A 57,671-nucleotide genomic window follows, 5' to 3' on the forward strand; every position below is an offset into this window, starting at 1 on the left:
GCATATGAACCATGATCGCTCCTTTTGGCGACGGGTTGGAAGCCTAATGCCGGATTATAAGGAGAAGGAAGAATATTTAGCAAGATATGGACGGGCTATGACGTTATGAAAAAAAGGGTATTCCAGTGCAACTAGAGTAATGGTTGCTGGGAATACCCTTCGTTATTTTAACCCCTTTGCAGCAATCGATAGAGGTTAAGTGCCAGTTGAATCTCGAATAACTCATCAGAGTTTTTCAGATCTATATTTAGCAAATCTTTGATTTTATCAATCCGGTAAATAAAGGTGTTGCGGTGAATAAACATCGCTTTGGCGGCTTCGGTTACATTCTGATTGTACATAAAATAATACTCCAAGGTAGACATGAATCTCGTGTTCATCGTCTGGTCATGTTCATGAATGCCTCCCAGAACTTTGTTAAAGAATGTCTCCATTTCCGTAGGCTTAATGTTGGAATCCAGAAAATGATAGACAGAATAATCCTCGAAGTGAGCAATGCTCCGGCTGTCTTTATTAAACCGCTGCATGAGCCGCATAGCTTCCTGGGCCTCGAAGAAGCTTCGATGGAGCGAAGCAAGTGTCTTATACTGACTGCCAATGCCGATGAGAAAATGATTTTTAGTCATTTCCTGAGCCAGCAACTGCAGCACCTCTTGAGCAAAGGCTTTCGTATCGCTTACGGAAATTGGCGGTTTATTTTCATTTTTGCCGATCAAGATGATGATTTGCTGATTGCGATAGTAACAGATTAGCTCTCCACCTGCATTACTGGACAAGCCATAGATCAAATTGACACATTTTTTGACCATATGCTCCATTTCATATTTTCTATAAACCATGTCCGTGTAGTTTTCCAGCTGTGTAGCTTCAACATGGATAACTGTACAGTAATACGCATAGTTAACTTTAAGCCCATGCATAGCAGATAGGGAATGCAGTGTTTCTGTTGAAGTAATATTGCCAGCTAATAAGTCGTCGAAGAAGTCCTGCCTAATTTTATGCTTTACCTCTTCGATTTCCTTGGCTTTGATCCGGTCCAGTGCAAGCATCGTGGATACATGCTCTAACGCGGTGTAGTCAAATTCAACCAGCTTGCGTACCGTTTGCAGAACGACGATATACGCGTAAGCATTACTGGATACAGAAACCGGCATAATGCAGCACTTGTACGGCTGTCCCTGAGAATAGTAGGTGCGTTTGATGGATTTTTTGATTTCAGTAATATACTTTGGGAAAGCTACCGTGAACTCTGTTGGAAAAACAGGCCTGTTCTTCACCAGTGGCAGGAATTCCTGAAGTGGAGATGGGTTATCCTTATGATCTGTATAGCAGAGTAGGTTCCAGTCTCTATCTAATATAAGAACAGGGTTATGGATCGTGTCGGACAATTCCGCCGATATTTGCTCAATACCGCCGCCTTCGAGCGCGATTTTGAACAGCGCATTATGAAGGTCGAGCGAACGTCGGTTCACTGCATCGTAATCCGCGTTGGTCTTTTCGTTAATGATCGCAATGACTCTGGACAAGGTGTATTCAAAAGGGAGCTCCAGTAGCGGAAGTCCATGCTTATCAGCAAGCTCGATCATGTTCTGCGGGATAGCATCGAAATATCGCTTCATTTTGATGCAGAGTCCTGCACAGTTATTCTCCACCAGCTCATGAATGAATTTGTTCTGCAGCTCCGTGCTGTCTTTGAAGATATATCCGGTGGATAAAAGCAGCTCGTTCGAGGTCAGCCAGTCAAATACGTCCGGATTCTCGATGATATTAACTACAGAGATTTGATTGTTTAGGCCAGAATGCCCCGCAACGATCTTTATGCCTTCGATGGATTTGATTTGTAAGATATCTTTTATCGTTAACATCAATTCACACCTCTCATCTTCACCCATTGTGCAATGTGCATAGTGATTACTTGTTGTTTTTAGTGTTCTTGTATGATGACCCCCAGTGTACGGAGGACTACAATAAGGGTGTCAGGTAACGTTTATCCGTTAAACTGTGATATATTTCACAAAAATATCCTTTTTCACACAGAAAGCAGCTCAATCTTCATCATTCTTGGAATTTTATGAACTGAGTGTAACATCTTCTATCATTCATCATCAACCGTTACGGTTTTTTTATGAGAACGCTTTCTATATAGGATAACCTGACAATAAGTGACCAAACCATTATCTACTTCCTTCTCAAGGGGGCGATCAAACGGAGTATTCTCAGAGCAAGTGTACCTCTTATTTAAAAGCTGGGATATCCAGTGATAGCGCGTTCTTTCATCGGATTCGAGAATCAAGATTTTTCGGAAATATACACAGCATATTTGAGCGGACGATAAATGTAAGGTGCAAGGCAACTGATGAATTATATACCATTGCGAGCAGTAGGGTAGATAATGCGCCTAATACTTTGATTACAGAGGTTAGTAGTTTTTCGGTTCTTGGACTGGTTGTGGGAGAAGAAGTTTTTGCGGAGAATGATCAATTATATATTGGCACTAAGCTTTCAATATCGATCAAGGAACTGACAGTTTGGCAGAGCTCTCTATCTATTTTTCCAAAAGAAGTAAAGACGCTAAGAGATAATTTGGCTGTGGCAAAAGCTTATATCAATAGCTATGGAAAACCAGGCGGTATGAAGCAGTTTGCGGGTTCTAGCTGCTTTGAGAGAGAAACGATGCGGCTGCTGGAAGAGCGATCTTCAGGTCTTCTGAATGCCTTGGCGAATGACAGCATGGAAGATGCTGCTTTTTATGCAATTCGACTAATGGGATTAGGCCCAGGTCTGACTCCGTCGGGAGATGATTTTTTAGTTGGATTGTTTGCTGTGATCCATCTGCCTCAGAGTCCTATTAGTAAATACCAGCCGTGGTGCAGGGAAGTCGTGAACGAAGCAGCTGAATTAACGAATGAAATAAGCTATATGGCTCTGAAAAAAGCGGCTTGGGGTCAGGTGAGAGAGTCAATGGGTCAGATGCTGCATTCGCTCATGTATGAGAGTAAGGAAAATATGTTTCTTGGCTTATCGGCAGTGCTGGATATAGGTTCTTCTTCCGGAACAGATATTGCCTTGGGGATCATTAGCGGTTTGGATCTTAATCTAGAACAACGTTGGAGGTAAGATATGTCGACTAAAATAGTAATTAAAAGAAACACATACTTTGATTCCGTCTCGCTCATGTCGTTGTCGACCAAAGCGAATCAAATAGAGGGTGTCGAACAAGCTTTTATCGCAATGGCTACTCAAATGAATAAAGAGGTATTAGCGAATGTAGGGCTGATAACCCCTGAGCTAGAGGAAGCTAAGAATAGTGACCTGATGATCGTAATCAAAGCAGCATCCCCTGAGCTGGCTGAAGTTGCCTTTGGAGCAATCGAAGAGCTGTTTATTAAAAAAGACAGTGCAGTTGGCGGTACAGAGCTTAAATATCCAACAATTGAGTCGGCAGTGAAGAATAGGACAGCAGCTAATCTTGCAGTGATTTCAGTCAACGGAGCGTTTGCAGCCAGAGAAGCAAGAAAAGCGCTGGAGAATAATCTCCATGTCATGATGTTCAGTGACAACGTAAGCGTAGAAGACGAAATTGAATTAAAAAAAATAGCACATGAGCGTGGATTACTGATGATGGGGCCGGATTGCGGAACCGCGATCATTGGAAATATGGCCTTATGTTTTGCCAATAAAGTTCGTAAAGGCAATATCGGCATCGTGGGTGCATCCGGCACAGGAAGTCAGGAAATCAGCGTGCGGATTCACGATTTTGGCGGAGGCATCTCACAGTTGATTGGCACAGGCGGCAGAGACCTAAGTGAACGTGTCGGCGGAGTAATGATGCTTGATGCTATGAAAGCGCTTAACGAAGACGAAGCCACTAAGGTCATTGTGTTGATTTCCAAGCCACCAGCCAAAAGTGTGGAACAAAAAGTGCTGAATGAAATCAAAAATATGCATAAGCCTGTCGTAGTCTGCTTTATCGGAGGAACGGAGGAAGCTGTTCTGGAGGCAGGTGGACATTTTGCCAAAACAACCAAAGAGGCCGCGCTGAAGGCGGTAATTCTATCCGGCATCGATGAGAGTCAAATTGACAAGCATCCGCTAAACCTTCCGCTGATTGAGGAGATTAAGGTCAAGCTGAAGCCAGAACAGAAGTATATTCGTGGGTTATTCTGCGGCGGTACTTTATGTGATGAAGCAATGTATCTAGCGATGGAGAAATACGACGATGTCTATAGCAACATTCCAAAAGATCCGGAATATCAGCTGGGTGATATCCATATCAGCCAAGCGCATACGTTTATTGACTTTGGGGATGATGGGTTCACTAACGGCAAACCACATCCGATGATTGATCCTTCTTCACGGATTGCCAGATTCAAGCAGGAAGCGAAGGACCCGGCGGTGGGCGTGATCATTATGGATTTTGTATTAGGCTATGGATCACATGAGGATCCAGTAGGTGTTATGGTGCCTGCAATTATTGAGGCTAAGCAAGCAGCGGAACAAGAAGGCAGACATTTGGAGATTATCGGCTATGTCCTTGGAACCGATCTGGATACACCTTCGGTCCAAGAACAGCTTGATAAGCTGGTATCCGTGGGTGTTACCTATGCAAGCAGTAATACGAATGCAGGACTTCTTGCCAGAGGTTTTGTAGAGAAGGGAGTATAACATGAGCAGAATCAATGAGTTATTTAAGAGTGAACTTCACGTTATCAATGTCGGCCTAGAAATGTTCAAGGATGATATCCTGAAGCAAAAAGGCAACGTAACCCATCTGGAATGGAAGCCACCTGGTGGAGGTAAGCCCGAATTAATTGCTGCACTGGATGCGTTAGAGCAAGAGGGGATTGCTGCAAAGATTGAGGCTGCCAACAAGCTGGCTGTAGAGCGAATCGTGAATTCACAACCGGTATTGGTTGGTTTTGGCCAAGCGATCAACGTCGTACCCGGGATGACTAAGACTACGATATTACATGCAGGACCTCCGATTACTTGGGATAAGATGAGTGGTCCCATGAAAGGTGCAGTTACCGGCGCTTTGGTCTTTGAGGGCTTGGCGAAGGATCTCGATGAAGCTGCCGAACTAGCGGCATCAGGTGAGATTACGTTCTCCCCTTGTCACGAGCATAATTGTGTGGGTTCCATGGCAGGAGTAACCTCAGCCTCTATGTTTATGCACATTGTAGAGAATAAAACGTATGGCAACATCGCTTATACGAACCTTAGTGAGCAACTGTCGAAAATCTTGCGGATGGGTGCAAACGATGAAACGGTCGTTGCCCGTTTGATCTGGATGAGAGATGTGCTTGGACCGATGCTGCGTGAGGCGATGAAGTTCTCTGAGAAAGGCATTGATCTGCGGCTCATGTTATCACAGGCGCTCCATATGGGAGATGAATGCCATAACCGCAACAACGCTGGAACGACTCTTTTGATTCAGGCATTAACGCCGCTTATCCTGAGAACGGATTATACCAATGAGCAGAAAATCGAAGTGTTCGACTTTGTGGCAATGAGTGATTATTTCTCCGGACCAACTTGGATGGCTCTTTGTAAATGTGCACTTGATGCTGCCCATGGCATCGAGCATAGCACCATCGTAACAACGATGGCCCGCAATGGCGTGGAATTTGGTATTCGTGTCAGTGGAATGCCAGGCAATACCTGGTTTACCGGTCCTGCGCAAAAGGTTGTCGGACCGATGTTTGCAGGGTATAAGCCGGAAGACTCGGGACTCGATATCGGAGACAGTGCGATTACCGAAACGTATGGTATAGGTGGCTTCGCCATGGCAACCGCGCCGGCGATTGTAGCATTAGTTGGGGGAACCGTAGATGATGCCATGAACTATTCTGTGAAAATGAAGGAAATCACTACGACGGAGAATCCAAATGTGACGATTCCTTTATTGAACTTCCGCGGAATTCCTACTGGAATCGATATTCGTAAAGTGGGTCAAACCAGCATTATGCCAGTGATCAACACGGCTATTGCCCATAAGGATCCGGGCATCGGAATGATTGGAGCCGGAATCACTCATCCTCCAATCGAGTGTTTCGAGCAAGCCATTCTCGCTTTTAGCCAGAGCATGCATTCATAGAACCACCCGCCCTTCAGGCCTATTCAAGGGTCTGAGGGCTTCATAAGCCATTGGTATGTAAGCGCTAACGATCTAGGGGGAGATTTATTATGGATCAAGTATTTATGAAGATGTTCTGGAAAAAGGGAGATTGGGCCGCGTTTTTCGGGCTGCTTGCTAACAATTTAACCAATCTGCTTACGATGATTTCATTGTTAATTTTTGTAGTAGGATTTCCGGAAGGTATGGTTTACGGCAGAGTCGTTCCTGCGTTTGGACTCGCGATTTTTATCGCAAGTATTGCTTATGGCTGGTTTGGATATCAGCTAGCCAAAAAAACAGGCCGAACGGATATAACCGCATTACCTTCAGGGCCTAGTGCTCCATCGATTTTTACAGTAACTTTTCTAGTGTTAATTCCCGTATTTAGAGAAACCAATGATGCATCATTTGCGCTGCAAATTGGTCTCGTATGGTGTTTGTTCGAAGCCTTGATCCTTATTGTCGGCTCATTTCTGGGAGATGTGCTGCGCAAGGTTATTCCAAGAACCGTACTTTTATCTTGTTTATCTGGACTTGGATTGTTATTGCTGGCCATGAACCCGATGCTGCAATCCTTTGAAACACCTGTGGTTGCTTTTGTTGTACTTGTGATCATCTTTATTAACTGGTTTGGCAAATCGCCGATATTCAAAAAAATTCCTACAGGATTTCTGCTGCTGATTGCTGGAACCGCGCTGGCTTGGATATTTGGTTTGCAGAATCCAGAAGCGATCACAACGGCTCTTTCAACCCTGGGGTTTAATCCACCAGAGGTGCATATTACCAGCTTAATTCAAGGGATTCCGCATGCCTTGCCATACCTGGCTTCTGCAATTCCATTGGGACTGGCCAATTATATTTTTGACCTTGAAAATATTGAGAGCGCACATGCTGCCGGAGACCCTTATAACACTCGTAACGTTATGCTAACGAATGGGGTTGCTTCAAGTATTGGTGCTTTCACAGGTAATCCGTTCCCAGTAACTGTGTATATTGGTCATGCAGGCTGGAAATCTATTGGAGCTGGACTTGGTTATACCATAGCTTCTGGTTTCTCCATGTTAATTATTTGTCTCTTTGGCATAGGAGCACTGCTGTTGTCTATCATACCTGTTGTGGCGATTGTTCCGATTCTGGTCTATGTCGGGGTCGTTACGGCGAATCAGGTGGTTCGAGAGACACCTAAAAATGAAGTGCCCGTTATCTTTATCACCTTGTTCCCATGGATCGCCAACTGGGCTTTAACGCTTGCGAACAACATTTTTAATGCGGCTGAAACTTCGGCTTCCAAGGTGGGGATTGATCTCTTATTAAGCAAAGGGGTTTATTACAACGGCCTGATGCATTTAGGAAATGGTGCACCGCTTAGCAGCTTGATTTGGGGCTCCATCACTATTTTCTCTATCCTGAATAAACCACTGCGGGCTGCTGTCTTTGCTGTAATCGCGTCTGGCCTATCTTTATTTGGAATCATTCACGCGCCGACTGTTGGATTTGCTCAAGCTTCACTTATGCCGTTCGTATACGCCTACTTGATGGTGGCAGGATTATTTGTTTATAAGCATTTTTCAGACCTTCGTGACCCAGCGAACAAGCTGCAATCCGAATAAATAATTGATAAAAAGAAATAGGAGAGCTAAGCCATGACTAATCAAACTCTGTCAGAAGATTTAATTCAAGCAGCGGATCGCGGGGATTTAGCTGCCGTAGAACAGCTTTTGGCTCGTGGTGCCGATGTTCATCATAAGGATGCCAGTGGTCGTACTGCGCTGATGGCGGCAACGCAAAAAAATCATATTCCTCTCGCTCAAAAGCTGATTGAAGCAGGCAGTGATGTGAATGCAAGAGATATCACTATGTTATCACCCTACCTGTGTGCCGGTGCCAATGGATTCCATGAGATATTATCTTTAACTCTTGCCGCAGGTGCGGATACAACCAGTGTGAATCGTTTTGGAGGAACTACACTGCTGCCCTCCAGCGAGAAGGGATATCTAAGAACTGTTCAGAAATGCTTGGAAGCAGGTGTTGCAGTTAACCATATGAACAATCTGGGATGGTCTGCCTTGCTGGAGGCAGTAATTCTCGGGAATGGTGGCCGTTTATACTCCGATATTATTCAATTGTTGGTGGATGCTGGAGCGGATGTTCAATTGCCGGATCGTGACGGCAAATCATCGTTGCAGCATGCAGAAGCGATGGGTCAGGAGAAGGTCATCCGTATTCTCAATAAAGAAAAGCTAACGATTCATCCAAGTATTCAAAGCGCTCAAGAGCTAGCTCGGGCAGAGGATTTCCGGAAAGCAAGTTTGGTTATGGAACATGCAATGCAAGAGGACAGTAATAATTCAGACTTCTATTACTATAAAGGATACTTCTTAGGGGAACTCGGGGGATATGAGGAAGCTCTGGCAGCCTATCAACAGGCACTTACTATTGATCCAGATGACCTTGATTTCTATTTCTATACCGCAAATGCCTACCGAATGATGAAGCGATCCGAGCAAGTGTTAGCAGAGTATGACAAAGCGATAGAACGTGATCCTGGCGAAAGCTTCTTCCGCTATCATAAATCCAACTATTTAAGAGAGTTGGGCAGGCATGAGGAAGCGGTCAAAGTTATGGATCAGCTTCTGGAACAGCAGCCTGCCCGGTATGATTTCTCGTTCCATAAGGCGAACAGCTTGAGATCACTTGGCCGGGATCAAGAGGCAGTTGAGGCGATTGAGAACGCAATTGCTAACGATCCGAGCAATCCTTTATATCATCATCATAAGGCTCAGTCACTTGGTTTACTTGGTGATCATGAAATGGCCATTCAAGAAATAGATATTGCTATCAGCTATAATCCTGCCAATCCGGATTTTCACTCCGCGAAGGAACAATTTCAGCTGGCCCTTAAACGCTAATCAATGAGGATCAACTGATCCGTCAGGAGGAATGGAATGAGTAAATTTATAGTTGTAGCCATTGGCGGTAATTCATTGGTGAAAGACAATGGCCGCGATTCTATAGAGGATCAATCTGAGGCAGTACGTGAAATTGCTGTCAATATCGCTGATCTGGTGCAAGCAGGCAACGATGTGGTGGTTACTCACGGCAACGGTCCACAGGTTGGATTCGAGCTGAGACGAAGCGAGGTGGCTTCGGAAGTTACTGGAATGGATGTTACTCCGCTGGTCAATTGCGTGGCGGGCACGCAAGGGGGCATAGGTTATTTAATTCAGCAGGCCTTAACAAATGAATTCATTCACCGCAGATTAGACAAGAAGGTTGCCACAGTTATTACTCAGGTCGAGGTTAGCAAAAATGATCCGAATTTTCAGTCTCCCTCGAAACCAGTGGGCTCCTTCTTCACGCTTGAGCAAGCAGAGGAGATGAAGCGTGCCAAGCCAGATTGGGTCATCATTGAGGATTCAGGTCGTGGTTACCGCCGTGTTGTTCCATCGCCTAAGCCGATTGATATCGTTGAAAAAGACGTCATTAAATCACTCATTGAGACGGGTTATGTGGTGATCGCTGTTGGCGGAGGCGGGATTCCTGTGATCAAAACCGAAAATAATACCTACGAAGGTATCGATGCGGTCATTGACAAAGATTTTGCTACAAGTCTGTTGGCCGAACAGATCGATGCAGAATCGCTGATTATTACAACAGGAGTTCCTCAGGTATGTGTAAATTTCGGTACGCCTGAGCAGAAGGCTCTTGAAGAAGTTACAGCGGCAGAAATGATGGTATATGCGGAGCAGGGTCATTTTCCTGCTGGAAGTATGCAGCCTAAAATTGAAGCAAGTCTTAGCTTTTTGAAAAAAGAGGGACGTAGAGTTATCATTACTAATCCGGAAAATATGAAAGCTGCGATGAGCCAACAGGCTGGCACACATATTGTAAATTAATAAGATCTAATTTATCTCATCATTTCATGGAGACCGCCACTGATCTAAATCAGGGCGGTTTTTTGACATATTCATGAATTGTTATCTAACTGTTGCTTTCAGATGGCCATATTCTGGTGAATAAAAGGAAGATAAGAGGTAAAACTATGTCCACTATAGAGAAAAAAATACATTAAAATGCGGGGGTAAAAGATGAGATCGAATAAAGGAACAACACAACGTTTTACCAGGGCTACAATTCTTTGTTGTATTTGTGCATGTACGGTATTGTTAAGTGGATGCACTAAAGCAGCGGATGAGACTCAAGTGGCTACTCCAACGGCTCAAGTAGAAACCACAGCACCTTCTGCAGAAGCTACTACACCTGCGCCTACGAATAACGCAACAGAACAACCCATGACATCTGCGTCACCCGGTTCAAATACTGGGGAACTTCCAGAGGGAGTGAGCATTCAGAGAGTTATCAAGGATGTTTCGTTAAAAGATAGCTATCATAAAAAGGTTGAACTGTTAAGCGACGGTGGCAAGCGGGTTACCATTACAGATCAGAATCAAAAGATTGTTTTGCAGCAGATTGAATATGACGGAAGGATTACTGTGGTTAAGGATAAACAGGTTACCGTTCAAGTGGAGGGTGGTAAAGAGCAAACCTTAACAATTCCTGATCATATAGTCATTGAAGATGAAGACAAGCTCGGATTAAATAATGGCGTTGAAATCGAGTGGACGGTAAATGCAGACGGACAAATCGAAAGCGTGGAACTGGACGATTAAAAATTTACCGAGGTGACTGGATGAAATTTCTAATCGTACTTGGTAGTATTATTGTTCCCATTGTCATGCTGATGTTACAAGGTAAATCGATAAAGTGGCGTATGGTATTCAATGTTGCTTCGGTCTTAAGTGCGATTATCTTTGGAAATATTTCCGCTTTGGCGATTTACGAAATATTAAGGGATCATGCTGTATTTATGACCTCGATCCATGCGATATTTTTAAATCCAATGTTTCTTATTACCGGAGCCTATCTTGGCGTTTATTTAATTTATCGGTTGATGATAATTTCGTATGACGAGGTTTATATGTGATGGGTACAATACAAATAGGGGTGTTCCCGCGTAGGGACACCCCTATTTGTGTTGTTAACAGGACGGATGCTTAAGAGGACTTTCCTACAACGTTTGCTCCGCTCTTCGTGATCTTGTAGGTGATGATATCCCCATTCCAGAAGTGGAATTTTAGGATAACCTCGCCGTCTTTAACATCTTTAAAGAACGCGGGAAGCAGCTTGATTTCTTTAGTGTTATAAGAAGGTGAGAAGGTATTGCCGAATTCCTTAAATGGAGTCCAGTCCTGCGGACCTGCATTGCCACCAGCGGTATATACAGCTTCCATTGTGGCAAGCTGGTTACCATTAAAGGTGGTCGGAATGGCAAAGGATTCAGTCGTGCCTTTTGCATCGCTTAATTTAGCTGTGTCATACACAATCACCTTAAGTCTCCACGCAACACCCTTGTTGAATTTCAGAGTCAGCACGGCATTTTCACCGTATTTTTGGGAAGCTGTGAGCTTTTTGAGTTGGCTGGCTTTGAGGATGAGCTCCTCACCATTTAATGTGTAATCTTTACCTTTGGTCAGATATTTTCCGTTGGCACTAATGGTGGTTAGCTTATTGCCGTTCAGGTTTAGCTTAACCTTGGTATCTTTGATTTGTGCACCTTTTTTTAGGTAGACCAAATCGCTTTCGGTGCTGGAGGAACGCTCCTTCAGACCAGACATTAATACATTGTGGAGTTCAGGATCAGACCACTTATAAGTTTTACGGTTGAAATGCTGCCCGTTATCCCAGAGCATGGAAGTCATTTTCTTTTCTTTCAAATAATAAGTCAGATACTCGAAGAATTTAAGCTTCTCGCCCTGTTCAATCACACCTGTGTCTTTATCGAAACCTAATAAACCAAATTCGCCGACGATGACAGGGATGCCTTTAGCTACAAATGTATTGTAAACGTTATCAAAAGTTTGAGTGATATCGTTTTTTGTATCTTTTTCAAATGTGGTGTAGCCGGCAATGTTCACACTAAAAGGCCAGAAGCCATAGAAGTGAACGGTCGCAATAATATTCGGATCGTTTAGAGCCGTAATCGTCTTATAGAGATGATCCATTCTTGTTTGTGTAGGTGAAGACTCTAATGAAGGTAATACAAGTGGGCGGAGGTCGTTTTTCCCACCGGATTTCCGCACGATCTGATAGAAGGAGTTATTGAGTTCAGTAAGCATTTGCTCCATTTTTGCTTCGTCTGTGCTTCCACCATCGGTGAACCGAGGTTCATTTATGCTCTCGAACATCAGCTTATCGGATTTGTCCTTAAAGCGATCGGCAATTTGAGTCCAGGCTGCATTATAACGCGCCAGCGTTTCATCGTGTTTTTCTTCCATATGGCTTACCCATAGCCAGGAATCATGATGGACATTAATCATGACATAAAGCTTGGCGTCCAGTGCCCAGCCGACAACTTCTTCCACACGGTCGAGGTAGGCTTTTTCTAGGGTATAGTCTGGTGCCGCACCCATGTGAGTATCCCAGGTCACAGGAATCCGAATACTTTTATAGCCTTGAGCGGCGATCTTTTTAATAAGTTCTTGGGTCACACGAGGATTGCCCCAGGAGGTTTCGTCCTCACCTGTAGCATCTAAAGTATTACCGAGGTTCCATCCGGGCTGCATTTCGTCTACATAGGATTGGATCTTACTCTTTGGCGCTGCCTTAGCTTGTTGCTCATCCTTAGTTGCAGCTGCAGCCATGGATGAGAACAGAGAGAGCAGAAGAGCGGTGACAAGTGTCAATGATAAGAAGGATTTCTGGATTCGCGTAGTCATTGAATTCTCCTTTGTGAGATAAATTTAGGATGCTTGGACCTGGCTTTGACGCTGTACTTGGTGGTTAGATGAACACGAACACCTCCAATGTTATTTTTGTAAACGCTTTCTGAATATACCCTAACATAGAATTCACTCAGCGAGTACCTTACTAATTTGTGGCAAATTCATATAAGAATTAGTGATTTAAATTAATTTTCCCCACAGTTGGATAAAGAAATTATTTGAATATCCCTACTCGTAGAAATTGGTTATTCAATAGGATTATCTCTAGCTGCCCGTTATACAAAAAAGAAATATAACATGACAAAAGCATATATATTAGATATGATGAAGCATGAAAATTTAAAATTAGAAATAGGTGCCAACTATGAATGTTGCGGAAGTACAATCATAGATTGGTTAAATGGAAAGCGGGTGTGAATCCCGCGCGGTCCCGCCGCTGTAAAAGAGGAGTCCTTGCAAAATGCCACTGGGAAACTGGGAAGGCAGCAAGGGTGATGATACTTGAGCCAGAATATCTGCCTTTTTCTGTTACACCATCAAACTCTACGATCGATAGAGAGGTGCTTGAATAGTGTTTGCCAGCTAGTATTGTGGTTCACTATCTTAACCTCTTGACGTTTATGTTGAGTGGTTTTTTTTGTGGTTATAAGAAAGTTTATTCTGTTTTTTATCATAGGTATGAAGGGAAGGGTTATGGAAAAATGAAGAAAAATAAGTTTTTAGCGTGGTTACTCATTGTAGCTGTATTTATCACGACATTCTCTACAAGTGTTATCCCAGCTCAAGCAAATGGAGCAAGCTCTACTCTTAAAGGGTACGTAACTGTAGCCGTAGAGAAATTCACCGTAGGCCAAGGGTATATTAAGGAACCTATTAAAGTTCCGATTTATGAAGGCGATAATGGCGCATCTTTAATAACACGTGCGCTAGGTGATGGGAATTATAGATATTTAGGAAATATAGATAGTGGTTTTTATTTATCAGAGGTTAAAGATAGTGGCAGAAGTGAAGTCAATATTCCACAATATATTTTAGATATGATTTCAGCCGATGGGAAAACAGTCGGCACTAAAGCAGACCCAGAGTGGTTAAGTCAGTTTGACTATACCTCCATGTCGGGTTGGATGTATGCAGTAAATAATGTGTTTCCTCCGTTTGGGATGACCGATTATAAGCCTCAAGACGGTGACATCATTCGAACTCAGTTCACCACTTATGGCTATGGTTCTGATCTTGGTGGCTGGGGAGAAATCCCCGTTCAACTTGCCAATAAGGATGCTTTAACTGCGGAAATCGCCGAGATTAACAGTGACCCTAATAAAGAAACTATTTTGGACAGACCAGTAGTACAATCGGCAGTTTATCAAGCCTATTCCGTGCTCGAAAATATGGCAAGCTCTCAAATAAGTGTAGATCATGCACTTGTAGGGCTTAACCATGCATTAGACATAGAACCCCCTGTTATTACAGTAAGTGGCATACAAGATAAACAGGAAGTATCCAATAAAGAAATAAGCTTCAAAGTAGCTGTCACAGACAATGTATATAGTGACATCATTCCAGAAGTGAAGCTGAATGGTGTTACTTTATCACCTGCGAATGGGGAGTACAAAGCTTCTCTGAATTCAGGCAGTAATGCAATTACTGTAACGGCTCTTGACGGAGCTGGAAACAAAACAAATGTAACTTATCAAGTTACTTACAAACTGGAAACTACAGTTGCCGTCAAACAACAGTTAGATAAAAGCCTTGCCTATATTCTAAACACTGTAAAGAATCCGTCGTTTGGAACAGGTAGTGGAGAATGGTCGATCCTTTCTCTGGCACGGGCGAACTATACAGTACCTAACGGTTATTACGATCTTTATTACAACAATGTAGCAACGAAAATAGCATCGATCATTAAAGAGGATGGAAAACTCGACGCCAATAAAAGCACAGAGAATTCCAGAGCGATTCTTGGGCTTACCTCTATCGGAAAAGATATCACAAATGTTGCGGGATATGATCTGAGAAAAGCACTGGCTGATTATCAATATATCCAAAAGCAAGGCAATAATGGTCCGATTTTTGCTCTGATTGCGCTAGATAGCCATAACTATGAGATCCCTGTAGTTGATGGAGTTACAGAACAGACCGCAAGAGAAAAACTAGTTCAGTACATTTTAGATAAAGAGGTTAAAAAAGGTACAGCAGAAGCTGGTGGCTGGGCATTAGGCGTAACCAAAGCCGATGTCGATATGACTGCGATGGCGATGCAAGCTCTTGCACCTTATTATGCAACCCGAGATGATGTAAAAGCCGCCGTGGATCGGGCCATCCAATGGCTGTCCGATAACCAAAACAATCAAGGCGGATTTACAAGCTGGGGAAGCACTAGCAGCGAAAGTATCTCACAGGTAATTGTGGCCTTAACTGGTGTAGGCGTAGATCCGCACACTGACACTAGATTTGTTAAAAGTGGAAATTCACTTATTGATGCACTGCTTAGCTTTGCTGCACCTGAGGGTGGATTTAAGCATATCCTCACAGGCAAAGTGGACAATATGGCAACGGACCAAGGTACGTATGCACTTGTGTCTTATGATCGTCTGATCAATCATAGCAGCCGTCTCTTTGATATGAATGATGTGCAATTAGAACAACCTACTACTGTTGTAGCCAAACAACAATTAAATAAAAGCCTTGCCTATATTCTAAACACTGTAAAGAATCCGTCGTTTGGAACAGGTAGTGGAGAATGGTCGATCCTTTCTCTGGCACGGGCGAACTATACAGTACCTAACGGTTATTACGATCTTTATTACAACAATGTAGCAACGAAAATAGCATCGATCATTAAAGAGGATGGAAAACTCGACGCCAATAAAAGCACAGAGAATTCCAGAGCGATTCTAGGACTTACCTCTATCGGAAAAGATATCACAAATGTTGCGGGATATGATCTGAGAAAAGCACTGGCTGATTATCAATATATCCAAAAGCAAGGCAATAATGGTCCGATTTTTGCTCTGATTGCGCTAGATAGCCATAACTATGAGATCCCTGTAGTTGATGGAGTTACAGAACAGACCACAAGAGAAAAACTAGTTCAGTACATTTTAGATAAAGAGGTTAAAAAAGGTACAGAAGAAGCTGGTGGCTGGGCATTAGGCGTAACCAAAGCCGATGTCGATATGACTGCGATGGCGATGCAAGCTCTTGCACCTTATTATGCAACCCGTGATGATGTAAAAGCTGCCGTGGATCGGGCCATCCAATGGCTGTCCGATAACCAAAACAATCAAGGTGGATTTACAAGCTGGGGAAGCACTAGCAGCGAAAGTATCTCACAGGTAATTGTGGCCTTAACTGGTGTAGGCGTAGATCCGCACACGGACGCTAGATTTGTTAAAAGTGGAAATTCGCTTATTGATGCATTACTTAGCTTTGCTGCACCTGAGGGTGGATTTAAGCATATCCTCACAGGCAAAGTAGACAATATGGCAACGGACCAAGGTACGTATGCTCTTGTGTCCTATGATCGTCTGCTCAATCATAGCAACCGTCTCTTTGATATGAATGATGTGAAAGTGGAACAACCAGAAGAACCGGGGCCTGGGCAACCAGAGGGTCCGAAAGAACTTCCGTTACCTTCTGGGGAGAACCCGAAAGTTGAAATCCCAAATGACGCTAATGATTATATCGTTCCGATCAGCACTGGAGATAGCAACAAAGAAATCACAGTAGCTATTCCGGAGGGAAATCAATCGAAGGTTAGTGTCAATTTACCAAGTAACAGCGACCTTCCTCAGATAGAGGCCATAAAAGGTAACGTATCTGTAGTCATTCCTAAGGGTGCAAAAGTTACAAGTGGGGATGCCTCTGCAATTGAACTGATTTCAGCTTTAACCGGTGGAGAATCTGCACTAAAAGATAGTGTGAATCAGATTATTCCCGGGGACAAGAAGCTTGATAACATTCTTCAAGCATTTTCCATGGGTGGTAGTGCAAGAGTAGAATTCAGTCAATTTATTACGTTAACCTTTAAGGACCTTAAAGGAAAAGATGCAGCTTATATTCAAAATGGCACTCCTCATGCCATTCAAAAATTTGCAAGTGATGACTTAGGTTTTGCAAGCGGTAAGTCTGAGTATGCCTATGATAGTGGAAATGATTTAATTGTAAAAACCAATCACTTCACTGACTACATTGCTTATGCTTCCAGTGCAGTACAAACACCTGGCGGCGACGGTGGTAACGGTAATGGCGAAGGTAATGGTAGCGGAAATGGTGAAGGAAATGGCGGCAACAATGGTGGCGGAACCACTCCATCGAAACCATATGTAATCCTGTCCGTGGATAAGCTTACGATTAATAAGGGATATGTTGTTCCATCTGTACAGGTAGAGCTACAATCTGGTGACACAGTGTGGTCTGTACTAAAAAGAGTGCTGGATAGCCGCGGTATCGACTATAGAGATTCCTGGAACAGTGACTTTGGAAGTGTATATGTTGAATCCATAGCTGGTGATGGGGAATTTGACCATGGCAGCGGCAGTGGATGGATGTATAATGTGAATGGGAAATATCCTAATTATGGTGCATCTTCATATGACCTAAGTGCCGGGGACAGAATTCAGTGGCGTTATACTACGAATTTGGGTGTGGATCTAAATGCACCGATACCAACGATGAGCCCAACCCCAACGCCTAAGCCTGGTGCTACTCCGGCTCCTGGTGGGGGAGCTAATCCGGAAGGCAGTGGTGATCCAAATGTGAGTCCATCTCCAACAGTGACTCCTAAGGATCCTACCCAGAATACGAATGATATTAAACAACTGTATACAGATGCTGATAAGATTTCTTCCTGGGCCTATTCAGCGATTGAAACAGCTACAGTAAAAGGATATATCCAAGGTAACAATGGTCAGGTGAATCCGAAGGCTTATATCACAAGAGCGGAGTTCACTAAGATTCTCGTTTCTGCATTAGAACTTGATATTAAGAGTGATAAAGGCATTACCTATAAGGATGTCGCTCTAGGCGATTGGTTCTATCCATATGTGAATGCTGCGCATAAGGCAGGTCTAATCACAGGCTTTAATAATGAATTTAAGCCGAATGACAAGATTACTCGTGAGCAGATGGCCGCAATTATCGTCAGAGCATTGGCCATCCCGGCGACGAAGCCTGGAACAGCGATTAAAGATATCAACACAGTATCGGCATGGGCCAAAGCAGATGTAGAGACCGTTGTTGCGACTGGTTTGATGTTAGGTGATGATAATCAATTTAAGCCTAAAGAGCTAGTAACCAGAGAAATGGCGGCTGTTGTAGCTACTAGAACCCATGATTATAAGAGTGGGAACAAAGTGGTTAGTCCAACTATTCAGAATACAGCAGTTAGTTCTTACATTCAGAACACAGCTGCCTTTTTGCAAAAAACAGTAACAAACCCGGTCATTTCCTCGGTTGGCGGGGACTGGACAGTCTTCGGGCTGGCACGTTCAGGTGTGAAGGTTCCAGATAGTTATTACACTAAGTACTATGCAAATGTAGAAGCGACTCTTAAAGAAAAATCAGGGAAGCTGCATAGCGTAAAATATACGGAATATGATAGAGTTATTTTGGCATTAACTTCAATCAACAAAAATATTGATAAAGTGGCGGGTTATAACCTACTGGAACCGCTCGCGGATTTTGATACTGTAATTAAGCAAGGTATTAATGGACCTGTGTTTGCTCTCATTGCACTGGACAGTAATCATTACGACATTCCAGTGGTTAAGGATGTAAAGACGCAGACGACTAGAGAGATGCTCATTGATTATATTTTGGGCAGAGAGATCAGCGGCGGTGGATGGGCACTAGGCAGTAATGCTACAGCGGCTGATCCAGATATCACAGGGATGGTCATTCAAGGCTTAACGCCTTATTACAAAACCAACGCCAAAGTAACAGCTGCTGTGGACCGGGGGATTGCTTGGTTATCCAAAACACAGACTGCAGACGGTGGTTTTGCAAGCTGGGAATCTACAAATTCCGAAAGCATCGCTCAGGTGATTGTAGCTTTAACTGGCCTTGGTATTGACCCGCATAAGGATTCCAGATTTATTAAAAATGGACATTCCGCAGTAGACGCATTGCTTAGTTTTGCTGCACCTGAAGGTGGCTTTTATCACGTGAAGCAGGGTGGAGTAGGCAATGGAGGCGCGCAACCAGGAGAAGTAGATCTTATGGCTACGGATCAGGCGATGTACGCACTGGTTTCCTATGATCGGCTCGTTAATGGCCAGACACGTCTTTATGATATGACAGACGTCAAATAGAATTTTATTTAGAGAGATAAGCAAGGGTAGCGTGTATACCCTTGCTTATTATTTAAGGTGGGACTAGAGAAATGAACAAGAAGAAATGGTTAACCGCGATACTAATCATAGGTGTATTGGCTATCGCCTTCTTTTGGGGCGGGGATTACCAGAAGAGCCCAAACAAGGTCGCTAATAGTAGCGTTGAGACACAGGTTATAGAGCCTGAGAACACTGCTTCCGCAACAAATGATGATGTTGAACCCACTGAGGCAATCGCTACTGAGACAACAGTGATAACACCGTCAGCTACGCCAAGTGAAACAGCTAAGCCCATTGAAACCCTAAAACCAAATGAATCGGCAACACCAACGGAAGCTGTAACACCAACAGGAACTGCAGCACCAACAGAAGTTGTAACACCGGTCGTAACAACAAAACCTGCTGCAACGAAGCAACCTACCGCAACGCCGAAAGCGGCTAAAACGTCCGTGCCGGAAACGAAAGCGACGGCAAAACCCGTAACAAAACCTGATTCAAAAGTAGCGACAACAGAAACCAAGCAGGAACCGAAAAAGGATAAGTTTCTTACCGATCCAGTGCCGAGCGGGAAACCTAAACCAGTGGAATGGCAAGATGCAACAGTAGATAAGAAGAAGCAATTAACGGCTACCTTGTCCGTCTCAGCGGCAACAATTTTAGATAACATGGATATTTTTAATGAGGATAAGCTTGAAGTATTGCCGGCAGATGGTATCATTTATAAAGCGCAGAAGGTAACTTTTTATGAAGGTGAGTCTGTGTTTGATGTTCTACTAAGAGAAATGAAGAAGAATAAAATTCATATGGAATTTAGCATGACGCCGATCTATAACAGTAATTATATTGAAGGCATAAATAATCTGTATGAATTCGATGCTGGAGAGCTCAGTGGATGGATGTACAAAGTAAATGGCTGGTTCCCTAACTACGGCAGTAGCCGTTATGTTCTCAAAGATGGCGATGTCATTGATTGGGTATACACTTGTGATCTAGGTCGAGATGTGGGTGGATATGTAGCCACAGGAGGAGCTCAGAAATAATGAAGGATAGCTTTTCTACCTTTCATCCGTTTGTGAATTTTCTATATTTTGTTGTTGTATTGCTGTTTAGCATGGTGTTTATGCATCCTATATTTCAGGTGATTGCCCTTATTAGTGCTGTAGCCTACTCAATTATGTTAAAAGGAAAAAAGGGCATCCGATTTAATCTGCTTTACATGATTCCTTTTCTGCTATTTATGGCAGTGATGAATCCTGTTTTTAATCATCAAGGGGTAACGATCTTGTTCTATTTAAACAACGGGAATCCCATTACGAAAGAATCGATTCTTTATGGCGTGGCAGCGGCGTGTATGTTTGTGACGGTAATTGTTTGGTTCTCTTGTTATAACGTCGTGATGACCTCGGATAAGTTTATTTATATATTCGGAAAAATACTGCCGGCACTGTCGTTGATTTTTTCGATGGTGCTTCGTTTTGTTCCTAGATATTTAGCGCAAATCAAGGTGATTTCTAATGCTCAAAAATGTATAGGCCGGGATGTCTCACAGGGAAATCTCCTCGCGCGTGCGCGGAATGGGATTACGATTCTCTCCATTATGACCACCTGGGCTTTGGAAAATGCGATTGAGACAGCGGATTCCATGAGATCGAGAGGGTATGGATTGCCGGGCCGTACAAGCTTTTCTATCTTTCGGTTAGATGCCCGAGACAAAGTAGTTCTCTTGATCATGACAGGCTTAATTGCGCTGGTAGCCGTAGGGGCAGTGATGGGTGAGAACACCATGAGATTCTATCCATCGATTAAAGCGAGCACAATTACACCTTTTAGTATTCTTATATATATCGCTTATTTTGCGTTATGTATGATCCCAGTGCTCATCAATATGGTGGAGGCAATGAAATGGAAATCTATCGAATCGAAGAACTAAGCTTTACTTTTCCTGAACAAGAGCAAGCGGCTCTTTCGAATATTAATCTTACGATTGAAAGTGGAGACTTCATTACCATTTGTGGAAAGTCAGGCTGTGGCAAAAGCACTCTGCTTAGACAACTGAAAACAATCCTAACCCCACATGGCAGTCGCCAAGGGGCAATTTATTATAAGGGTCAACCTGTAGAGGAGATCGATCAACGCACACAGGCAGCGGAAATTGGTTATGTACTCCAAAGTCCGGACAATCAAATTGTGACAGATAAAGTATGGCATGAGCTTGCTTTTGGGCTTGAGAGCTTAGGGTACGATAATTCTACGATTCGCCTGCGTGTGGCGGAAATGGCTAGTTTTTTTGGGATCCAGACCTGGTTTCATAAAAGTGTGACCGAGCTATCAGGCGGCCAGAAGCAGCTGCTTAACTTAGCATCCATAATGGCTATGCATCCCTCGGTTCTAATCCTCGATGAGCCTACCTCCCAGCTAGATCCTATTGCGGCTTCCGATTTTCTGGAGACGGTCAAAAAAATAAATCGTGAGCTGGGAACAACCGTGATCATGACCGAGCATCGTCTAGAGGATGTTCTTCCGCTTACAGATCGGTTGATTGTGCTGAATGAGGGAGCTGTGATAGCTGATGATCCCCCGCAAAAGGTGGGCGAGGTTTTATGTAAGCTGAACCATCCGATGTTTCTGTCCATGCCCTCACCGATGCAGATTGTTGCAGGAGTAGATCATGACTTAGTGTGGCCTGTTACTGTAAAGGAAGGACGCCAATGGTTGGATGCTTTTCTAAAGGGTAAGACTCCTGCAACGATGGCAGAAACTCAGCCTAGCACGAAAGAGGCCGGCCCTGTAGTCATAAAGTTTAAGGACGTATGGTTTAAATATGATAAAAATGGGCCGGATGTCATTAAAGATTTGTCGTTTGAAGTGAAGCAAGGGCAATTTTATTGTATTGTTGGCGGGAATGGAACAGGGAAGACATCGACGCTGTCGCTGATGAGCGGGATCCTTCAGCCTTATAGAGGGAAAGTTCTTATCGGCGGGAGCAACCCTGCGAAGATGAATGCCAAAGCGTTGTTTACTAACAATCTGGGCTTCCTCCCGCAAAATCCGCAAACCTTATTTGTGAAAAAAACAGTCGAGCTAGATTTATATGAAATGTTATCCCAGCTCTCTTTGACGAAGGAAGAAAAAAACGCCAGAGTTGAAGCTGTGGTTAAGTTCGCAGAACTGGAACATCTCCTCTCCATGCATCCGTATGATCTCAGCGGGGGAGAACAACAGCGTGCAGCGTTGGCGAAGGTCCTTTTGTTAGAACCAAAGATTCTGCTGTTGGATGAACCGACCAAAGGACTGGATGGGCCCTTCAAAGAGAAGCTAGCCGTATTCCTGCAAAAGCTCAATGCCGAAGGCGTTACTATTGTAATGGTCTCGCATGATGTTGAATTTTGTGCCAAGTATGCTGAGGTCTGCGCCATGTTTTTTGATGGAAGCATTATCACTACGAATGAAGCGCAGAAGTTTTTTGCGGGAAACAGCTTCTATACAACTGCTGCCAACCGTATGGCGCGTCATGTATGGAATGAGGGAGTAACGATAGAGGGTGTGATTGATTTATGTCAAAGAAGCAGATAACGGATCGTCGTTTGAGTCGTCGAACTTTATTAGCGGCACTACTAATCCTCATAGTCATTCCAGCTACGATTTTATTAGGCATCTTTGTGCTAAATGATCGGAAGTATTATTTTATCAGTCTATTAATTGTTATCTATACGATGGTTCCTTTTGCGATGGTGTTCGAGAACCGGAAGCCGCAGGCGAGGGAGCTGATCGTTATAGCAGTGTTAGCAGCCATTGCCGTGGCGGGACGCGCAGCCTTTTTTATGTTGCCGCAGTTTAAGCCAGTGGTTGCTATTGTCATCATCGCAGGGGTAAGCTTGGGTGCGGAGGCAGGGTTTCTGGTTGGCGCTGTTGCAGGTTTTGTCTCGAATTTCTTCTTTGGGCAGGGTCCTTGGACGCCTTGGCAAATGTTTTGTTTTGGCATCATTGGCTTCCTGGCGGGCATTTTCTTCAAGAAGGGTCTGCTTAAAAAGAATAAGCTGTCGCTATGTATATTCGGAGGCTTAGCGACGTTTTTCGTATACGGAGGCATTATCAATATAGGCTCGTTGATGATGTTCACTTCAGAGTTCTCCTGGCCGGCTTTAATGACCACTTATATTTCAGGTTTTTGGTTTGATATGGTGCATGCGATCTCGACGGTGGTATTTTTGTTTTTTATTGCTAATCCTATGATTGAGAAGTTGGATCGGATAAAAACGAAATATGGGTTGATTGAGCCTTAGGTTCTTGGTGTTAGCTTTTGGACGCTGTGCGCTTTTTACGCTGGCGAACGCTCCGCTTTTCCACAATCAGTCCGTTCTCTCCGCTGCTATCAGCGCGAATTCCAAAACACCAACACACAAACACAAACACAAACTAAAGGCTCAACGCCTCCCGCTTCGGTTTTTACCGGAAGGGGGAGGGGAACTAGTGGCTACGAATCAAGCCACTGTGACAAACCACTGAAAAGAGAATATACCTAGTAGTGATGCTCCTAGGTGAAAACTTATAAAAACAGGCGATGTTCCGGTATACCGGTATCGCCTGTTTTTTTGATTCACTTAACGTTCAGCAACAACTTTGTGCGGGGGAACCCCAGCATCGGGCTGCTTATGAGTGGCTTCAAGTGTAGAGAGGTCGCCGTCCAGTGTTTTGAGTCCGGGGAGCAGCAAGGCTGCGCTGGCGCAGAGCATTGGAAGCAATCCGGCGATGACAAAAAGCGCAGGCACGCCATAGAGTTCAGCAATCGCGGCGCCGGCAAAAGCACCAAAAGGCTGCAAGCCGCCACCGATTAAAAAACGGATGGAGTTGACTCTTCCTTGCAGATTACCCGGAACCAGACGTCCATGGAGTGAAGAGCTTAAGGAGCCGAAGAAGGGAGCTATCGTTCCGGTGGCGAATACGGCGGCGAGAGCAAAAGAAAAACTAGGAAATAACCCCCATAATGTTGTTACTAAACCGATGGTCCCCAGACTACCGAGCATGACAAGCCGCCTCTTTTTAATTTCCCCTATCATGGAAATGATGCTTAGCCCGACTAAGGTTCCAAGTGCGAAAACTGTACTAAGTGTGCCCATCGTCGCCGCATCACGGTGGAGCACTTCGCGTACAAAAGGAACCATCATGGTCCAGACGGCAATTGAGCTTAGATTACTAATAGAGGCCATCATCATTATCGTAAGCATGGCGGGGAATTGTTTATAGAAGGTAAAACCCTCAGCAATTTCGCGAACATAGACGGTAATGGAGAAACGGCCTGGAGCTGGAGAGGGCTTGGGTAGCTTCTGCAGGCACAGCAAGGTAATGATGGCCGCAACATAACATAACATGTTGATGCTAAGGGCTGGCAGTGCTCCACTGGCAGCGGTCAACGCCCCAGCCAGGGCGGGGCCTAGCAAGACGGCTGCACTTTTGCTGCCATCGATGATAGCAAAAGCCCGCACCAGCTTCTGGCTATCGGCAACGCCGGGAATAACAGCCATGGCTGTTGGCATGAACAGAGCGGCGCAGGCCCCGCTGAGACCAGCAGCGACAAACAGATGCCACAGCTGCAGTTGGCCAGCCAGACCCATGCCTAGCGGCAGTGCTATAGCCAGCAGGCGAATGGCTGCCAAGCAGGCCATAAAGCGTACCCGGTGGAGTCGGTCGGACAGCGGCGAGCCCAGCAAGCGCAGCAGCAGCTCAGGTATGCCGGAGCTGAGCGCGAGTGCTCCCATCGCTAGCTTGGAACCCGTCAATTCATAGACGAGCCATTCCATAGCCAACAAGCCAAAAGCATCCCCAAAAGCACTTAAAGTTATGGTTGAGAGTAAACCATAATAGCTGCGTTTTATCATAGCCTGTTCACTCCTTTCTTATATTTCTCGCATATACGCTTACCGTCCTTATATGGACGCTTAAGGCGTTTATGCTTGACTCTCTAGATACGACCCAATCTGCTGCGGTAGCCCATTTAAGGCTTCCAATCGCAGGCTGTACGATGTGCTTTTAACGTTGGTATGGACAATGACCAGACCTGCTGCGCGCAACGCGATCAGATGGTAGTGGATTGTACTTTTAGAAAGTCCGACTTCCCGCACGATTTCCGTGAAATTCAACTGCTTGCCTGTAAGCAAACGAAGGATATACAGCCGCGTCTCATCCGAGAGTGCCCGGGTAAGTCGAAGCAGTGCTGGAGCAGGCCGGCCAGCTTCCGGAGGGAGAACATCACAAGAGTAGCTAGTGAACACGAATTCATCAAACATAGAGGTGGTGACCAGTGGGCGGGCATGATATTGCGGAATGATAATGACCTGCTTCAGACGTTCGGTTGGATAGAGGCGCATTCCGTCGGTTGCTGCTTCAAAGACTTCCATATCATTGTTCCCATTCAGTGTCGTTCGTCTTGACTCGGCTTCCTGTTCAAGCCCCTTGAGGATATTAGGGTCGATTCCATTGAAGTAACCCGCGTTCCATTCGCGCAGGATGTCAGAGGCAGTGTCCCTTAGCTCAGAAAGATTAGAGGGAACCGATTGGCCGAAACGTCCAGATATTTCATACAGTTCACCCGAAGATAAACCATCGAACCAATTCAAAAAGCCGTCTACAGAACGCTCGCCCGGTGAAGACCAAATGTAGGGAGCCAAACTGAAATCATCAAGTTTTTTAACGACCTCTTGCATTTTACGAAGCAACATCGGGGCAAATCTTGCTTGGACTTCACGTACCCAGAGCTTACCGGAATCCATAGCAGTATGGTTCTGCTTGCTTAGAAAAGCAGTCATACTGTTCACACATTCATACATGGGGGCAAAATCGACTTCTACTTTATATTCCATGAGCTTCTCCATTCTTTGAGTAAGTTGCTGAAACATTTATTTGTTCTATAATTATAGAACTTATTATTGGTTTTATTGTAAACGAACTAAAATTCGTTTTCAATAGCCATTCGACTGAAAAACAAAAGAAATTTTAATTACGAAAAAAGGACAGTTCCGGTAGGCACATTTTGTGCACTAGGAACTGTCTTTTGATGTCTACACAATTTATATACTTTTTAGGAGTTCCACTTTCTGTCTTCAGGCTCATAATGAAGAGACTAGGTTAAGAAGTAGCCCACAGTAAAGATCAGCGCAACAATAAAGTAATGAAGCCAGTTATTCCAACCGAAGACAAACTTACCGTTGAGCCAGCGGGAGATAAGACAGGTGAGAAAACCGATAATAAACCAAATGAAGTTAAGCGGTTTACATAAGGCATAAAGGGTGATGACGACTAACGTAATATGAGAAAGCAAAAACAAATAAATATAACCCACAGCAGATTTAGCGGAGCCCTTAATTAGAATCCCCACTGCCCCAAGCACACTAACCATTCCATACAAGATTATAAGGCTTGAACCTATCATTTGATGCACCCCCATTAATAAAATTAAACGTTGCGGGGTTAACCCCGTGTCAATTTATATTTGTATGGAGGAGGTTGTACTTTTGCGAATCGGTGAATTTATAGCCCTAACAGGAACTACGAAAGACACCATCAGACATTATGAGGATCTGGACTTGATTATGTCCAAGGGACCAGATGGTAAACGGATATATACAGAGCAGCATCTGGCAGATTATTTTGTCATTCAAGAGTTGAAAAGTTATGGAGTTATACTAAGGGATATCCAGTCTATTTTTAAATTGAAAAGGAGTTATGGGTGTGGCCATGCCGAGTTGATTAAGGAAGTAGGTGATTCTCTGAATCTTCAGCTGGACGGATTGAGACAAGAAGAATTGGAACTCCGTAATCGGATACGGATGCTTGAAAGGCTGGTCCAACAGATTGCTGAAATATAATCAATTGATTATATAAGTGTTTGGTTATATAATAAATCTGAAAATCAGATGAAGAAGGTGTTATTAGATTTGAAGGAATTGAAGGGCATGAATGATTTGACTCAGGGTCCTATTATGCCTACCTTAATGAAATTAACGCTTCCCATTATTGCGACGAATTTCATTTCCACAACTTATGGCCTCGTCGATATGATTTGGGTTGGAAGATTAGGAAGTGGTCCTGTTGCCGCGATTGGCACGGCGAGTTTTTTCATTAATCTAGCGATTGCATTGTCGACTATGATTACGATCGGTACAGGGATTAAGGTTGCGTTTTGTATGGGATCTGGCCAGATAGAGAAGGCTAAATCTTATATGAAAAACGGGTTTATGATGTCTATTTTATTAGGATTTCTCTATATGAGTTTAGTTCTGTTGACCAACAATCGGTTGATTGGTTTTTTTGATCTTGGAAGTGATGAAGTTGAACGGATGGCACGGCAATTTTTAATGATTTCGATCTTCGGGACGGTATTTTCCATCGTAAATACTTTGTTTGCCACACTCTTAAACTCGATGGGAAATAGTAAACAACCGTTTCAGATCTTCTCCATTGGTCTTATGGTTAATATTGTTCTTGATCCATTTTTAATTTTTGGCTGGGGCAGTTTTGAAGGTTGGGGAGTAGCGGGGGCAGCCACGGCAACATTGACAGCGAACATCTTAGTTACGGCTCTTTTTATCATAAAGACAAGAAAGTCAGAAATCATTTCGAACACATCAGCATGGGACAGTCGTCAAATGAAAGAAGTAATCCGTATGGGACTTCCGATCACAATCCAACGGGTCACCTTTACGCTCATATCGATCGTCATTGCTAAGATCATTGTACGTTTTGGGGCGGATGCGATTGCGGTGCAAAAAGTAGGGATTCAAATTGAATCTATTTCTTATATGACAATTGGAGGACTACAGGGAGCTATTGCTGCCTTTTTTGGTCAAAATTATGGAGCACGCCGATTGGACCGTATTGGGCAGGGCTATCGTAAGGCTTTGATCTTAACCTCCATCTTTGGCGTGATCATATCGCTTATATTTATCGCGTTCCCGCAGCAGCTATTTTCCTTATTTTTATCAGATCAGACAAGCCTGGAATTAGGCACTAATTATATGCGCATCATTGGTTACTCACAATTATTCATGTGTATGGAATTGATGACAGTAGGTGCTTTTAACGGTATTGGCCAAACCCATATCCCGCCGATCTTTAGTATTACATTTACAGCACTGCGAATTCCACTAGCCTTGATCTTATCCGGACCTTTTGGCTTGAGTGGGGTGTGGATGTCGATTGCTCTAAGCAGTGTGTTTAAAGGAGTTATTCTTGTGTTCTGGTTTAGAAGATCTTTATTCAAAATGAACAAACAGCAGGTAAACTACTAAGCAAAGGATGATCGTTGAAATGGCTTTATTAAATCGTAAACTCATACAGCTTCTGAGGGATAACCATTTGAATAAGGAGCTTTTTCACGGCGAATTTGGACTGGAAAAAGAAAATGTCAGAGTGGATCCAGAGGGAAGACTTGCGCTGACACCACATCCTAAAGCTTTTGGCAACAAAATGGAGAACCCGTATATTCAAACCGACTTCTCAGAGAGTCAAATTGAAATGGTCACCCCTTCTTTTGATTCTATTGATGAAACTTATAACTTTCTGGAGGCGTTGCAGGATATTGTGTCGCTTGAGCTCAAGGAAGAATATCTGTGGCCAAGTAGTAATCCTCCGAGGCTACCGAATGATCAGGACATCCCCATTGCCAAGATGGGTAATCCGATTGAGGATGAATACAGACATCAGCTAGCAGACAAATACGGTCGCAAAAGACAATTGCTGAGCGGAATCCATTACAATTTCTCTTTTGATGAACAATTTCTGAGACAGCTTCATGACATAGCAGATCCGCAGGTGAGCTTTAAAGAATTCAAAGACGCTACCTACTTAAAAATAGCCCGCAACCTATTGCGGTACCGTTGGCTTCTTATCTATTTAACAGGCGCCAGCCCTGTTTTTGATAAGACTTATATGGAACAATGTGTAGCTCGCGGGGAATCAGATGACGACAAAAGCTTTTATTATCAGAATATGAATTCACTGCGAAATAGCGAATGTGGGTATCGAAATGAAAAACCTCTTTATGTATCTTTTGCTTCGTTAAAGGATTATGTTCATGATTTACAAGCTTTGATCGAATCGGAAGAATTATTAAGTGTAAAAGAGTTTTATAGTCCGGTTAGAGTGAAGACAGCAAGAGGCAAACATCCTTTAGAGGAACTGATGCAAGATGGGATAGCTTATTTGGAGCTTCGGTTTATTGATCTGAATCCACTCTACAAAATAGGAATCGGCAAAGAAACGATGATTTTCATTCATCTATTTATCTTGTATATGCTGCTGAAGGAGGACGAACCGTTCGGAGTAGAGGATCAGAAGATGGCGAATCTTAATCATGATCAATTGATCATGGAGGGGATAAAGGGATGTTTGCATGATTACGGGGATTCATGTACAACGATGGAGCAACAGGCATTAACTTGTATTCATGAGATGCAGGATATGATCCAACTGTTGAACCCGGAGAATGAAGTGTTTTTGAACGTATTGCATGGAGCTAAGAATAAAATTGTAGAGCCAGACCGGAGTTTTGCAGCTATTGTGAAGTCGGAAGTTCAGCAATCCTCTTTTGTACAATACCATCTGAATAAAGCTAAACAATATGCTAAGGAAAGTCTTGCGAATGGATACCGTTTTGTGGGATATGAGGATCTGGAGCTATCTACACAGCTTCTTTTGAAGGCAGCGGTTAAACGTGGCATTAAGTTTCAATTGATCGATCGGGAAGAGAACTTTGTAGTGCTTACGCAAGGTGATCATAAAGAATATATTAAGCAAGCTACGAAGACCTCCCTTGATTCTTATAGTACGGTATTAATCATGGAGAATAAGATCGTTACGAAAGAAGTTCTTAAACAGCAAGGCATTCGGGTTCCCGCAGGAGAAGCTTTTCGAAATCTGGAAGAGGCAATGAATGCGCATAGCACTTACCGTAACAAGGCTATTGTGATTAAGCCCAAATCAACCAATTTTGGACTCGGCATTACTATTTTTACAGACGACTTCTCTAAAGAAGATTATCAAAAAGCTTTCGAAATCGCCTTCGAATTTGATCGAACTGTGCTACTAGAGGAGTTCATGACGGGAAAAGAATATCGTTTTCTTGTCATGGGTGATGAAGTAGTCGGAGTATTGCACCGGGTTCCTGCAAATGTGATTGGAGATGGGGTACATACGATTGAACAACTGGTGCACGAGAAGAATAAGGATCCGTTAAGAGGCCGCGGGTACAAGACTCCACTTGAGAAAATTCAGATCGGTGAAGCAGAAGCGATGTTCTTGAACAACCACGCTCAGGCTTGGAGTGATATTCCTCCATTAAACGAAGTCATCTATCTTCGGGAGAACTCTAATATTAGCACGGGTGGTGACAGCCTGGATTTTACGGATGAGATCCCAGATAGTTATAAGGCTCTGGCGATTCAAGCGGCTAAAGCTGCGGGCGCCACTTTTTGTGGAGTGGATATGATGATTGATGACATCAAGGAAGAATCCAATGCTACCAACTATAGCGTTATTGAGATTAACTTTAATCCAGCGATTCATATTCATTGTTATCCTTATAAAGGGAAGAACCGAAAGGCGGATGAACGGATTCTGGATCTATTATTTGGGGAATAAACAGAAGCTCAACCAGTACCTTTGGTTGAGCTTCTGTTTTTAAAGGGGTAATTGGCTTCCCACCCACTACATGTTCATGTTAGGAGTTACCCGCAGCTGCAACGCCACTAAAGTTTCTGGCTTGGACATTATTAAAGGGATCTGTTGCAGCTGCATTGGTGAAGATCTCTGCTGTGTACTGAATTTGACCTGTTGCGACAGCCGCTGGTGGTGGAATATCTACTGCTGTAAAACCGAAAGCTTCATTTTCTCTGCTGATCGCAACCCCAAATGTCGTGGTGAAAATGATCGTTCCGTTTCTGCGAACATTAACGGTATTGGTATTGAAAAGAGGATTGTTTTCTACTTTTAGAAATCCGGTCAAAAGTACGCGGACATTGCCTTGATTCTCAGCCGACACGCCTGCGGTCTGAATACCAATATCCCCAAAAACAAGGGGAGTCGCTGCTAGTGGAATAACTGCTGGTGTAGCATCCGAAGCAGCTTGGTTGGATAGTCTTAAATCTACAAACTGAATGGTCATATTATATTCACCTCCTAGAAATAGAATATGATAGAAGGAGAGTTAACTCTTGGATTTGCTATGTAATTCATCAGTTACCTACTTGCATGGCTTGATGATCAAGTGTTAAATGAAAGAAGGGTTAGAAGTTTAAGGAAAGGCGGGAGCTATTATCTAACATAGGAATAAGTCTAAAAGGATATTATTGATTTCATTGATGCTGTTGGCAGTAGTTATCATTGGTGCGGTGGTGCTTGGGGAACGCGGAGGAATAATGAGTAAATCCGAGAGCTCTTTCAAAAGTCCTGCTGAACCGTCGCCCCTTATTATTACACATGAGAATAGTACAGATGCTATAGAGAACTATGTCATTCTAAAGACGAGCTGGAATGGAGCGGACTATGATCGGGCTTCCTTTTACTATACGGCTTGGCATAGTGAACCTACGCTTCTAACGGGTCTGCGTCGCTTGAAACCAGGGGAGAAAATGCAGGTCGACTTTGGAGATTACGCACCGAGTGAAGTCACAATAAACATGGCCTATCTAACTGAGAGCTTTGATGAATCGCAGCTTCCAATTGTAGAAGTTCCTGTAACACTCGTGGAAGGGAAATATGAATTTGTGAACCCTCCAGCATCCACCAGTGATATTCCCACTTCGGGTCGCGTCTTTAGTGTTATAGCTAGATGGGGTGAGAACATCTGCGAATATGTCTTCGCCTCAGATGGCAAGTTTGATAACTATGAATATGATTTGTGAGGTTAGTCGAAGAGAAGAGATATTCTAAGGCCTGTTGGCTTTTAGAATATCTCTTTTTTTGTCTCGTTTTCTCTTGTGACACTCTTGTAACAGAGATTGGCTACGATAGGTTACGAGGTGAGAGAATGAAGAAGTTTAAAGGATTTATCGTATTGATTTTGTTGGCAGTCGTAGGATGCAGTGCAGCAACACCACAAGCAAATCATGAACCGGAGAAGGAGGTAAAGAAAGAGGTCAATGAGAAGATCGCTTTCTGGGATCAACAGCGAAAAGGAACAAATTTCATGAATTCCAAATCTATACCCGAAAATTATGATGCGGCGAAAGAAAATAATATAGAGTTCATTCGACTTGCGCCAGATAAATGGGCAAAAGATAGTGATTTTCTGTTTAACGATCAACCGGATGCTACTCCAGATAAAGACTTTTTAATAGGGAATGCAGATAAATACGAGGGGCTTGTTGAGGATGATTTTACAGCGTTAAAAGCAGACTTGGATGCAGCTGAGGCGCGGGGTTCAAAAGTAGTGCTGACAGCCCTTAGTCTGCCCGGAGATCGGTGGCGGCAGTTTAATAATTATACAAATGATGATCGAATCTGGAAGGATTTCAGTTATCATGAACAAGCGGCAACGTTTTGGAAGGATCTTGCGGAAAGATTAAAAGATCATCCTGCGGTGGTCGGCTATAATCTTATTAATGAGCCACATCCTGAACAAGCTACTGGATTTAATGATTTTTGGACAGAGGATTACAACGAATGGTATAGCTCAGTGGAGAATACTCCGGCGGATTTGAATCTTTTATATGAGACTATTGTGACAGCGATTCGAACCGTAGATACGGAAACCCCTATTATCGTCAATTCTGGTCTGTATGCTACACCATGGGCCTTTAAATATTTGAAACCCATCGATGATGCGAATGTATTATATGCTTTTCATATGTATGAACCCTACGAACTCACCAGCCAAAATAAGAAAAAAGGCTTAACCTATGAATATCCTGGAACGGTTAAAGTAGGTGAGGAGAAGACGGAAAAAGCATTTAATAAGAAAGCTTTAAAGGATTTTCTAGAACCTATCGCACAGTGGGCAGAAAAGAATAACATCCCTGCTAATCGTATTGTCGCTGAAGAATTTGGCACGAACCGGCTTGTAAAAGGTGCAGATCAATACTTGGCTGATTTAATCTCGATTTTTGATGATTACGGCTGGCACTGGGCGTTTTATGCGTTCCGGGAGGATACTTGGGATGGCATGGATTATGAACTTGGCATTGAGCCTCCAACCTGGGAGTATTGGGAAGCGATAGAGAAGGGTGAACAGCCTGATCGAAAGACAGTCGATAACCCGATATGGAACGTACTGACGAAGGGACTAGAGAAGTTGCAATAGCGTAGCATGAAAATATATGAAAAGGTGAAACCTGTAAAGGATTTCGCCTTTTTCTTCTGATAACTACAGCAAGGAGAATCTAAACTTTGAATATCTTAATTGCGGATGATGAGAAACATATGACCACTATATTGAAGACTTATTTTGAAAAAGAAGGCTATAACGTTTGGACAGCTGCGGATGGTGAGGAGGCGCTTGAGCTCTTTTTTTCGAATAGGATCGATCTTGTGGTGCTGGATTGGATGATGCCTAAGCGAAGCGGTCTTGAGGTCTGTAATGAAATCAAGAAGGTTAGTTTGGCTAAAGTTGTAATGCTGACCGCAAGGTCTTCCCATGATGATGAATTCAGTGCCTTGGATATAGGGGCAGATGAATATATAAGAAAACCATTCGACCCAAGGATTTTGATGCTTAGAATTAAAAAAATGCTAGGCACTGAAAAAGTGGCTGCGATTAGGGATTTAGAAATCGATTTTGAGCGGAAGAAAGTGTACAAGAATGGGGCCGAACTGGCGTTATATAAAAAAGAATTTGAATTGCTAACCTTCCTGTACGAGCATAAAGGGCGTATTTTATCCAGAGATGCCTTATTGTCTGCGGTTTGGGGAATGGATTATCTGGGCGAAGAAAGAACGGTAGATACGCATATTAAGAGGCTGCGCGATAAGATTGGGGCCGACCACGTGATCACGCATAGGGGAATGGGGTACAGCTTCCATGATAAAAATCCATAAAATAAGTACGAAGTTATTGATCATGGTGAGCATTATTTTGCTGATTGTTTTTGGTACGTCTTATTTCTTGCACAACTATTTCTCAGCAGATTATTACCTATACAAAATGAAAACCAAGATCAACACCATTTATGACGAAGTAAAGGATCTCCGTTTGGATCAACTCTTGGAAAATGAAAGCAGGATCGAGAACAATAATAACGTAACGATTGTTAGGGTTGAAAACAGTGGAAGTACAGCAGAAATTAACGAAAATATTCAATTTGCGTTGTTTAAAGATAAGGTGGCACTTAATAAATTTTGGATCACAGATGAGGTATTACAAAAAGTAAAACAAGGCAACACGGTTAATCTTTTATTTAATCAGGGTAAATTGAAATCGAGTCTGTTAACGAAAATATACGAGCAGGATAGCAGTCTGATCCTCATCGGAACTGTGGTTGTGCACAATACAGATGCCTTGACCCTCGTAAATCAATTCAGCTTTTACTCCATTCTACTGGGGATTATTATCAGTTTGCTGTTAGTGGCTTACTTTTCAAAAAAGATCATTACACCGTTAGAACAATTGCAGGATGTCGCAAAGGATATATCCAATCTCGATTTTAAACAAGTGACGATTCAAACGGGGGATGAAATCGAAGAGCTCTCGAAAAGCATCAATCATATGAGTCAGCGTCTAAAGAGCACCCATGCCAAATTGGAGGAGAAAAATCAAAGTTTAAATACCCTTATCTCAAGCATTTCGCATGAAGTGAAAACACCATTATCCTTAATCCAAGCATATACGATTGGCATTCAGGACGGTCTGGATGATGGCACGTATACGGATATCATTTTGGAGCAAGTGATGTATACGTCGGATATGGTGGATTATTTAATTAAATTGTCCAAGATCCAGAAGTCAGAAGTGCATAAAGAGCCTTTTGATCTTAAAGAGCTTCTGCTAAAAGTGATCTCACAATATAATATTACGTTAAAAAATAAAAACATAACCTTAATGAGCGACTTTCATTCGCTTGAATCCTCTATCGTTGAAGAAGATATCAGCCAAATCGAGATAGTATTCAACAACTTAATTAGTAATGCCATTAAGTATGGTGAAGAGGATTTTTTTGAAATAAAACTACGGAGTGACACTACGCGTACATTAAAATTTACGATCTCCAATAAAACCACTCGCCTAAAAACGGAGCATTTAGCGTATATCTGGGACCCATTCTATGTAATTGAAGAGTCTCGAAATAAAGAAATCTCCGGTACTGGACTTGGCCTGTCCATCGTCGCGGAGATTCTTGGCAAAAATGATCTGAAATACGAGTCCAGATTAGAGGACTCATATATTAGTTTTAGTATTTGGTTTGAAGTTAAGGAGGGAATTTTGGAACTGTAGGAGCGTTAGCGTTCGCCTGAAAGCTTTCCGAAGGAAAGCTCGCATCGGAAGCATAAGCTGTCTCCGGATGTTATCCGCTGATAGCGGTAAAATCAAAAACATCTGGAGACAACAGCGACCGAAAGTCCAACATTCCCGCAGTTACGCACAACACCATATTAAAGGTCTTTTCACCGCATCCATCGCAATATCATTAATTAAGCTTCAAAAGCGCCGCATTATCAATAAAAGTAGCTGTATTAAAAAGCAGCAAGACATCCTTGATGTCATTTTGAGCCATATAATCACTGATGTTTCCATTATAATAACGGATATCGATCACATGGATTTCAGGCACATGCTGAGTCAGGAAAGGAATAACGCTATGTGCATAGGAGTCTTTGATGACGAGCAGCTTTTCCTGTTTGACCGTTGTTGGATCAAGCTGGCTGGTAATTTTCATGAGCGCATGTACGCCCCCTAAGAAATAAGAGTACTTATCTTTTTTCGCCAGATAACTTGGGTCATACATACTTGTTAAAGTCTCACCGGTATCTTGAATGTACATTTGGGTGGATACCTCATGATTAGGTTTGTACATTTGAATGGAGTCAGGTGTGACCCCGATAAATTGCCCCCGGGTATGATAGCTCCCGAGAAATGAATTACTCACAGTCTGAATCTGGTATTCGCTCCGGGACAGAGGCTGCCAGCCCATGCTTTGAGCATAGGCTACATAAGCTAAGTAGGCACCGTAGGTTGTCCAGTGATGGTCGGTCCGATAGTAAATGGGTTCTGCGGCATGTGGGCTAAGAACATCAAATCCATTTATAAAAGTAAGGCTATCTCCTACATCCTTAGCTATTGTTTGATTCACCTCAGCTTGCGAGTAGACAGGAGCTAACCAGGGTAGACGTTCCTTGTACAAGCCAACCGATGTAGGTGCCAATAAGAAAGTGGTGTTTGCATCAGGATTGTTATCGGCAAAGCGTTTCACAGCTGCTGCATATTGCTGAACTTTAGTGTAATCAGGTGCTGCAAATTTTTCGAAAAGATAGCCGTCTTTTCCCTTATAGATTCCGTTATTCTCTTGCTGCAGCCTCATCTGTTCCACCGCCGATTTCACCCATACCCATTTGGCCCGAAATGGAAAATGATCGGTTACAAAGCTTTCGGCCTCTTCCGCATAGGTGTGGGATAATAAATTGTCCCATGTCAGATGGGGTGCCTTTTGCAAATACCGGTTCTCAAGCTCAGAGAAACGCTGAACAGGCAGTAAGAAAAAAAGGATAGCGACCAGAAATAACGTTGCAGCAAATCCCCCAACCAGGATTCGATCCGTCTTCAGCTTCATAAACAATCACCCCCTAATGGTTAGAATCGGAAATATAAAAATGGATTAAAGGTTGCATCTACTAAGTAGGCTACAGATAGGAAAAATAACACGCCATACCAAACAAGAGCAGGAACCGATCTAGAATCCATCCGCTTGGAGAGCTTCACAGGTGTAGAGGCAAAGGTTAACACCACGAGTAGAATCGCGTTCGTGTAAGTGAAGTATAAAGTGGTATTATTCCATAACGGCTGTCCATTAAAGCCAAGCATCGCTTGTAAGTAGCCAATGACCAGAGGAAGTTCTTCAAAAGCGAATAAGACCCATCCGATGAGTATAAGTACTACAGCATATAAATGTCTTGTCCAACGGGGGAGGTGGCTTAATAGCTTTAATCCCCACCATTTTTCAAAGATAAGAATGACCCCGAAGTATAATCCCCAGAGCAGAAAATTCCAGCTTGCCCCGTGCCAGATACCCGTGAGCAGCCATACGATGAGGATGTTGCGCACTTGAACGCCTAACCCCCGGCGGTTGCCTCCAAGCGGGATGTAGACATAGTCACGAAACCAACTGCTAAGGGAAATATGCCATCTCCGCCAGAAGTCAGTAATACTCTGAGAGATATAAGGTTTGTTGAAGTTCTCGTTAAAGCGGAAGCCGAACATGAGACCGAGACCGATAGCCATATCCGAATACCCGCTGAAGTCAAAATAGATCTGAAAAGCAAACGCAATAATCCCAAGCCAAGCGGTTAAAGCAGGCAGGGAATCTAGGTTGGAGCTGGATATGGTGTGCCAGAGCAGACCGATGTTGTTGGCGAGCAGTACTTTTTTGGCTAATCCGATTATGAATCTCCGTACACCTTCTGCGAACATGGGGATATCGACCGAACGTTCACGTAGTTGCCCGGCAATGGTGTTATATTGAACAATCGGACCTGCTACTAACTGTGGAAACAGCGCTACGAATGTACCGAAATCAATCCAATTGCGTTGTGCTTTCGAAGTTCCTCTATAGACGTCAATAATATAGGACATGGATTGAAAAGTATAAAATGAAATCCCAATAGGTAAAGGTAAATCCGTTAAAGGAATATGTGTACCGAGGAGTCCATTTATATTTTGGATGAGAAAATCTGCGTATTTAAAATACGACAATAAGCCTAGATTAATAATGACGGAACTAACCACAATCCACTTGCGCTGCACCGCAGTCAGCTTTGGTCTGCTGAGCAGTAGACCAAAGCTGTAATCTGTAATGGTGGACAGCAACATGATTACAATGTAGACAGGTTCGCCCCAAGCATAAAAAACCAGGCTGCTTAAAAACAATATGAGGTTTTTGATTCGCCAGGGCGAAACATAATAGAGCGCTAGGACAGCCGGCAGGAATAGGAATAGGAAAAGTAGGCTGCTGAATACCATGGTTATTTATTTTTCTGTGAAGTAAGTATCGAAGTCTGCTACGAGTTTATCTTGATCCGCAGGATCAGCAATAACGAACAGGAAATAGTTACCCTTTTTAATAAGTTTATAGTTCTTGGCATTTTCGTATTGATCAGGCAGATAGGTTTCGAATTGTTTTTGAACATCTGTTGCACGCGCTTTAATTGCATCCTCAACAGTGGTCATATCTTTTACATCTTTAACTTTCAGAACGGCGATTTCGTTAGTTTTCACATTCATCATAGGCATTCTAATGCTATAATCTTCAAGCAATTCTGGGTTGAGATGATATAGCTGTTCGACTGTAGCCGCATCAAGCTCCATTAATGATGGCTGCTCAACTTTGCTCAGCATTTGATCGACCATTTCTTTTGCAGTTAGATTCGTTTCAATGGCAGCTCCATTGTTACTGTTGTTGCTGGAACAGGCGCCAAGCACCACACTTAGTACAATGGTTAACGCTAGCATGAAGGTATGCTTTTTCAACTTAGGTCACTCTCCTTGATGTATTGTCTGAATTTCTCTAGTTACTAACGTATATAGTCGATAGAATGTTGCGCTGGATACTTACTTCGGATACTTTACCCATATTTTTGCGGAAATATGATATTCACATGAATTCATGCAAAGATCTTCCTCTCTTAGCTTGCGCAATGGTTGGTTATACTGTTACTGTAAGATAGATAGTTTTTAATAGAAGGGGATTGAACGGAATGATCGAAGAACTGAACAATGAACTACCGGAGAATTATGAGGAATTAAAGAAAGCTGCCAACCGCTCTGCGGATTGGAGAGCACGTCTAGAAGCAGTTGAAGAGCTGGGACAGACCAACCACAAACAAATTATCGATATCCTGACGCGTTTAATGGAGAGCGATCCTGTATATACAGTTCAAGAAGCTGCTTACCTTAAGCTGAAGGCTTTTGGTGAAGACGTTAAGGTGCCATCGAAGAACAAGCCTGAACTAGTTAAAGGCGTATCCAAGATCCTGCTGAGAATTAAAAAGAGCCTGCCAAGAGATCATTCTTACGAGGACTTCAAAGAGAAGCTGAAGAAGATGAGAGTTGACGTGTACGACGCTTATGAAGGTGAAAAAGGCGCTGACTTCGATACATGGCTGATGAAGATGTGGACTTCTGCGAATAAGTAAAGGATGACAATATGCACACCAATAAATTGACAGAACAATTTCAAGAATACCTTAAGCTGTCCGCAGAATTACGCCCTGATTATATTGCCAGCTTGGGCAAGGGCGGTAACGAAGCAAAGATTACGGCAGTTTTGCTGGAGACTCCTGAACTGCTGAAAGCTATTTATAGCACTGTCTCAGGGACAAGCAGTGAGGAAGAGGAACCAAGCCTTATCGAATTTATTCCAGGGTACCGCCTGATTCATATGGATGAATATGAAGAGGAGATGAAGGTATTAGCTGGGATATTGGAGGAAAAAGGTCAACATCCTGATGGAGTTATCTTGCCTATCTTAACGAACTATGGCAGTGATTTCATTTGTTATTATAAGTCTGCCGATGGCGTGGAACAGGTATGTGACCTGCTTCATGATTTCGGCGATTTAATTGTGATGTATGATTCGCCCGATAAATTCTTGGAGACCTTATGCGAGTTCTACAAGCAGGAGGTTTATTTCCTGGATGAAGAGGGCTACCTCGATTGCGATTTAGTATTAGAAGGCGAAGTTGGCGCGTCGCTGAACCCGGATGCGAAATATTGGTCCGAGTAACGACCTGATGCCAAATAAATAAGAGCAGCAGTCCATTTATGGACTAGCTGCTCTTTATTTTTTAATAAGGTGAATTTTATGGCTATGTTTATTCCTGCGCAGCTTGGTTCTCCTGTTCACGAAGCTCTACTCGCCGTATTTTACCGGAGGTCGTCTTCGGAAGATCCTGAATAAACTCGATTTTGCGCGGATATTTATAAGGGGCTGTCCACTCTTTAACATGGGATTGCAGCTCTTTTACAAGCTCTGGTGAACCAACAATCTCATCCTTGAGCACGATAAATGCTTTAACAATGTGCCCACGGATCTCGTCTGGACTGGCTACGACCGCACATTCCTTAACGGAGGCATGCTTCATCAATGCTTCTTCTACCTCGAAAGGACCGATAGTGTAACCTGAGCTAATGATAATGTCATCCCCACGGCCCTCGAACCAGAAATAACCATCTTCATCTTTTTTTGCCCGGTCGCCGGTTATGAAGAATTCGCCGTGTGTGGAGCTTTCTTTTCTACCGGGATCTTTGTAATAAGTGTGGAACAGGGCTGGCATACTCAAATGTACGGCAATATCACCAACCACTCCAGCAGGTAGTGGCTTACCGTCTTCGTCCACAACCTCGACTAAGCCGGGTGCGATTGATTTACCCATAGAACCAATGCGTATTGGAGTATCTTTGAGTGTTCCGATAATTAGGGTGCTCTCCGTCTGGCCGTACCCATCACGGATTGTGATATCGAACTCACGCTGAAAGGTGTTAATGACCTCTTGATTTAATGGCTCTCCAGCAGATACTGCACAACGCAGGGTAGACAAGTCGTAACGACCTAAGTCTTCTGTTTTAGCCATTAGACGATATTCCGTTGGGGTGCAGCATAATACTTGAATTTTGTGATCCTGCAATAGCTGCAAATATTTTTTGGGATGAAAGGATCCACTATATACAAAACCTGTAGCTCCGTTGCCAAGAACGGTTAAGAAGGGACTCCAGATCCACTTTTGCCAGCCGGGAGCTGCTGTTGCCCAGACGGTGTCAGATCCTTGAATATCCAGCCATTGAGGTGAGGTGATCCGCAAGTGAGCATAACCCCAGCCATGACTATGAACGACCGCTTTAGGGTTGCCGGTAGTACCTGAGGTGTAGGCGAGAATAGCCATATCATCCCGGCGGCTTGCGACTGCTGTGAAGGTATCTGGTTGGCCAACCATCAGACTTTCTAGATCCAGCCAGCCTTCACCGAGTTCGTCTGAGCTGCCAGATACGGAAAGACGGTAATCGAGAGCAGGAAGATCCTCTGAGATTTTATTAACTTCCCCGGTTACTTCGGACCAAGCAATAACCGCTCTGGCTTCAGAATGGCGCAGGCGGTAGGATAAATCTTTGGCACGCAGCATTTCTGAGGATGGAATGATGGCAAGTCCTTGTTTCAGACAAGCTAAATAGATGACATAAGCGATGATGCGGCGTGGAACCATAACAAGAACACGATCCCCTTGTTGCAGCCCAAGCTTCGCAAGTCCTCCGGCCAGCCGGTTAGCTTGTTTGCGTAATTCACCGTAAGTAATTTCCTCATAATCTCCTTGCTCATTTAACCACTTAAGCGCAATCTTCTCAGGAGCATGGCTTTCCATTTCCGAAGTGAGATTGTAGAACTCAGGTGCGATCCATTGCTGATTATCCAATATGAACCTCTCCTATATCAAACAAGATGTGTATAACTGTTCTATTTAGTATATCACGTTATCCTAGTACCAGGTACTAGTACCTTGAGTTCTTAATGAATTTCGGGTTAAGATAATATGTGTAAGGTATACTTATAATAGACCACAAATCCAGAAAGTGAGAACTTATGTTATGAATCACACAACTTTTGATGAAATATTCGCTATTATGGAAGCCTCATTTCCTACTTCTGAGATCAGAACCTTTGAGGGACAACAGGAGTTATTGGACGTTCCAGATTATCGTCTCATTACCGAGATGAACTCTGAGGGTAAAATTGTTGCTTTTATGGCCTGCTGGGAGTTTCCCGGCTTTCGTTTTGTAGAACATATAGCAGTCGACCCAAGCATTAGAGGCGGAGGAATTGGCAAAAAGCTGATGACTGAATACATCAGTCTATCTAACAAGCCTGTCCTTTTGGAAGTTGAGCGGCCACTGGGTGAAATGGAGCAGCGGAGAATTGGCTTTTATGAGCGGCTGGGCTTTCATTTGAACCCTTACGATTATGTGCAACCTCCTTTGCGTGAAGGAAATGAAGACTTACCACTCTTAATTATGACTTACCCTAACCCTGTTGATGAAGAAGAATTCCAACTTTATAGAGAAATTTTATATTCAGAAGTGTATAAGGTTACAACTCCGTATCAAGGTTAAAGCTCTCAGCAATCCGTTAAATCCTTATGGGATAAGCGGGTTGCTGTTTTTTTTATACAAACCAGAGCTCCAGATGAATAGTTTCTTTACAAATTGGGTACAAGTTAAATACAACTTAGAGACATATTCTTTTAAAACTTGAGCTAAAGTAAAAACCGAGATTGATCTTCTAAGGAGGCATAACATATGAAAAGTAAAAAGTTCATTATAGCAACGATGGTATTTGGGATGGCAATCACAGGTTCAGCTGGTGTGTACGCGGGAACTAAGCTGCAAAAAATCACCGCATATCTTAATCACAGCATTGGATTTAAAGTGAATGGTGCAGCTTATACGCCTGTTGATAATAAAGGTAACACATTAGCTCCGATTACTTATAACAATACAACCTATCTTCCTGTACGTGCCTTGGCTGATGTGTTGAAGGTGCCAGTGACTTTTGATGCGGCAGCGAATCAGGTCATTCTGGGTACTGGAACTGTGGTGCCGGATAAAGATACATTAACACCAGTACAGTACAGCAACGCTCAAAAAGAACAAATTTCTAAAGCTTTTGCAAATTTCGATGGGTTTAAAACGGTTTATGCACCAGCACAAATGGTGAGTGGAGACGCTTATCAAAAGGCAGCTAGCTCTGAAGATGGAGTGTACTTTTTGTTCAACCATATGAGGGTGAACGTTTCTCCACGTGACTACTCCTATGATTACAAAGGCGATACCATAAAGCTTTCCAATGGTACAGAAGCTAAGTGGTACAGCCCTACCAGCGATTCATTGTTTTTGACCTATAAACTGGATGATCGTTTTGTGACGATTAGTTCTCCAGACAAGGCTTTGAGCAAGGCGCAATTAGAGAAGGTAGCAGTGAATGTGGTGAAATGGAGTAAATAACTCCTTTAAAAGCAAAGCTCAATTTACAAAAAGTAAAGCAGCAAGTCACTCCGATCCGGGAGGGCTTGCTGCTTTTTTTGTTTTCGTGTCCGCGTGTTCTATTTACTGTGCTGTTTATTAGGCAGCTTTTGGCTTGGTGTTCCTTTACCGTGATTCTGTTTGTTCTTTTCTGCTTTCTTCTGGGTGTCGTGTACTTTGTCTACAAAAGCTTGAGTATCATCCATGTTTGTCCTCCTTGATCATAACCTTGCCGTTACTGTAACCACTTTTGCCTGATTAAATACACAAGCCGTTTTTACAAACTAGTGGATTAATCCGTACATTGTGAAAATATTTAGTAGTTACTATGAATGGATGCAAGCATTTCATAATAACAGTAAGGGAGACTGATTATGAACAGGTTATTTAAACAAGCAGTATCCATGACACTAGCCTTCGTTATGGTACTGGGACTTACATTTACAGGAATGCCAGCTTTTGCAGAAGACAGCAATGAGGATGCTGGATTACTGCAATTACAAACGCTAGAGCCAATTACACTACTGGCGGGCAATTCTACATGGAAATATCTAGATAACGGAACGGATCAAGGTTCGGTATGGCGGTCTGTTTACGATGATTCTACATGGGCATCAGGCCAAGCGCCGCTTGGTTATAAAGATTCTGGGGCCGGAGTCAGCAGCAAGCAATTTGGTGCTCTGAATACAAATATAAGCTACGGCTCGGATAAAAAGAAGAAATATCGTACTTCCTATTTCCGGACAAATGTAACTGTGAATAAGGAAGAGATTACGGAATCGGATAAAGTATTAGGTAATTTTGCATTTGATGACGGAGTTGTGCTGTATCTGAATGGTGCAGAAATCTACCGCGAGGCTATGCCAGCTGGTGAAATCGACTATCAGACACTTAGTACAACTAATGGCAGTGATCCAAATGAGTATACAAAGGTTGACCTAACGGAAATCGTAAAAGCCAATCTGAAGGATGGAAGTAATGAGCTTTCAGCTGAAGTTCACCAGACGGGAGACACTAGCTCTGACCTTTATTGGGATATGAGCCTGATTGCTTATCCTGTAGTGGAGACAGTAGAACCTGGAGTTGGGAAGCCAGATTCTATCGCAATTACTTTTAATGGCAACCCGCAGACTAGTATGGGATTTAACTGGTATGCACCTGAAAGTGTGACTGGCACCAAACTGGAAGTGGTAGAAGCTTCTAAATTGGAGAATGGCCAGTTTCCAGCGGCAGGAGCTCAATTGTATGAAGGAACATCCGTTACAACTAGTGTGTATATGACAAAAGCGGATAAATCAGCTAAAAAACCACTTGTGCTAACCAGCCATAAGGTAATAGCGGATCATCTGCAGCCGGGAACGGAATATGCTTACCGTGCTGGAGATGGACAAGCTGATAATTGGAGCGACGTAGGAACTTTTAAGACAGAACGTTCCAGCAACCAAGCTTTTAAATTCCTATATACAACGGATTCCCAAGGAACAACTGAAGAAGATTTTGATATCTGGAATCATACCCTTCAAGAAGGATTAGCTAAATTCCCGGAAAGTGAGTTTATTCTGAATTCTGGTGATTTGGTGGATAACGGTGATATTGAGGAGCAATGGGGATGGTTTTTCAATAAGCCTAAGGATATTTTAGCGAATATTCCGTTGGTGCCTTTGGTAGGCAACCATGAAAGCAAAAATTATAGCAATTATAGCTCTCATTTTAACTTGCCGAATGTATCGAATACAGGTGCGAAACCTGATGGTTCTGTATATTCTTTTGACTACGGTTCAGCGCACTTTATGGTAATTAATACAGAATATTATGGTGCAAGCTCGAATCTTGAGAATAACGAAATTTACAATAAACAAGTGGAGTGGCTTCGGAGCGAAGCGGCAAAAAGCAATCAGAAATGGAAGGTTGTGCTTCTGCATAAATCTCCTTATTCCGTTGCCAATCACACCAATGATACAGATGTACTCTTTTACAGAGCGCAATTAACGAAGGTGTTTGATGAGCTTGGTATCGACATGGTAATTGGCGGGCATGACCACACCTTTGCTAGAAGCTATCAGATGTACAACAACAAGCCATTGACGGATATTGTTCCGGACTCAAACGGAGTAGTAACTGATCCTAAGGGTACTTTATACCTGATTACAAATGCAGCGGGCAATAAGAAATACAACGTAGCTTCAGGAACATTCCCTTTTGCAGCTAAATACGGACAGCCTGGCAAGGAAATGTTCACGGGGATGACGGTAACGAATGATGAGCTATCTTACGAAGCCTACACCACAACAACTGGTGGTTCTACAGACTTGTATGATAACTACAGCATTCATAAATCGGAAGTAGCAGTTAAACCTGTGCAAAATGCAAAGGCTACTGCAGCAGATGGTGGTAAAATAACGTTGACTTGGGATGCGCCAGCTTCCGGTGCACCAGTGTCTGGATATCGAATTTATGAGCAAAATGATCTGGTATCCGCAAATTGGATGGTCAGTGTTCCTAATGAAGAAGGTAAAACTTCTTATACTTACACTGTAGAAAATACTAATCCAAACCAAACCTATCAATTTGTTATCAAAGCTGTAAGTGAAAGAACAAATTCAGAAGCTGCTATCGCTTCAACGGATTCGATTAAAAAAGTTACAGTTACCTTTAATGGCGATCCAGTGAGTGCAAAAGGATTCACTTGGTACACAGCGTTGAAGTCTACTGGAAACGATCTGCAGGTTGTAGAAAATACGGGCGTTACTCCAGACTTTGCTAAGGCTGCTGAGTTTACAGGACGTTCGGCGGTTTCCAGAAATTCAAAGGATGAATTAGTTCATAAAGCGGAAGCTTCTGGCCTGAAAGCTGATACAAAATACTACTTCCGTGTAGGTGATAAAGCACTAGGCCTGTGGAGTGCAGTGGGAACTTTTGAAACTGCCGCTAAGACAGGAGCATTTACTTTCATCGATTTGGCTGATACACAGGCTAAGACCGAAGATGAAGCGATTCTTTCCGGTGAAACGATGGCAAAAGCACTTACGACGTTCCCGAATGCTGAGTTTGTGGCGATTAACGGAGATATCGTAGATACCGGAACTAATGAATCACAATGGAATTGGTTGCTTGGTCATTCGCAGGATACCCTGCTTAACACGACCATCGTGCCTGTTGCGGGGAATCATGAGGATAAGGCAAATGCCTTCTATGAGCACTACAATATTAAGGAAGCACCGGGCTCTGCAACAGAAACTGGAGCATATTATTCCTATGACTACAGCAATGCTCACTTTGTAGTCCTGAATACAAATGAGAATTCCGATGAATTTGCTAACTTCAGCCAAGCACAGTTGGATTGGATGAAGGCTGACGTAAAAGCAGCGAAGGCTGCTGGTGCGAAGTGGATTATCGTAGCTATGCATAAAGGTCCATACACAACCTCTAACCATGCTACTGACAAAGACATTATGGGTACAAATGGAGAAAGAGCGAAGGTTGCTCCAATGATGGCTGAACTGGGCATTGACTTGGTTCTTCAAGGACACGACCATATTTATGCCCGGACCAAGCCAATTAAAGCTGATGGAACTGCGGCAGACACAGTGAAGATCAAGGAAAGCTTCAATGGTCAAACTGTAGAGTACACAGTAAATCCAGATGGAACGATCTATCTGATCCCAGCTACAGCGGGAGCGAAGGTTTATTACAAGAACATGAAACCAGAATTGGGAGATGCGTACTATAATCTCTTCGAAGTAGCAAATGAGAATACAGCAGCTAAATACGGACCGGACCCAAGTGATGCTACGCGTCCAAAACGCGGTCAAGTTCAGACCTTTGTAGGTATTACTGTAGATGCTGGTAAATTAACAGCTGTATCTTATGAGATCGATCAGAATATTAATGATGCTAAACCGTACGTTCTGGAAGAGTTCGGTATTATTAAAGAAGCAGATCCGGAAGTAAATCCAACACCAGAACCGACAACAACGCCGACAACGGAACCGACAACAGCGCCAACGACGGAACCGACAACAGCGCCAACGACAGCACCAACAGCAGCACCAACAACAGGATCATCAACAGGTCCAGTGGCAACAACAAAACCGACAGCAACACCAACGCCAACAGTAGCACCAACAGCTACACCAGCACCAACAACGGTGCCTACACCATCTGCAACGCCAGTAGTCAAACCATCATTGACGGATACTGGCAGCCATTGGGCAGCAGCGGCTATTGAGAAGGCAGTAGCAGGAGGCTTCGTTAGCGGTTATCCGGATAATACTTTCCGTCCTAATCAGAAAGTAAATCGGGTTGAATTTATCACTATGCTGGCTCGTGCCCTGCAATTGCCGGACAGTGGTAACACTTCAAGCTTTAAGGATTCAGCGAAGATTCCGGCATGGGCTAAGTCCTTTGTAGCTCAGGCAGTAGCTTTGCAAATTATCAGCGGCTATGACGATGGTACCTTCCGTCCTACGCAGGAGCTTACTCGCACTGAATTAGCAGTTATGGTTGTTAGGGCTCTGGGCATTACAGTAGATCCAAAAGCGACCTTAACCTTCAATGATGCTAAGGATGTACCCGCATGGGCAGTACCATATATTGCGGCAGCAGCAGACGCGGGCATTGTGAATGGCATAGGACAAAACCGTTTCGCACCTAACCAGGTAGCGTCCCGGGCCGAAGCAGTAACAATCATTCTGAACTTGCTTGAGAAGCAAGGAAAGTAACTAAATCGGATGGTTTGAAAAAAGATTGCCTCAAGGTCATCGTTGATGACGGAGAGACAATCTTTTTTTCGTAGCTGGGTAGTCTGAGGGAGGGCGGCGATACGGCGGAGTGGCGTGAAAGAGGGGCAAAAGTGCCTCTGATTTGAGCGAATACGGCGGAGTGGCGGAGATAAGAGGCAAAAGAGGCCACGCTTCTTTATCCTCTTTATATTTTCAACCAACATATGTTTAACAACCCACTCATTGCCAGGATATCGATCCCTGCTGGCGCGATAATCTTTAATTTATCCAGCATATCTTTAATTTTGCGGCTATTTGTAAGGAAAGATCTGGGTTAGATTAGGGTGGACTAATCAAAGTAAGACAGGGGGGTGCCGACAAATATGAATGCGCTTGCACATATGTGGTTGGATACAGAATGTGCAGGCAGAAGAGGGTAGGAGCGGCAGAGGGACGGGATAACAGAAGTAATCTACTTGCTGTTCGGCGATATACTGAGCACACATTACGCTTCATGGATGAGAGTAACCGAAACAACTACAGGACGAGGAGAGTGGAAAATGAACCTTCACACCGGTAAAAAGGCGCGTCGTAAGCTGACATCAGCTGTTCTGGCGGCAGCTTTGCTAGTTTCAGGACTTCCCCTAACGGCTTACGCCGGCGATACGTGGCCTTTTACAGGAGACAGTGCGCCGGGTGCCAATCAGCCTAATGTACATGGATATACGAGCAGCCATATTGCGAACTGGAGTCCGGCAACTGATCCGGATGCAGAGCTGTTGAGATCGCGGGTGCCGCTGCAGAAGCGGAATGCCCCATTTGCTGCAACCCAAGCTAACCCAGCGCTTAGCGCAGACACACAGATGATCAACGTTGCTGGCGACTACGGGAATGCTTTTATTGAGAACGCGCCGTATACGAACAAGTTTGCGCAGTATCATTTTAACTTTTGGCAATATATTGATTACTACTCCTATTGGCACGGTACAGCAACTGCGTACACCCCGCCGGAATATTATGATGAATTGGCCCAGAAGGACTGGCAGCAAAAATGGTTCGAATTCGGCATGCTGAATATCCCGAACCCTACCTACACCGATGCAGCGCATAAGAACGGCGTGCTGTCATTGGCGGGAATCTTTTTTTCCAATAATGACCGTGGACAGCAGACGTACAAACAAATGATAGTTAAAGACGAGAATGGTAATTTTCCGGTGGCGGATAAACTGATCGAGATGGCCGGATATTTCGGGTTTGACGGTTATTTTGTAAATCAGGAAGAGATGAATCCGAATGTCGCGACCCAGGATATCCCCGATTACATCGCTTTTATGAAGGTGCTGCAAGAGGGCGGCCTATATGTACAGTGGTATGACTCTCTGAACACCAATACCGGTGCTAATGCGTTCGCCCGGACGATTAATGATACCAATATCTCCTTTTTAGTGGATAAAAGCACCAAGGAACCCGTCTCCAATTCGTTTTTCTTCGACTACGGGGCTGGCAATACACAGATTACCAACGCGGCTAATTACTTAAGCAATCTGAATGCCAGTCTGGGAACAAGCTACAACTTGTTTGACGTTGGTTTTGCAGGGCTGGAAGCAGGCCGCGACCGGTTCAAGTCCGTTAACGGAACAGCGTTGATGAACAAGCTGGACAGCAATGGCTTGCCACGGCTCAGCTTGGCTACACTCGGTGCGGACTTTGTTCATGCCGGTCTGGATGAGGATATGAACTTGTCCTACCCGGTCTCGCACAGATCCGAAAATGACTACCAATGGATGACAAAACTGCGTGAGCAGCTATGGTGGTCAGGCCCGAACGTGGACCCTAAGAATACGGTCAAATCTGCAACCAATACCGTTTCCGATGTTTATGCCGACAACCGTTACTGGCCGGGAATCTCCTCCGTCATTGCGGAGCGTTCGGTAATTAAGGACAAGAACTTTTATACCAATTTTAACACTGGACAGGGCTTGTCCTATTCCGTGAACGGTGAAATATCGAACCCGGATGAGTGGTCTAATATGAGCCTGCAGGATATCCCAGTGACTTGGCAGTGGTGGCAGGATACTGCTGGCAATAAGCTTACTGTAGATTTTGATTATGGACCGGAGTACAACCTTGCGGGTACAAACCGTTACAACTATGAGCAGATCGGTGCGTATAACGGTGGCAGTTCACTGGTGGTGAACGGCAATCTGAATGCGAAGAACTTCTTGCGTCTGTACAAAACAGAGCTGGAGGTCAACGGCAACTCCAAGCTGTCGATCAGCTTCAACAAGCCATCTGCCACGGATGCTTCGGCGATGGAAGTGGGACTCATCCTGGCTGATGATCCGAATACCGTAGTAGAGGTCGCTATTCCAAACAGTGGTCAACACTCGGAAGGTTGGGTGACAAAGGAGTTGGACCTGAGTGCATACGCGGGTCATAATATTGTAGCCCTTGGACTGGTCTTCGATCCCGGGCAAGGAACAGCGTCCACCTACCAGATGAACGTCGGACAGCTGCGCGTTTATGACGGGTCTGCCGTAAAGCCCGCAGCTCCTGCGGAATTAACAGTTGCGGAAGCTTTTACAGATACAGGTGAAATGGTTGTGAAGTGGAAGCTAGATCCCGATTACACTAAGATCAAGCAATATAATGTGTACGTGAATGATGTATTTATGGGCGGCAAATACGATGAGGTGTTCTATCTGAAGCATCTCCCGGTGAAATCTGGAACCCTTAAAGTGGTTGCAGTGGGTGCGGATGGAGTGGAGGGTGAAGCGGCATCGTTGGCTTTTGATCTGGATGCGGCGGTTTCCGGAGTGAAGGTGGATTCAAGCGCGGACGGGGAGTTGACTGTGAACTGGACGAACTCCGCCCAAGCTTCCGGTGACATTACCGTTCGAGTGCAGTCTTTGAATTGGATTACGACATCCGAACCGGTGTCACAGCAAGTGGTTGTCCCGGCAGGTGCAAGCACTGCGCTGTTCACGGGGATGCCGGTAAACGGCGATGATTACATTGTCACCGTTACCGCAGGCAACACCGATCCAGTCTCGGTCAGCGGCCGGTTCATCGACACGGTCGCGGAACCTTACGCGGAAGAATGGTCCTGGACGGACGGTAAGCTGAATCTGCCGATGCCGAATACCAGAGACTGGCGGTATATGTATGTGTATGAGGATGGGAATGCGAAATCTTTTGCCACAACGTATAGCTCTGGCAATAAGCCGATGATTATCCGTGGACGGACAACTAAGGCGAGCTTAAGCTTCACCTCGACGGCAAAAGTAGTGCATGTGGTGATGGAGGATTATGCAGGCAACCGCTCCAAACCGGTCTATCTGAAAGGAAGCTATCCCGTTCTCTTTGATGCTAATGGGGGTGAGCCAGCAAATACTGTGGCCGAGGCTGTATATGGCACTTTGCTCTTGGAGCCTACGGGCATTGACAGAGAGGGTTATGACCTGGAAGGCTGGTATGTTGGAGAAGGAGAAGGTGCGCGAAGATGGAATTTTGCCGAAGATCTGATAACCGGTGAGCTGAACTTGCAGGCGAAGTGGGCCTTGCAAGCTCCAAAGGTGCAGATCGTAGGGGAAGGCTCCTTTCGTGAAAATACGTCCGCGACACTAATGGCAGTTGCCACTGGCGCAGGGCAGCTGACTTATGCCTGGTATGCGGACACGGGCAGCGGTTATGGAGATGCGTTGGGAGTGTCCGCCTCCTATACTATCCCTGCTTTGACTACAGTGATGGATGGCGATAAGTACAAGGTCATCGTCACCAATGAATCTGGTGACAGCAGTGAAGCAGAGTACACACTTAACGTAACTCCGGCTGAAGCACCATGGGAAGCGCCTGATTTCATAACCGATCTTCCATCTGCACTTGATGTCATTACCGGTGAAGAGGTGAAGCTGTTCGTACAGATCCGCGGGGATGTGGAATCGATTCACTGGGAGACGAAGGCAGCAACCGCAGAGGAATGGACTGTGGCGGAGAGCGTGACTTCGGCGGTATACGCATTTACTGCTTCTGAAGCAGACAGCGGTACGCAGTTCCGTGTGGTTCTGACTGGAAAAGAGGGAACGGAACCGTCAACAAGAACCGGTAATGAACTTACGGTGACAGTACATCCGGCACCGGATGCGCCAATTATCACCGCTTATAGCGTAGATAAGAATCCGGCAGTTGCAGGTGATAAGGTGTCTTTTGCCGTAGTGGCTTCTGCAGTTTATGGCGAGTTAAGCTACCAATGGTTGAAAAACGGGCAGGCCGTTGAAGGCGCTGTGGAGCGTGATTATACGATTGCTTCTGCAAAAGAAACAGACAGCGGCGAATACACGGCCGTAGTCACCAACACCAAAATACTGAATGGCCGCCCTTATACGGCTGTTCAAAAGAGCGGGATTATTGATTTGGAGGTCCACAATACTCCTGTATCTACACCGCAGCCGACATCGGCTCCAGGGACAGGTACGGGAACTGGCGGAACGACTCCGGCAGCGACAGCAACGCCGCTTCCAAGTCCGACTAGTGCAACATTGACTGTTCCAGCAAGTGCACTCAGTACATCTACTGAGAACGGAAAAGTGACGGTAAATGTGCCGGCAGGCGTTACAGCTATCGAGCTGCCTGTAAATGCAGGTGAATTGCTAGGGATCCGTCAACTTGAATTGGCCGCCTCGGGCACCACACTTGGTATTGCGCCGGAATTGCTGGTGCAATTGAAGGCGCTGCTTAATGAAGCTCAAGCTTCAGGCAGCAAGATTCAGGTGAAGCTCAGCCCGGAAACTTTGAACATGAGCACACTGAAAGCAGAGCGTGGGGTGGTCTTGCGGGGTACGGGGATGACGTTTGATCTGAGCATCATCGCGGGGAATGGTACATCTAACCGTCTTCCAAGCTTCAGCAAACCAGTAACCATACAATGGAGTGCAGCAAATACGGATTATAATACTAATTTGCTTGGTTTATATGCTATTGCTGAAGGGGGTTCGCTTACCTATCTCGGCGGAGTATACGCGAATGGCTTCCTGCTAGGAGAGTTTAGCGGAACAGGCAGGCTGGCTGTGCTGGAGTACAATAAATCCTTCGCTGACGTTCCGTCTACCCATTGGGCTGCGGACACTATCCGCCAGCTGGCGGCTAAACATCTGATACAAGGCACTTCCGAAAATGGATTTGAGCCCGCCCGCAGTATTACAAGAGCGGAATTTGTGAAGCTGCTGGCTGGCGTGCTGGGACTGCAAGCTCAGGCGGAATTGAAATTTAGTGATGTGCCATCTGGTGTATGGTATGAGCAGGACCTGGCGCGTCTGGTCCGGGCAGGTATTGTAGGCGGGCGCACTGCTGAACACTTCGATCCGAGTGCGAACATCAGCCGCCAGGAGATTGTGACTATGCTAATGCGTGCCTATGTACTGGAGCATGGAGCGCTTCAGTCTTCAGCCCCGGCAACATTCACCGATTCCGGTGAGGTAGCAGCCTGGGCGGCAGACAGCGTGAATGCTGCGTCATCACTGGGTCTGGTGAATGGCCGCACGGACGGGAATTTTGTACCCGGTGGCTTGGCGACCCGTGCCGAGGCTGCGCAGTTCATCTTGAATTACATCCGGTAGATTATATAGTCCCACCCCGGTCTGCCCAAGGAGCCCTTTGCTCCATGGGCAGACTGTCTTTGCTTAGCGGAGGAATGCAAGCTTTTACCAGCCACAGGCAGGAAGCACCTCATGCTATACTTTATTCATAATGACAAGCAGCGAAGCTTAGGCTTCCCCCCTGCTGTAGGAGGTTGCTGATGTTTCCGGGGAAATTGTACAGAAAGTATCTGAAGAATAATCTGTTTATGAAAATCATCCTGCTCTTCTCAGTCATTGCCGTGGTCACCATTATCACCTTCTCTTACCTGATGTTCTTGCTCATGTCTCAGGCCGTAGTGCAGCGGCAGATGGAGATTCAGAAACGTACCGTGGAGAGCATCAACAGCTATATTGAGCAGAAATATGACTCTGTACAGTCTATGATGCGGGACGTGTACCGGGACACGGAGCTGACTGCTAATACGTCGTATTTGCTGGAGCACCCGTATGAAGATTACGTGAGGTACCGGCTGGACCGGTATTTCAACGAAAGTAATGCTACGACGGATACCGTGCAGTTTTTTCGCAATCAAGTTGAAGATGATCCTGATATCCGCAGTTTAATGCTCTACAGTGCAGCTGAGCAGCAGTTGTATGTCTATAACGACCAAGGCAAATTTCAGATTATTTCCACTAATGCAGCCCATTCTTTTGTACCGGATGCGCTGTATCTGGAGGAGGAAGGCAGTGTCACCGCTCCAAACACTTGGGTCAGTCAGGCAATCTCATCTCCGGAGGGGCCGATGTTTACGGTTCGTACCCCGGTCAATAACAAGATATCACTGCGCAACATTGGTCAGCTTCTAGTCTATTTTGATGCCAGCGAGGTCTGGGGGAGTATGGGCAATTATAAGGATGACTTCAAGGGAAAGATTCTGGTGCTGGCAGCGGATGGGGATGTGTTATTTGATACCTCGGGCACTTATTATGGAAAGCGCTATCCTTATCCCGAGCAGATGAATTCCGCCTATACAGATGGTGAAGAAGTTGGCGGGATGATCATTACTAAGCAGACTCATACCCAAGGCGGATTTACTGTGTTGAGTGCTGTGCCTAAGCAGGAATTAGCCGCCACCTATAGGGGATTGCGGAACATGATCTTCATTATCTGCTTGATCTGCCTGTTGTTTGCGATTATTACGCCCACTTTATTTATCAATAATTTTGCCAGACGGACTCATAAAATTATCAAGTTCACCCGCAAAGTGAAAAACGGTGACCTGGATGCCCGGATTACCGATGTCAGAGAAGACGAGCTGGGGCAGATCTCCAAGAGCTTCAACGACATGCTGGATGAGCTGAATCTTCATATAGACCGTGTGTTCAAGGCTGAAATCAAGCAAAAACATACCGAAATTGCCGCGCTTGAAGCCAGGGTAAACCCACATTTTCTCTACAATACCTTAGAGGTGATCCGGATGAGGGCCATCTCTCAAGGAGCTTCAGATGTCGGGGAGATGATCTACAGCTTGTCGGTGTTGTTCAAAAGCTATGTTCACCAGAAACCCAAGCATACGATGAAGGATGAACTAGAGGCCTGCCGTTTATATCTGGAGCTGTTCCGCATCCGTTATAAGGATAAATTCTCTTATACAATGGAATGCGGGAAAGAGCTTACCGGAAGAGTTGTACTCAAAATGTCGCTGCAGCCCATCATTGAAAACTACATTCTGCATGGGATGCGCGTGGACAAGAATGATAATCACATCAGTGTGGCTGTGGCCAAGGATGGCAAATATTTGCGTGCGGTAGTTACAGACAATGGGCGGGGGATTGCCCCGGACAGATTGGTCCAGCTCAAAGAAGGTCTTTTGCAGCCAGATGAACAATCGGAATCATTCGGCCTGCGCAGTATTCATGAACGTTTGAAGCTGCTTTATGGCAGTGAGTATGGCATTGAATTACAAAGCGAAGCGGGTACCGGCACAACCGTGACTGTGTATTTTCCCGATCTGGGAGAGGATGATCCAAACCATGTATAAAATATTCATTGTGGACGACGAGCCTTTTATTATCGAAGGATTATATGACATTGTGGATTGGGCAGCACTGGGGATGGAGATTGTCGGCCACGCCGAGAACGGCCAGGAAGCGCTGGAGTCGTTGCGGTTTGTCCCAGCGGATATTCTGATTACGGATATTTCCATGCCGCTGATGAACGGACTGGATCTGATCCGGGCTGTGCGGGAGATTCAACCGGAGATCAAAGTTGTTATCCTCAGTGGTTATGATGAATTTGGATATCTTAAGGAGGGAATGGCGCTCGGCATTGAAAATTATCTGCTCAAGCCTATTAATTTGCAAGAGTTCCGGGCAACATTAGTAACTGCCGCCGAGAAGCTGGGTGTCTCCCGCCAAGAGAGTCAATTCAATGCGCATAGTATTTCCATTCTGCGCGATAATGTGATGTACCGTTGGCTGCGGTGCCAGATTGGGCCGAAGGAATTCAGCGAACGGACTGATTTTCTGGGACTTAGACTAGATAAGCCGCTGGTGCAGGTAGCTCTGCTTCGCCCTGAACAGGACGCTGCCGAGCTATTCCAAGCGGTGGAAGAGGTTGTAGGCGGTAACCCGTCTTTGATTGCATTCCGGGATATGGATGGAGATACCGTGCTGCTGCATCTGCTTAGTGAGTATCAGCAGGGCAAAGAAGCGGTGGAGAGGCTTCATGCGCAGCTGCTGTTATCCCTAACTGGCGGTCCGCCAATGCGTCTCTCCGTAGGAACGGTGGAGGAGATGGAGGAGGCTGCGGCTCAGAGTTATGCCCATGCAAAGATGACTCAGGAATATTTCATGCTGTTTCCAGAGCGGAATCTGCTGCATTATGAGGAAGTTCAGGACAGGCATGAGGTTGCCGTCCAAGGTATGCCGCTGAATTGGGAAGATGATCTCAAGCTGATTATGGCGAAGGATAAGGAAGCGCTGCTGGTGCGGATTCAGGATCATTTTGAGCAGCTGCGGCGGATGGAGGGGATTACACCTGTGCTGCTGCAAGGCATTGCTATGGAATGGTTGATCCGCTTCAAGATGCAGCTGCAGGAGATCCGCCATGTGGAAGAACCGGAGCTTTTTGCAGACGGTTTTGGCCTCATTCGCTCCACAGTTTCCATAAATGAACTGACTCAGATTATTCAGGAAGCCGCTACCATTACGGTAGACGCCTTAGTTCGGGACGTAAAGAGTCCAGTCGTGCAGCAGGTGCTGAATTATATCCATGAGTCCTACAATGAAGATGTGTCACTGAAGACCCTCGGTGCCCAATACCATATTCACCCGGTGTATTTGGGACAGCTGTTCCATAAAGAGGTGAATGAGTCATTCACCGAATATATCAATAAATACCGGATTGAGAAGGCAAAGGAGCTGCTGCGGATTACCTCACTTAAAGTTCATGAAATCGCTCTCAAAGTAGGCTATTGGGAGACCGGATATTTTTACAAACAATTTAAGAAGCATGTCGGGATATCTCCTACGGAGTACAAAGGGCTTGTCTAGCGGACCCCCGCTGCAAGCTTTTTCTTTATTTTCTACATGATTTATTTAGTTTATCTTCTGTTTGAAAATGCTTTCATAAATTACAGTAAAGATAGTCCTTGAAGGAGAAAGCTGCTGGTTTAATTCCGGATTAGGCCAGCGATCTTGAGGTAAACAAAGGGGAGGTTATACAGGAATGGGCAACAACAAAAGAAAAAGGTTTTCCCTGTTACTGACATCACTTATGGCATTCTCGCTTGCGCTCAGCGCATGTGGCGGCGATTCAAACAACGCGGCAACTAACAGTTCAGGAGCGGGCGGCGACGGTGCATCATCCGAGAAACCAGTCGAACTGATCTGGTACACGATCGGCGGACCGCAGAAGGATCTGGACCGTGTCGTG

At 44.4% G+C, this 57,671-nt stretch carries 41 protein-coding genes and 1 riboswitch (2 of these 42 only partly in view); of the genes, 30 read left to right on the forward strand and 11 right to left on the reverse strand.

Annotation, left to right across the window (positions count from 1 at the left end):
* Positions 1-109, forward strand: partial view of a SprT family zinc-dependent metalloprotease gene (locus MHH86_RS03785; protein WP_038574107.1) — the final stretch only. Its footprint begins 548 nt before the window's first position; the window shows 109 of its 657 coding nt (coding positions 549-657); its start codon lies off the left edge, out of view; its stop codon occupies positions 107-109.
* Positions 110-167: 58 nt separating this feature from the next.
* Here MHH86_RS03785 and MHH86_RS03790 read toward each other — a convergent pair whose 3' ends face one another.
* Positions 168-1,865, reverse strand: coding sequence for a PucR family transcriptional regulator (locus MHH86_RS03790; protein WP_038568767.1), 1,698 nt, complete (start codon positions 1,863-1,865; stop codon positions 168-170).
* 541 nt (positions 1,866-2,406) lie between these two features.
* On the opposite strand from MHH86_RS03790, the gene MHH86_RS03795 reads away from it, so the two are divergent.
* The 8 genes from MHH86_RS03795 to MHH86_RS03830 all read left to right on the forward strand — a co-directional run bounded on the left by MHH86_RS03795 (position 2,407) and on the right by MHH86_RS03830 (position 11,102).
* The gene (locus tag MHH86_RS03795) at positions 2,407-3,117 is read left to right on the forward strand and encodes a DUF2877 domain-containing protein (protein ID WP_143767751.1); all 711 of its coding nucleotides are present in this window, start codon (positions 2,407-2,409) and stop codon (positions 3,115-3,117) included.
* A 3-nt stretch (positions 3,118-3,120) separates the two neighbouring features.
* A complete protein-coding gene (gene fdrA / locus MHH86_RS03800) occupies positions 3,121-4,665 on the forward strand; it encodes an acyl-CoA synthetase FdrA (protein WP_076146263.1) in 1,545 nt (514 codons plus the stop codon).
* 1 nt (position 4,666) lies between these two features.
* Entirely contained in the window at positions 4,667-6,097 is a 1,431-nt protein-coding gene (locus MHH86_RS03805) for a DUF1116 domain-containing protein (protein WP_342479644.1), read from the forward strand.
* A gap of 89 nt (positions 6,098-6,186) precedes the next feature.
* Entirely contained in the window at positions 6,187-7,728 is a 1,542-nt protein-coding gene (locus MHH86_RS03810; RefSeq protein ID WP_036684876.1) for a hypothetical protein, read from the forward strand.
* 33 nt (positions 7,729-7,761) lie between these two features.
* On the forward strand, positions 7,762-9,027 hold the full coding sequence (locus tag MHH86_RS03815; protein ID WP_076146267.1) for a tetratricopeptide repeat protein: 1,266 nt from the start codon (positions 7,762-7,764) through the stop codon (positions 9,025-9,027).
* A gap of 36 nt (positions 9,028-9,063) precedes the next feature.
* Positions 9,064-10,014 (forward strand): carbamate kinase, encoded by a 951-nt coding sequence (gene arcC, locus MHH86_RS03820; protein ID WP_036684877.1) that lies wholly within the window; start codon positions 9,064-9,066, stop codon positions 10,012-10,014.
* Between the two features lie 192 nt (positions 10,015-10,206).
* Positions 10,207-10,788: a hypothetical protein gene (locus tag MHH86_RS03825; protein WP_076098689.1), complete on the forward strand. Its 582-nt coding sequence runs from the start codon at positions 10,207-10,209 to the stop codon at positions 10,786-10,788.
* A gap of 65 nt (positions 10,789-10,853) precedes the next feature.
* Positions 10,854-11,102 (forward strand): transposase, encoded by a 249-nt coding sequence (locus MHH86_RS03830; protein WP_339192741.1) that lies wholly within the window; start codon positions 10,854-10,856, stop codon positions 11,100-11,102.
* A 70-nt stretch (positions 11,103-11,172) separates the two neighbouring features.
* On the opposite strand, the gene MHH86_RS03835 is transcribed toward MHH86_RS03830, so the two are convergent.
* On the reverse strand, positions 11,173-12,894 hold the full coding sequence (locus MHH86_RS03835) for a cellulase family glycosylhydrolase (RefSeq protein ID WP_038568775.1): 1,722 nt from the start codon (positions 12,892-12,894) through the stop codon (positions 11,173-11,175).
* 342 nt (positions 12,895-13,236) lie between these two features.
* A riboswitch (cobalamin riboswitch) is annotated at positions 13,237-13,438 on the forward strand.
* Positions 13,439-13,601: 163 nt separating this feature from the next.
* Between MHH86_RS03835 and MHH86_RS03840 the strand changes: the two genes are divergently transcribed.
* From MHH86_RS03840 to MHH86_RS03860, 5 genes are all read left to right on the forward strand, one after another.
* Positions 13,602-19,211: an S-layer homology domain-containing protein gene (locus MHH86_RS03840; protein WP_342479645.1), complete on the forward strand. Its 5,610-nt coding sequence runs from the start codon at positions 13,602-13,604 to the stop codon at positions 19,209-19,211.
* Positions 19,212-19,282: 71 nt separating this feature from the next.
* Entirely contained in the window at positions 19,283-20,272 is a 990-nt protein-coding gene (locus MHH86_RS03845; protein ID WP_076098686.1) for a DUF4430 domain-containing protein, read from the forward strand.
* A complete protein-coding gene (locus MHH86_RS03850; protein WP_081383600.1) occupies positions 20,272-21,162 on the forward strand; it encodes an energy-coupling factor transporter transmembrane component T in 891 nt (296 codons plus the stop codon). The genes MHH86_RS03845 and MHH86_RS03850 overlap by 1 nt, the downstream gene beginning before the upstream one ends.
* Positions 21,135-22,805 carry an ATP-binding cassette domain-containing protein gene (locus MHH86_RS03855; RefSeq protein WP_076147652.1) on the forward strand — a complete coding sequence of 557 codons (1,671 nt, stop codon included), beginning with the start codon at positions 21,135-21,137 and terminating at the stop codon, positions 22,803-22,805. Before MHH86_RS03850 ends, MHH86_RS03855 begins: the two co-directional genes overlap by 28 nt.
* A complete protein-coding gene (locus MHH86_RS03860; RefSeq protein ID WP_076105347.1) occupies positions 22,787-23,515 on the forward strand; it encodes an ECF transporter S component in 729 nt (242 codons plus the stop codon). Before MHH86_RS03855 ends, MHH86_RS03860 begins: the two co-directional genes overlap by 19 nt.
* 318 nt (positions 23,516-23,833) lie before the next feature.
* Here the strand turns inward: MHH86_RS03860 and MHH86_RS03865 are convergent, their stop codons facing one another.
* The 3 genes from MHH86_RS03865 to MHH86_RS03875 form a co-directional block, all read right to left on the reverse strand.
* Positions 23,834-25,108 (reverse strand): MFS transporter, encoded by a 1,275-nt coding sequence (locus tag MHH86_RS03865; RefSeq protein WP_036684893.1) that lies wholly within the window; start codon positions 25,106-25,108, stop codon positions 23,834-23,836.
* Between the two features lie 69 nt (positions 25,109-25,177).
* Positions 25,178-26,089: a winged helix-turn-helix domain-containing protein gene (locus tag MHH86_RS03870; protein ID WP_036684895.1), complete on the reverse strand. Its 912-nt coding sequence runs from the start codon at positions 26,087-26,089 to the stop codon at positions 25,178-25,180.
* A 260-nt stretch (positions 26,090-26,349) separates the two neighbouring features.
* Entirely contained in the window at positions 26,350-26,658 is a 309-nt protein-coding gene (locus MHH86_RS03875; protein WP_076098680.1) for a hypothetical protein, read from the reverse strand.
* An 82-nt stretch (positions 26,659-26,740) separates the two neighbouring features.
* Here MHH86_RS03875 and MHH86_RS03880 point away from each other — a divergent pair, with 82 nt between their 5' ends.
* The 3 genes from MHH86_RS03880 to gshAB are packed head-to-tail and all read left to right on the forward strand — an operon-like array spanning position 26,741 to position 30,866.
* Entirely contained in the window at positions 26,741-27,094 is a 354-nt protein-coding gene (locus MHH86_RS03880; protein ID WP_036684898.1) for a MerR family transcriptional regulator, read from the forward strand.
* Between the two features lie 48 nt (positions 27,095-27,142).
* Positions 27,143-28,516, forward strand: a complete 1,374-nt coding sequence (locus MHH86_RS03885) for an MATE family efflux transporter (RefSeq protein ID WP_249267769.1) — start codon at positions 27,143-27,145, stop codon at positions 28,514-28,516.
* Positions 28,517-28,535: 19 nt separating this feature from the next.
* Positions 28,536-30,866 carry a bifunctional glutamate--cysteine ligase GshA/glutathione synthetase GshB gene (gshAB, locus tag MHH86_RS03890; RefSeq protein WP_076215472.1) on the forward strand — a complete coding sequence of 777 codons (2,331 nt, stop codon included), beginning with the start codon at positions 28,536-28,538 and terminating at the stop codon, positions 30,864-30,866.
* A 79-nt stretch (positions 30,867-30,945) separates the two neighbouring features.
* Here the strand turns inward: gshAB and MHH86_RS03895 are convergent, their stop codons facing one another.
* Positions 30,946-31,389 carry a hypothetical protein gene (locus MHH86_RS03895; protein ID WP_036684901.1) on the reverse strand — a complete coding sequence of 148 codons (444 nt, stop codon included), beginning with the start codon at positions 31,387-31,389 and terminating at the stop codon, positions 30,946-30,948.
* A 202-nt stretch (positions 31,390-31,591) separates the two neighbouring features.
* On the opposite strand from MHH86_RS03895, the gene MHH86_RS03900 reads away from it, so the two are divergent.
* The 4 genes from MHH86_RS03900 to MHH86_RS03915 all read left to right on the forward strand — a co-directional run bounded on the left by MHH86_RS03900 (position 31,592) and on the right by MHH86_RS03915 (position 35,652).
* Positions 31,592-32,128, forward strand: coding sequence for a hypothetical protein (locus MHH86_RS03900; RefSeq protein ID WP_147614405.1), 537 nt, complete (start codon positions 31,592-31,594; stop codon positions 32,126-32,128).
* 125 nt (positions 32,129-32,253) lie between these two features.
* Entirely contained in the window at positions 32,254-33,525 is a 1,272-nt protein-coding gene (locus tag MHH86_RS03905) for a cellulase family glycosylhydrolase (protein ID WP_036684904.1), read from the forward strand.
* Between the two features lie 86 nt (positions 33,526-33,611).
* Complete coding sequence (locus tag MHH86_RS03910; RefSeq protein ID WP_038568790.1) at positions 33,612-34,259, forward strand: response regulator transcription factor; 648 nt, start codon at positions 33,612-33,614, stop codon at positions 34,257-34,259.
* A gap of 22 nt (positions 34,260-34,281) precedes the next feature.
* Positions 34,282-35,652, forward strand: coding sequence for a HAMP domain-containing sensor histidine kinase (locus MHH86_RS03915; protein WP_342479646.1), 1,371 nt, complete (start codon positions 34,282-34,284; stop codon positions 35,650-35,652).
* 193 nt (positions 35,653-35,845) lie between these two features.
* On the opposite strand, the gene MHH86_RS03920 is transcribed toward MHH86_RS03915, so the two are convergent.
* From MHH86_RS03920 to MHH86_RS03930, 3 genes are read right to left on the reverse strand one after another with little or no spacing between them, the layout of a single operon-like run.
* A complete protein-coding gene (locus tag MHH86_RS03920) occupies positions 35,846-36,985 on the reverse strand; it encodes a DHHW family protein (RefSeq protein ID WP_076142145.1) in 1,140 nt (379 codons plus the stop codon).
* Between the two features lie 20 nt (positions 36,986-37,005).
* Positions 37,006-38,391 (reverse strand): MBOAT family O-acyltransferase, encoded by a 1,386-nt coding sequence (locus MHH86_RS03925; protein ID WP_036684909.1) that lies wholly within the window; start codon positions 38,389-38,391, stop codon positions 37,006-37,008.
* 6 nt (positions 38,392-38,397) lie between these two features.
* On the reverse strand, positions 38,398-38,898 hold the full coding sequence (locus tag MHH86_RS03930; RefSeq protein WP_036684911.1) for a DUF4358 domain-containing protein: 501 nt from the start codon (positions 38,896-38,898) through the stop codon (positions 38,398-38,400).
* Between the two features lie 227 nt (positions 38,899-39,125).
* Between MHH86_RS03930 and MHH86_RS03935 the strand changes: the two genes are divergently transcribed.
* Positions 39,126-39,563: a HEAT repeat domain-containing protein gene (locus tag MHH86_RS03935; protein ID WP_036684913.1), complete on the forward strand. Its 438-nt coding sequence runs from the start codon at positions 39,126-39,128 to the stop codon at positions 39,561-39,563.
* A gap of 11 nt (positions 39,564-39,574) precedes the next feature.
* Positions 39,575-40,153, forward strand: a complete 579-nt coding sequence (locus MHH86_RS03940; protein WP_036684915.1) for an SMI1/KNR4 family protein — start codon at positions 39,575-39,577, stop codon at positions 40,151-40,153.
* A gap of 88 nt (positions 40,154-40,241) precedes the next feature.
* Here MHH86_RS03940 and MHH86_RS03945 read toward each other — a convergent pair whose 3' ends face one another.
* Positions 40,242-41,837: an AMP-binding protein gene (locus MHH86_RS03945; RefSeq protein WP_036684916.1), complete on the reverse strand. Its 1,596-nt coding sequence runs from the start codon at positions 41,835-41,837 to the stop codon at positions 40,242-40,244.
* A gap of 169 nt (positions 41,838-42,006) precedes the next feature.
* On the opposite strand from MHH86_RS03945, the gene MHH86_RS03950 reads away from it, so the two are divergent.
* Positions 42,007-42,528 carry a GNAT family N-acetyltransferase gene (locus tag MHH86_RS03950; protein WP_036684918.1) on the forward strand — a complete coding sequence of 174 codons (522 nt, stop codon included), beginning with the start codon at positions 42,007-42,009 and terminating at the stop codon, positions 42,526-42,528.
* A 186-nt stretch (positions 42,529-42,714) separates the two neighbouring features.
* Positions 42,715-43,419, forward strand: coding sequence for a hypothetical protein (locus tag MHH86_RS03955; protein ID WP_036684919.1), 705 nt, complete (start codon positions 42,715-42,717; stop codon positions 43,417-43,419).
* Positions 43,420-43,517: 98 nt separating this feature from the next.
* Here the strand turns inward: MHH86_RS03955 and MHH86_RS03960 are convergent, their stop codons facing one another.
* Complete coding sequence (locus MHH86_RS03960) at positions 43,518-43,643, reverse strand: DUF4023 domain-containing protein (protein WP_051491363.1); 126 nt, start codon at positions 43,641-43,643, stop codon at positions 43,518-43,520.
* Between the two features lie 168 nt (positions 43,644-43,811).
* Here MHH86_RS03960 and MHH86_RS03965 point away from each other — a divergent pair, with 168 nt between their 5' ends.
* The 5 genes from MHH86_RS03965 to MHH86_RS03985 form a co-directional block, all read left to right on the forward strand.
* Positions 43,812-48,158, forward strand: a complete 4,347-nt coding sequence (locus MHH86_RS03965; RefSeq protein ID WP_051491364.1) for an S-layer homology domain-containing protein — start codon at positions 43,812-43,814, stop codon at positions 48,156-48,158.
* A 560-nt stretch (positions 48,159-48,718) separates the two neighbouring features.
* Positions 48,719-53,773, forward strand: coding sequence for an S-layer homology domain-containing protein (locus MHH86_RS03970; RefSeq protein WP_081384452.1), 5,055 nt, complete (start codon positions 48,719-48,721; stop codon positions 53,771-53,773).
* Positions 53,774-53,952: 179 nt separating this feature from the next.
* The gene (locus MHH86_RS03975; protein WP_036684922.1) at positions 53,953-55,776 is read left to right on the forward strand and encodes a sensor histidine kinase; all 1,824 of its coding nucleotides are present in this window, start codon (positions 53,953-53,955) and stop codon (positions 55,774-55,776) included.
* Positions 55,769-57,289 carry a response regulator transcription factor gene (locus MHH86_RS03980; protein WP_076317145.1) on the forward strand — a complete coding sequence of 507 codons (1,521 nt, stop codon included), beginning with the start codon at positions 55,769-55,771 and terminating at the stop codon, positions 57,287-57,289. The genes MHH86_RS03975 and MHH86_RS03980 overlap by 8 nt, the downstream gene beginning before the upstream one ends.
* 175 nt (positions 57,290-57,464) lie before the next feature.
* A protein-coding gene (locus MHH86_RS03985; RefSeq protein WP_036684926.1) for an ABC transporter substrate-binding protein crosses the window boundary here: on the forward strand, positions 57,465-57,671 show its beginning. The gene runs 1,296 nt beyond the window's last position; the window shows 207 of its 1,503 coding nt (coding positions 1-207); its start codon is at positions 57,465-57,467; the stop codon falls past the right edge of the window.

Origin of the sequence: Paenibacillus sp. FSL F4-0097 (genome assembly GCF_038593125.1) — a bacterium.
GTDB classification, from domain to species: Bacteria; Bacillota; Bacilli; order Paenibacillales; family Paenibacillaceae; genus Paenibacillus_AQ; species Paenibacillus_AQ odorifer.

What these genes read in the sequence shown, in the direction of transcription:
- MHH86_RS03790 (WP_038568767.1), bottom strand. Translation starts at nt 1,865, where the DNA reads ATGTTAACGATAAAAGATATCTTACAAATCAAATCCATCGAAGGCATA.
- fdrA (WP_076146263.1), top strand. Translation starts at nt 3,121, where the DNA reads ATGTCGACTAAAATAGTAATTAAAAGAAACACATACTTTGATTCCGTC.
- MHH86_RS03805 (WP_342479644.1), top strand. Translation starts at nt 4,667, where the DNA reads ATGAGCAGAATCAATGAGTTATTTAAGAGTGAACTTCACGTTATCAAT.
- MHH86_RS03810 (WP_036684876.1), top strand. Translation starts at nt 6,187, where the DNA reads ATGGATCAAGTATTTATGAAGATGTTCTGGAAAAAGGGAGATTGGGCC.
- MHH86_RS03815 (WP_076146267.1), top strand. Translation starts at nt 7,762, where the DNA reads ATGACTAATCAAACTCTGTCAGAAGATTTAATTCAAGCAGCGGATCGC.
- arcC (WP_036684877.1), top strand. Translation starts at nt 9,064, where the DNA reads ATGAGTAAATTTATAGTTGTAGCCATTGGCGGTAATTCATTGGTGAAA.
- MHH86_RS03825 (WP_076098689.1), top strand. Translation starts at nt 10,207, where the DNA reads ATGAGATCGAATAAAGGAACAACACAACGTTTTACCAGGGCTACAATT.
- MHH86_RS03830 (WP_339192741.1), top strand. Translation starts at nt 10,854, where the DNA reads ATGCTGATGTTACAAGGTAAATCGATAAAGTGGCGTATGGTATTCAAT.
- MHH86_RS03835 (WP_038568775.1), bottom strand. Translation starts at nt 12,894, where the DNA reads ATGACTACGCGAATCCAGAAATCCTTCTTATCATTGACACTTGTCACC.
- MHH86_RS03840 (WP_342479645.1), top strand. Translation starts at nt 13,602, where the DNA reads ATGAAGAAAAATAAGTTTTTAGCGTGGTTACTCATTGTAGCTGTATTT.
- MHH86_RS03845 (WP_076098686.1), top strand. Translation starts at nt 19,283, where the DNA reads ATGAACAAGAAGAAATGGTTAACCGCGATACTAATCATAGGTGTATTG.
- MHH86_RS03850 (WP_081383600.1), top strand. Translation starts at nt 20,272, where the DNA reads ATGAAGGATAGCTTTTCTACCTTTCATCCGTTTGTGAATTTTCTATAT.
- MHH86_RS03855 (WP_076147652.1), top strand. Translation starts at nt 21,135, where the DNA reads ATGGAAATCTATCGAATCGAAGAACTAAGCTTTACTTTTCCTGAACAA.
- MHH86_RS03860 (WP_076105347.1), top strand. Translation starts at nt 22,787, where the DNA reads ATGTCAAAGAAGCAGATAACGGATCGTCGTTTGAGTCGTCGAACTTTA.
- MHH86_RS03865 (WP_036684893.1), bottom strand. Translation starts at nt 25,108, where the DNA reads ATGATAAAACGCAGCTATTATGGTTTACTCTCAACCATAACTTTAAGT.
- MHH86_RS03870 (WP_036684895.1), bottom strand. Translation starts at nt 26,089, where the DNA reads ATGGAATATAAAGTAGAAGTCGATTTTGCCCCCATGTATGAATGTGTG.
- MHH86_RS03875 (WP_076098680.1), bottom strand. Translation starts at nt 26,658, where the DNA reads ATGATAGGTTCAAGCCTTATAATCTTGTATGGAATGGTTAGTGTGCTT.
- MHH86_RS03885 (WP_249267769.1), top strand. Translation starts at nt 27,143, where the DNA reads ATGAAGAAGGTGTTATTAGATTTGAAGGAATTGAAGGGCATGAATGAT.
- gshAB (WP_076215472.1), top strand. Translation starts at nt 28,536, where the DNA reads ATGGCTTTATTAAATCGTAAACTCATACAGCTTCTGAGGGATAACCAT.
- MHH86_RS03895 (WP_036684901.1), bottom strand. Translation starts at nt 31,389, where the DNA reads ATGACCATTCAGTTTGTAGATTTAAGACTATCCAACCAAGCTGCTTCG.
- MHH86_RS03905 (WP_036684904.1), top strand. Translation starts at nt 32,254, where the DNA reads ATGAAGAAGTTTAAAGGATTTATCGTATTGATTTTGTTGGCAGTCGTA.
- MHH86_RS03915 (WP_342479646.1), top strand. Translation starts at nt 34,282, where the DNA reads ATGGTGAGCATTATTTTGCTGATTGTTTTTGGTACGTCTTATTTCTTG.
- MHH86_RS03920 (WP_076142145.1), bottom strand. Translation starts at nt 36,985, where the DNA reads ATGAAGCTGAAGACGGATCGAATCCTGGTTGGGGGATTTGCTGCAACG.
- MHH86_RS03925 (WP_036684909.1), bottom strand. Translation starts at nt 38,391, where the DNA reads ATGGTATTCAGCAGCCTACTTTTCCTATTCCTATTCCTGCCGGCTGTC.
- MHH86_RS03935 (WP_036684913.1), top strand. Translation starts at nt 39,126, where the DNA reads ATGATCGAAGAACTGAACAATGAACTACCGGAGAATTATGAGGAATTA.
- MHH86_RS03940 (WP_036684915.1), top strand. Translation starts at nt 39,575, where the DNA reads ATGCACACCAATAAATTGACAGAACAATTTCAAGAATACCTTAAGCTG.
- MHH86_RS03950 (WP_036684918.1), top strand. Translation starts at nt 42,007, where the DNA reads ATGAATCACACAACTTTTGATGAAATATTCGCTATTATGGAAGCCTCA.
- MHH86_RS03955 (WP_036684919.1), top strand. Translation starts at nt 42,715, where the DNA reads ATGAAAAGTAAAAAGTTCATTATAGCAACGATGGTATTTGGGATGGCA.
- MHH86_RS03960 (WP_051491363.1), bottom strand. Translation starts at nt 43,643, where the DNA reads ATGGATGATACTCAAGCTTTTGTAGACAAAGTACACGACACCCAGAAG.
- MHH86_RS03965 (WP_051491364.1), top strand. Translation starts at nt 43,812, where the DNA reads ATGAACAGGTTATTTAAACAAGCAGTATCCATGACACTAGCCTTCGTT.
- MHH86_RS03970 (WP_081384452.1), top strand. Translation starts at nt 48,719, where the DNA reads ATGAACCTTCACACCGGTAAAAAGGCGCGTCGTAAGCTGACATCAGCT.
- MHH86_RS03975 (WP_036684922.1), top strand. Translation starts at nt 53,953, where the DNA reads ATGTTTCCGGGGAAATTGTACAGAAAGTATCTGAAGAATAATCTGTTT.
- MHH86_RS03980 (WP_076317145.1), top strand. Translation starts at nt 55,769, where the DNA reads ATGTATAAAATATTCATTGTGGACGACGAGCCTTTTATTATCGAAGGA.